General features: G+C 70.2%; 45 protein-coding genes and 1 tRNA gene. 17 read left to right on the forward strand and 29 right to left on the reverse strand.

The annotated features are described in order from the left end of the window. Positions 1 to 71: 71 nt before the first annotated feature. From IE245_RS31075 to IE245_RS31095, 5 genes are all read right to left on the reverse strand, one after another. Complete coding sequence (locus IE245_RS31075) at positions 72 to 749, reverse strand: response regulator (protein ID WP_189953674.1); 678 nt, start codon at positions 747 to 749, stop codon at positions 72 to 74. Positions 750 to 936: 187 nt separating this feature from the next. Next, the gene (locus IE245_RS31080) at positions 937 to 2,307 is read right to left on the reverse strand and encodes a sensor histidine kinase (RefSeq protein WP_189953675.1); all 1,371 of its coding nucleotides are present in this window, start codon (positions 2,305 to 2,307) and stop codon (positions 937 to 939) included. A gap of 349 nt (positions 2,308 to 2,656) precedes the next feature. After that, positions 2,657 to 3,550: a DUF4429 domain-containing protein gene (locus tag IE245_RS31085; RefSeq protein WP_189953677.1), complete on the reverse strand. Its 894-nt coding sequence runs from the start codon at positions 3,548 to 3,550 to the stop codon at positions 2,657 to 2,659. Between the two features lie 74 nt (positions 3,551 to 3,624). After that, on the reverse strand, positions 3,625 to 4,839 hold the full coding sequence (locus IE245_RS31090) for an alpha/beta hydrolase (protein ID WP_189953679.1): 1,215 nt from the start codon (positions 4,837 to 4,839) through the stop codon (positions 3,625 to 3,627). Positions 4,840 to 5,085: 246 nt separating this feature from the next. Further along, positions 5,086 to 5,730 carry a TetR family transcriptional regulator gene (locus IE245_RS31095; protein WP_373305433.1) on the reverse strand — a complete coding sequence of 215 codons (645 nt, stop codon included), beginning with the start codon at positions 5,728 to 5,730 and terminating at the stop codon, positions 5,086 to 5,088. A 259-nt stretch (positions 5,731 to 5,989) separates the two neighbouring features. Between IE245_RS31095 and IE245_RS31100 the strand changes: the two genes are divergently transcribed. Then, the gene (locus IE245_RS31100) at positions 5,990 to 7,483 is read left to right on the forward strand and encodes an MFS transporter (RefSeq protein WP_373305434.1); all 1,494 of its coding nucleotides are present in this window, start codon (positions 5,990 to 5,992) and stop codon (positions 7,481 to 7,483) included. A 293-nt stretch (positions 7,484 to 7,776) separates the two neighbouring features. Beyond that, complete coding sequence (locus IE245_RS31105; protein WP_229851739.1) at positions 7,777 to 8,178, forward strand: peptidase inhibitor family I36 protein; 402 nt, start codon at positions 7,777 to 7,779, stop codon at positions 8,176 to 8,178. On the opposite strand, the gene IE245_RS31110 is transcribed toward IE245_RS31105, so the two are convergent. Beyond that, positions 8,159 to 9,001: a potassium channel family protein gene (locus IE245_RS31110; protein ID WP_229851741.1), complete on the reverse strand. Its 843-nt coding sequence runs from the start codon at positions 8,999 to 9,001 to the stop codon at positions 8,159 to 8,161. The two genes, IE245_RS31105 and IE245_RS31110, sit on opposite strands and share 20 nt — an antisense overlap. A 94-nt stretch (positions 9,002 to 9,095) precedes the next feature. Continuing rightward, positions 9,096 to 11,828 carry a pyruvate dehydrogenase (acetyl-transferring), homodimeric type gene (gene aceE / locus IE245_RS31115; protein WP_189953688.1) on the reverse strand — a complete coding sequence of 911 codons (2,733 nt, stop codon included), beginning with the start codon at positions 11,826 to 11,828 and terminating at the stop codon, positions 9,096 to 9,098. A gap of 442 nt (positions 11,829 to 12,270) precedes the next feature. Here aceE and IE245_RS31120 point away from each other — a divergent pair, with 442 nt between their 5' ends. The 6 genes from IE245_RS31120 to IE245_RS31145 all read left to right on the forward strand — a co-directional run bounded on the left by IE245_RS31120 (position 12,271) and on the right by IE245_RS31145 (position 16,808). Next, positions 12,271 to 12,693 carry a DUF3052 domain-containing protein gene (locus IE245_RS31120; RefSeq protein ID WP_189953690.1) on the forward strand — a complete coding sequence of 141 codons (423 nt, stop codon included), beginning with the start codon at positions 12,271 to 12,273 and terminating at the stop codon, positions 12,691 to 12,693. A 183-nt stretch (positions 12,694 to 12,876) separates the two neighbouring features. Then, positions 12,877 to 13,335: a peroxiredoxin gene (locus tag IE245_RS31125; protein ID WP_189953692.1), complete on the forward strand. Its 459-nt coding sequence runs from the start codon at positions 12,877 to 12,879 to the stop codon at positions 13,333 to 13,335. 166 nt (positions 13,336 to 13,501) lie between these two features. Continuing rightward, positions 13,502 to 14,077, forward strand: a complete 576-nt coding sequence (locus IE245_RS31130) for a TerD family protein (protein ID WP_030495317.1) — start codon at positions 13,502 to 13,504, stop codon at positions 14,075 to 14,077. A gap of 93 nt (positions 14,078 to 14,170) precedes the next feature. Then, the gene (locus tag IE245_RS31135) at positions 14,171 to 14,746 is read left to right on the forward strand and encodes a TerD family protein (RefSeq protein ID WP_189953830.1); all 576 of its coding nucleotides are present in this window, start codon (positions 14,171 to 14,173) and stop codon (positions 14,744 to 14,746) included. Positions 14,747 to 14,775: 29 nt separating this feature from the next. Beyond that, positions 14,776 to 15,924 (forward strand): DUF475 domain-containing protein, encoded by a 1,149-nt coding sequence (locus tag IE245_RS31140; protein ID WP_189953694.1) that lies wholly within the window; start codon positions 14,776 to 14,778, stop codon positions 15,922 to 15,924. A 146-nt stretch (positions 15,925 to 16,070) separates the two neighbouring features. Beyond that, positions 16,071 to 16,808: a TerD family protein gene (locus tag IE245_RS31145; RefSeq protein ID WP_189953696.1), complete on the forward strand. Its 738-nt coding sequence runs from the start codon at positions 16,071 to 16,073 to the stop codon at positions 16,806 to 16,808. A 22-nt stretch (positions 16,809 to 16,830) separates the two neighbouring features. Here IE245_RS31145 and IE245_RS31150 read toward each other — a convergent pair whose 3' ends face one another. Next, complete coding sequence (locus IE245_RS31150) at positions 16,831 to 17,745, reverse strand: TerD family protein (protein ID WP_189953698.1); 915 nt, start codon at positions 17,743 to 17,745, stop codon at positions 16,831 to 16,833. A gap of 232 nt (positions 17,746 to 17,977) precedes the next feature. Here IE245_RS31150 and IE245_RS31155 point away from each other — a divergent pair, with 232 nt between their 5' ends. From IE245_RS31155 to IE245_RS31165, 3 genes are read left to right on the forward strand one after another with little or no spacing between them, the layout of a single operon-like run. Then, a complete protein-coding gene (locus IE245_RS31155) occupies positions 17,978 to 19,192 on the forward strand; it encodes an HpcH/HpaI aldolase/citrate lyase family protein (protein WP_189953700.1) in 1,215 nt (404 codons plus the stop codon). 18 nt (positions 19,193 to 19,210) lie between these two features. Then, the gene (locus IE245_RS31160) at positions 19,211 to 21,988 is read left to right on the forward strand and encodes a phosphoribosyltransferase (protein ID WP_189953702.1); all 2,778 of its coding nucleotides are present in this window, start codon (positions 19,211 to 19,213) and stop codon (positions 21,986 to 21,988) included. After that, entirely contained in the window at positions 21,985 to 22,812 is an 828-nt protein-coding gene (locus tag IE245_RS31165; RefSeq protein ID WP_189953704.1) for an HAD family hydrolase, read from the forward strand. The genes IE245_RS31160 and IE245_RS31165 overlap by 4 nt, the downstream gene beginning before the upstream one ends. 74 nt (positions 22,813 to 22,886) lie before the next feature. On the opposite strand, the gene IE245_RS31170 is transcribed toward IE245_RS31165, so the two are convergent. Beyond that, positions 22,887 to 23,105, reverse strand: coding sequence for an FmdB family zinc ribbon protein (locus IE245_RS31170; protein WP_189953706.1), 219 nt, complete (start codon positions 23,103 to 23,105; stop codon positions 22,887 to 22,889). A 9-nt stretch (positions 23,106 to 23,114) separates the two neighbouring features. After that, a complete protein-coding gene (locus IE245_RS31175; protein WP_189953832.1) occupies positions 23,115 to 24,416 on the reverse strand; it encodes a hypothetical protein in 1,302 nt (433 codons plus the stop codon). Positions 24,417 to 24,626: 210 nt separating this feature from the next. On the opposite strand from IE245_RS31175, the gene IE245_RS31180 reads away from it, so the two are divergent. Then, positions 24,627 to 24,701: transfer RNA gene (locus IE245_RS31180), tRNA-Val, on the forward strand. 72 nt (positions 24,702 to 24,773) lie between these two features. Here the strand turns inward: IE245_RS31180 and IE245_RS31185 are convergent. The 10 genes from IE245_RS31185 to IE245_RS31230 all read right to left on the reverse strand — a co-directional run bounded on the left by IE245_RS31185 (position 24,774) and on the right by IE245_RS31230 (position 31,703). Further along, positions 24,774 to 25,925, reverse strand: a complete 1,152-nt coding sequence (locus tag IE245_RS31185; RefSeq protein ID WP_189953708.1) for a tyrosine-type recombinase/integrase — start codon at positions 25,923 to 25,925, stop codon at positions 24,774 to 24,776. After that, complete coding sequence (locus IE245_RS31190) at positions 25,925 to 26,113, reverse strand: helix-turn-helix domain-containing protein (RefSeq protein ID WP_189953710.1); 189 nt, start codon at positions 26,111 to 26,113, stop codon at positions 25,925 to 25,927. Before IE245_RS31190 ends, IE245_RS31185 begins: the two co-directional genes overlap by 1 nt. Then, on the reverse strand, positions 26,110 to 27,477 hold the full coding sequence (gene repSA / locus IE245_RS31195) for a replication initiator protein RepSA (protein WP_189953712.1): 1,368 nt from the start codon (positions 27,475 to 27,477) through the stop codon (positions 26,110 to 26,112). Before repSA ends, IE245_RS31190 begins: the two co-directional genes overlap by 4 nt. A gap of 90 nt (positions 27,478 to 27,567) precedes the next feature. Further along, a complete protein-coding gene (locus IE245_RS31200) occupies positions 27,568 to 27,894 on the reverse strand; it encodes a SpdD-like protein (RefSeq protein ID WP_189953715.1) in 327 nt (108 codons plus the stop codon). A gap of 44 nt (positions 27,895 to 27,938) precedes the next feature. Then, on the reverse strand, positions 27,939 to 28,097 hold the full coding sequence (locus IE245_RS31205) for a hypothetical protein (RefSeq protein ID WP_107063396.1): 159 nt from the start codon (positions 28,095 to 28,097) through the stop codon (positions 27,939 to 27,941). 13 nt (positions 28,098 to 28,110) lie between these two features. Next, positions 28,111 to 28,305, reverse strand: a complete 195-nt coding sequence (locus IE245_RS31210; RefSeq protein WP_043231506.1) for a mobile element transfer protein — start codon at positions 28,303 to 28,305, stop codon at positions 28,111 to 28,113. Between the two features lie 17 nt (positions 28,306 to 28,322). Continuing rightward, complete coding sequence (locus IE245_RS31215) at positions 28,323 to 28,982, reverse strand: DUF2637 domain-containing protein (RefSeq protein ID WP_189953717.1); 660 nt, start codon at positions 28,980 to 28,982, stop codon at positions 28,323 to 28,325. An 88-nt stretch (positions 28,983 to 29,070) separates the two neighbouring features. Beyond that, entirely contained in the window at positions 29,071 to 30,426 is a 1,356-nt protein-coding gene (locus IE245_RS31220; protein ID WP_189953719.1) for an FtsK/SpoIIIE domain-containing protein, read from the reverse strand. A gap of 2 nt (positions 30,427 to 30,428) precedes the next feature. Further along, positions 30,429 to 30,785, reverse strand: coding sequence for an SCO3933 family regulatory protein (locus tag IE245_RS31225; RefSeq protein WP_189953721.1), 357 nt, complete (start codon positions 30,783 to 30,785; stop codon positions 30,429 to 30,431). Positions 30,786 to 30,923: 138 nt separating this feature from the next. Continuing rightward, the gene (locus IE245_RS31230) at positions 30,924 to 31,703 is read right to left on the reverse strand and encodes a GntR family transcriptional regulator (RefSeq protein ID WP_189953723.1); all 780 of its coding nucleotides are present in this window, start codon (positions 31,701 to 31,703) and stop codon (positions 30,924 to 30,926) included. An 18-nt stretch (positions 31,704 to 31,721) separates the two neighbouring features. On the opposite strand from IE245_RS31230, the gene IE245_RS31235 reads away from it, so the two are divergent. Beyond that, positions 31,722 to 32,192 (forward strand): NUDIX hydrolase, encoded by a 471-nt coding sequence (locus IE245_RS31235; RefSeq protein WP_189953726.1) that lies wholly within the window; start codon positions 31,722 to 31,724, stop codon positions 32,190 to 32,192. Beyond that, complete coding sequence (locus IE245_RS31240; protein ID WP_189953728.1) at positions 32,189 to 32,545, forward strand: hypothetical protein; 357 nt, start codon at positions 32,189 to 32,191, stop codon at positions 32,543 to 32,545. The genes IE245_RS31235 and IE245_RS31240 overlap by 4 nt, the downstream gene beginning before the upstream one ends. A gap of 465 nt (positions 32,546 to 33,010) precedes the next feature. On the opposite strand, the gene IE245_RS31245 is transcribed toward IE245_RS31240, so the two are convergent. Both IE245_RS31245 and IE245_RS31250 read right to left on the reverse strand, forming a co-directional pair. Further along, positions 33,011 to 34,393, reverse strand: a complete 1,383-nt coding sequence (locus IE245_RS31245; RefSeq protein WP_229851744.1) for an RNA/DNA-binding domain-containing protein — start codon at positions 34,391 to 34,393, stop codon at positions 33,011 to 33,013. Positions 34,394 to 35,262: 869 nt separating this feature from the next. Beyond that, complete coding sequence (locus IE245_RS31250) at positions 35,263 to 36,309, reverse strand: DNA cytosine methyltransferase (RefSeq protein ID WP_308436641.1); 1,047 nt, start codon at positions 36,307 to 36,309, stop codon at positions 35,263 to 35,265. 126 nt (positions 36,310 to 36,435) lie between these two features. On the opposite strand from IE245_RS31250, the gene IE245_RS31255 reads away from it, so the two are divergent. Then, positions 36,436 to 37,242 (forward strand): DUF6602 domain-containing protein, encoded by an 807-nt coding sequence (locus IE245_RS31255; RefSeq protein WP_189953733.1) that lies wholly within the window; start codon positions 36,436 to 36,438, stop codon positions 37,240 to 37,242. A 70-nt stretch (positions 37,243 to 37,312) separates the two neighbouring features. Here the strand turns inward: IE245_RS31255 and IE245_RS31260 are convergent, their stop codons facing one another. From IE245_RS31260 to IE245_RS37390, 7 genes are all read right to left on the reverse strand, one after another. Then, complete coding sequence (locus IE245_RS31260) at positions 37,313 to 38,422, reverse strand: SRA domain-containing endonuclease (protein WP_189953735.1); 1,110 nt, start codon at positions 38,420 to 38,422, stop codon at positions 37,313 to 37,315. A gap of 119 nt (positions 38,423 to 38,541) precedes the next feature. Beyond that, the gene (locus IE245_RS31265) at positions 38,542 to 38,931 is read right to left on the reverse strand and encodes a very short patch repair endonuclease (RefSeq protein ID WP_189953738.1); all 390 of its coding nucleotides are present in this window, start codon (positions 38,929 to 38,931) and stop codon (positions 38,542 to 38,544) included. A gap of 259 nt (positions 38,932 to 39,190) precedes the next feature. Beyond that, positions 39,191 to 39,538 (reverse strand): hypothetical protein, encoded by a 348-nt coding sequence (locus tag IE245_RS37385; protein WP_229851747.1) that lies wholly within the window; start codon positions 39,536 to 39,538, stop codon positions 39,191 to 39,193. Continuing rightward, positions 39,535 to 40,206: a GntR family transcriptional regulator gene (locus IE245_RS31270; protein ID WP_189953740.1), complete on the reverse strand. Its 672-nt coding sequence runs from the start codon at positions 40,204 to 40,206 to the stop codon at positions 39,535 to 39,537. Before IE245_RS31270 ends, IE245_RS37385 begins: the two co-directional genes overlap by 4 nt. A 5-nt stretch (positions 40,207 to 40,211) precedes the next feature. Next, positions 40,212 to 40,436, reverse strand: a complete 225-nt coding sequence (locus tag IE245_RS31275) for a hypothetical protein (protein WP_189953742.1) — start codon at positions 40,434 to 40,436, stop codon at positions 40,212 to 40,214. Between the two features lie 172 nt (positions 40,437 to 40,608). Next, positions 40,609 to 40,908: a hypothetical protein gene (locus IE245_RS31280; protein WP_189953744.1), complete on the reverse strand. Its 300-nt coding sequence runs from the start codon at positions 40,906 to 40,908 to the stop codon at positions 40,609 to 40,611. A gap of 12 nt (positions 40,909 to 40,920) precedes the next feature. After that, positions 40,921 to 41,199 carry a hypothetical protein gene (locus IE245_RS37390; RefSeq protein WP_229851754.1) on the reverse strand — a complete coding sequence of 93 codons (279 nt, stop codon included), beginning with the start codon at positions 41,197 to 41,199 and terminating at the stop codon, positions 40,921 to 40,923. Positions 41,200 to 41,277: 78 nt separating this feature from the next. Between IE245_RS37390 and IE245_RS31285 the strand changes: the two genes are divergently transcribed. Next, complete coding sequence (locus tag IE245_RS31285; protein WP_189953746.1) at positions 41,278 to 42,033, forward strand: GntR family transcriptional regulator; 756 nt, start codon at positions 41,278 to 41,280, stop codon at positions 42,031 to 42,033. A 24-nt stretch (positions 42,034 to 42,057) separates the two neighbouring features. Beyond that, positions 42,058 to 42,252 (forward strand): hypothetical protein, encoded by a 195-nt coding sequence (locus IE245_RS31290; RefSeq protein WP_189953748.1) that lies wholly within the window; start codon positions 42,058 to 42,060, stop codon positions 42,250 to 42,252. The last annotated feature ends 26 nt before the right edge of the window (positions 42,253 to 42,278 follow it).

Raw genomic sequence — 42,278 nt, forward strand, 5'->3', positions numbered from 1 at the left:
GCCGTTCGTCAGATCCCCACGTCCCACAGGACGTGATCATCAACGAACAAGATCCACTTTCGCAACAGACCCTAGCCCCCGGGGGTCACCAGGCCCGACTCGTAGGCGAAGACCACCGCCTGCGCGCGGTCCCGCAGGTCGAGCTTGGCGAGCACCCGACCGATGTGCGTCTTCACGGTCTGCTCGGCGAGCACGAGCCGTTCCGCGATCTCCTGGTTGGAGAGCCCCCGGGCGATCAGTTCGAGCACCTCGGTCTCACGCGGCGTCAGACCGTTGAGCCGCAGCGCCGTCACGTCCTTGCGGGCTGCGGGGCGGGTCGCCGCGAAGTCGGCGATGAGCCGCCGGGTCACGGACGGCGCGAGCAGCGCGTCGCCCGCCGCCACGATCCGGACGGCGGCGATCAGGTCGGCCGGCGGCGCGTCCTTGAGCAGGAACCCGGACGCCCCGGCCCGCAGCGCCTCGTACACGTAGTCGTCGACGTCGAAGGTGGTCAGCATCAGCACCCTGGGCCGGTGCACCACCCCGGCCGGCGGGTGCAGGATCTCCCGGGCCGCCGCGAGCCCGTCCAGCTCCGGCATCCGCACGTCCATCAGCACCACGTCGGGGTGGACGGCCCGCGCCACCTCGACGCCCTGCCGCCCGTCCGGCGCCTCCCCGACCACGTCGATGTCGGCCTGGGCCGCGAGCAGCGCGGCGAATCCCGCCCGCACCATGGCCTGGTCGTCCACGATGATCACCCGAATGGTCACACGGCACCCTTGTCTGCGAGACGTTTCCCCGTCCGCCCGACTCTAGGGCGTGTCTTCCGGATCATGCCGGGCTCGTGACTCCCCGGCTACCGCTGGGAGGCGCCCCCACCGCAGGGACTCCCCCTCCGCCTTGCGACGCACGGCACCGGGCGCCGCGAGCCGATCCGGCCTGATCCGAAAGACACGCCTAGTTCGCGGCCGGGCCCCGGCCCGGATCCGGACCCGGTGCCGTCTCCGCGCCCGTCGGTGCGAGGGGGAGGCGGGCGGCGACGCGGAAGCCGCCGTCCGGCAGGGGGCCGGTGTCGAGGGTGCCGCCGGTCAGCCGGACGCGCTCGCGCATGCCGACGAGGCCGTGTCCGGTGCCCGCGCCCTCCAGGGGCGCGGCCCGCTCCGTGGCGGGGCCGTTGACCACCAGGACCGTCAGCAGGCCGGAGCCGTCCTCCCGCACCGACACCCGGGTGGGCGCGCCCGGCGCGTGCCGCACCGCGTTGGCGAGGGCCTCCTGCACGATCCGGTACGCGGACAGGCCCACCGCCTGCGGCACCTCCGTCCGCCCGTCCACGAGCTCCGCCGCCAGCGACAGCTCGGCCGGCACCCCGGCCCGTACGGTCGCCTCCACCAGCTGCTGGAGCCGGTCGAGCCCGGGCTGCGGGGCCCGTTCGCCTTCGCTCCCGTCGCTGCGGAGCACCGCGAGCAGCCGCCGCATCTCGGCCAGCGACTCCCGCGCGCTGCCCGCGATCGACGTGAACTCCTCGCGGGCCGCGTCCGGGAGCCCGGGGATCCGGTACGGCGCGGAGTCCGCCTGCACGGTGATCACCGACATGTGGTGCGCGACGACGTCGTGCAGCTCGCGGGCGATCCTGGCCCGCTCCTCCAGGAGCGTGCGCCGGGCCCGTTCGGCCTCGCTGATGGTCTCCTGCTCGGCGAGCCTGCGCTGGGCCTCGCCGCGGGCCCGGAGCGAGGAGGCCAGGAGCAGCAGCACGCCGCTCAGCACGAAGAGCAGTGTGGTGACGCCGGACTGGCCGTACGGCCGCACGAGCTCCAGGAGGTAGCCGGCCGCGCCGGTCGCCAGCCACACCCCGACGAGGGTGCGGCGCGGCTCGCGCAGCCCCAGCGCGAGCATCAGCGCGCAGTAGCCCACGACCGCCGGCGGCGTCCACGGCCACAGCCGGGCCTGCGGCCCGTCGGAGGCGAGCTGGACCAGCGCCCCGGCGATGTCGGCGGGGAGGACGACCCACCAGGCCTGGAGCGGCCGGGTGGTGGCGAGCAGCAGCGGCGCGGTCTGCGCGGTGGCGATCGCCCCGGCGAGGGCGCCGGGCACGTCGTAGTCGGTGATCAGCAGGTGGACGGTGACCGGGAGCAGGGAGGCGACGAGGGCGACCCCGAACGCGTACGGCAGCAGCCGCGTCCACCGGGCCGAGGCGCCGCCGAAGGGGGCGGCGCCCGGGGTGGCGGGGGTGGCGAAGGTGGCCTCCAGGGCCTGGAGGACCGCCCGTGACCAGCTCTGGAGCCGCACGGCGAGCGGGCCGGGGCGCGGTCGCTTCTCGAACGCTTTCATGTCGGGTCAGCCTAGGTTCGCGGCCCGGCCCCGTCGTCGTACCAGGGGGGTCGATTCCGGATCGGACCCTGGTATGACGTCGGCCCGGGTCGGGACGGCATAGGACGTCCGCCGGGTCGGGACGGCGTAGAACGTCCGTCCGGGCCGGGGCGGCGCAGGACGTCCGTCGGGTCGGGACGGCGCAGGACGTCCGTCCGGGCCGGGGCGGCGCAGGACGTCCGTCGGGTCGGGACGGCGTAGAACGTCCGTCCGGGCCGGGGCGGCGCAGGACGTCCGCCGGGTCGGGACGGCGCAGGACGTCCGTCCGGGCCGGGGCGGCGTGCGGCACCCGCCCGGGGCCGGGACGGCGTTACAGCTCGGCGAGCAGTTCCGTCTTCTTCGCCGCGAATTCCTCGTCCGTCACCAGGCCCGCCCGGTGCAGTTCGCCGAGGTGCCGAATCCTTTCAGCAATGGCCCCGGGGTCACCGTGCGCCGCGCTGCGCACCCCCGCGGGGACGGGAGCGCGGTCCTTGGCGCGGATCGCCGCGAGGACCGCCGCCGCGAACGGCAGGGAGTCGTGCACCGGGCCGTACCCGAGCCCGAAGACCACCGACGCCGGATCGTGGTCCGGCCGCTCCGGCCGGGGCGTCCCGCCCCGGGGGAGCAGCCGCAGGAACCCGCCGGGGGAGTCCGGGGTGCGCCACTCGACCCCGCTCAGCTCCCGCACCGGGAAGACCTGGTCCCCCGTCTTCCACTTCTCCGACGTGGCCATCGTCGACGACCAGCGGAAGGTGACCTCGGACGTCCCGTCGAACGTCGCCTTCCCGTCGTACGCCTTGAAGGAGATCGGCCCCTGCGGCGGCGCCACCAGGAAGCCGGAGTCCCAGCGATCGACCGGGTCCAGTGGATCCAGCGGGTCCGGCGGCCCCGCGGGGATCACCGCGGCCAGCTCGTCGCGCAGCCGGGCGGCGAGCTCCTCGCGGTCGGCGGGCAGCGCGAGGCGGTACGGGTCGCAGGTCTCCTTCAACTGCCCCGCGGCCGCCTCCATCAGCGGATCGGCGCCCGGCCGCGGCACGGCGTGCAGCACGACGGTGCCCCGCCTGCCCGGCGCGAGCGTCGCCGCGGACAGCGCCTCGTACGGCACGCGTCGCTCGCGCAGCGCCTGGAACAGCCTCGGCGTACGGATCCCCCGTTCGAAGCGGATGACGAGGGCGTCGCTCTCGAACTCCCAGGTGGCATGAATTCCGGCCAGCACATCACCCATACGCCTCATCGTAAGCGGCGCGTGGCCGTGCGTCGCCCCTCGGAACTATGGGGAAATTCCGTGATCTACGCGCGTCAGAGCTCGGTGCCGCCGGAGATTCCCCCGTGGCAAGCGCTGTCGGCACGTGCGCAGACGACCCGGCCGAAGGCTCCCGCGCCGATCGCCGCGAAGTTCCCGAGGCTCTCCGTCCCCGGCTCGAAATAACCGCTGTGCCCGGCCGCTCCGGCCGCCGAGACCAGTCGCGCCCCGAACTCCGGCGCCACCGGGTCCGCCCCGTGCCCGACCCCGCCGACCTCCAGGTGGGGGACGTCGGCGATCCAGTCCTCCGCGTCCCGCATCGCCCATATCCGCGCCTTCGTGCCCAGCTCGGCGGCGGTCTCCGCCCGCATCCCGGGGCTGCCGGCCACGGTCAGGTCCGTCACCCGCTCGGGCAGCCGCGGCGCGGCGATCCCGCAGAGCACGGAGCCGTAACTGTGGCAGAAGAGCGCCACCCGCGCCGTTCCCGGCAGTCCCTCGGCGAGCCGGACGAGCCGGTCGGCGCCGGTGGCGGCGAGCCGTCCGGTCGCCGCGTCCACGCCGACGCGGGCGGGCGCGGTGTAGCCGGCCCAGGCGATGACCGCGACCCTGGCCCCCGGGGCGGTGCGCCGCTCGGCCTCGTACAGGGCGCGCGCCATGCCGACGGGGGCGGTGTACCGGCCGTGGGTCTTCTGGAAGGTGAGGAGATGGGTGTCGACGCCGGGCACGACGACCGACACCCGCCGGGCCCGCTCCAGGTCGCCCAGGACCTCGGCGACCCGGCCCGTACCGGTGGGGTCGAAGGCGAGGATCCGGCGGTCGGGGGCGAGGAGGGACCGGAGGCGGTCCACCCGCCGGCGGGCCTCGTGCCGGCCCTCGGAGGAGAGGCGGGGGTCGTCGACGCGGGGCCGTTCGGCCGCGAGCGCGCGGGCGAGGCCGATCCGGTTGGCGCGGTAGCGCAGGGCCGGTGGTGCCCCGTCGAGATTGCCGACGACGAAGGGGTGCCGCTCGGCGAGGTCCTCGGCGCGGGCCGTCCCGAGGGCGGCGAACCAGGCGGCGACCGTCCGCGGCGGGGCGGTGGCCGGATCCGGCGGCGGGACGTCCGCCGTCCGCTCCCGCGCCCAGGCGGCCAGCGCGGCCTCCATGGACGGACCGGCCGCGGGCCGCTGCCGGGCGGTGGTCCACCCGGTGGTGGCCAGCATCACGAGGACGACGGCCAGTGCGAGCAGCGTGCGCAGGACGGCGAGGGACGGCGGGACGTCGGCGGAGGTCACGGGCGCACACCCTAGACGGCCGAGATGACGGACCGGCCGGGAGCGGCCCGTGCGGGAGCCCCGCCCGGCGGGGCGCCGCGACCGGACGTCCGGCCTCGTGCCGACGTCGTGGCGGCCTCGTGCCGCACTCGGGCCGGAGTCGTGCTGGGCTGGTGTCCGCCTCGATCCGGACTCGCGCCGGCCGTGAACCGCCCTGGTTTTCGGCCCGGTTCGGGGTCGGGCGCGGGGTCTGCCCGGGGCCGCGCGTCAGTCCCGCGTGCCGGGCTCCCGCCAGTGGAGGGAGAGCGCCGGGCCGAGGTGGTCGAGGTACCGCTCGGTGAGGGCGCGGATGGCCTCCAGGGTGCGGTCCGTGCCCTTGCCCCACATCTGTCCCGTGACGCGCATCACGCCGCAGAAGGCGGCCACCGCGATCCGGGGCCGCGGGTCGGCGTCCACGTCGAGCCCCTCGCGGCGGGCGACGAGCCGGGCGACGGTCTCCTCCATCTCGCTGGACCGGCGCAGGTGCGCGGCGAGCAGCGCCGGCGTCGACTCGATCATGAGGAAGTTCCGCAGGTACAGCTCGACGGGGACGACCTCGTGGATCGCGTCGCCCACCCCGTCCCAGGAGGCCAGCACGGCGTTGCGCATCGCGTCGAAGGGCCCCTCCTCGGGCGGGCGCGCGGCCAGCGCCCGGACGAACTCCTCCTCGACGATCCGCTGGAGGGCGAAGGCGACCTCCTCCTTGGAGGCGAAGTAGCGGAAGAACGTCCGCTGGGAGACCTCCACCGCCTCGGCGATCTCGTCGACGGTGGTCCGCTCGTACCCCTGGGTGGTGAAGAGCTCCAGGGCGACCTTGATGAGCGCGTCGCGGGTGCGCTGTTTCTTCCGCTCACGCAGGCCGGGCGCGGACACGGTCAAAGGAGTCTCTTTTCGGTGGATTGCGGGAGCTTCTCCCTGATCAGCGTACCTGTGAGCTACGTGACAGTTACCGACGCGTGAATCGCTTTGTCAATTGTCAGTGACTGTCACTAGCCTCGTTCTCATGACTAGTCAGACCACCGTGGAAAAGACCCCGCAGGGTCAGGGGGGCGCCCGGGAACCCGTACCGGGCCCGGCGAAGGGCCTGCGCGGCCACCCCTGGCTGACTCTGTTCGCCGTCGCGGCCGGCGTGATGATGGTCGCGCTCGACGGCACGATCGTCGCCATCGCCAACCCCGCCATCCAGGCCGATCTCGGCGCCACCCTGGACCAGCTCCAGTGGATCACCAACGGCTACCTGCTCGCGCTCGCCGTCGCCCTGATCACCGCCGGCAAGCTCGGCGACCGCTTCGGCCACCGCCAGACCTTCCTCATCGGCATCGCCGGCTTCGCCGCCGCGTCGGGCGCCATCGGCCTCTCCGACTCGATCGCCGCCGTCATCGCCTTCCGCGTCCTCCAGGGCCTCTTCGGCGCCCTGCTGATGCCGGCCGCGCTCGGCCTGCTCCGCGCGACCTTCCCCGCCGAGAAGCTGAACATGGCGATCGGCATCTGGGGCATGGTCATCGGCGCCTCCACCGCCGGCGGCCCGATCCTCGGCGGCTTCCTCGTCGAGCACGTCAGCTGGCAGTCCGTCTTCTTCATCAACGTGCCGGTCGGCGTCCTCGCCCTCGTGCTCGGCCTGGTGATCCTCAAGGACCACCGCGCCGAGAACGCCCCGCGCTCCTTCGACGTCCTCGGCATCGCGCTGCTCTCCGGCGCGATGGGCCTGCTCGTCTGGAGCCTCATCAAGGCCGGTGCGGACTGGGGCTGGGCCAGCGGCAACACCTGGGGCTGCCTGATCGGCTCGATCGTCCTCTTCGCCGTCTTCGCGGTCTGGGAGACGAAGGTCAAGGAGCCGCTCATCCCGCTGGGCATGTTCCGCTCCGTGCCGCTCTCGGCCGGTGTGGTGCTGATGGTCCTGATGGCCTTCGCCTTCATGGGCGGCCTCTTCTTCGTGACCTTCTACCTCCAGGGCGTGAAGGGCCTCGGTCCGATCGACGCCGGTCTGCGGCTGCTGCCGCTGACCGCGATGATGATCGTCTCCTCGCCGCTGGCCGGCGCGCTCATCACCAAGTTCGGCCCGCGGGTGCCGCTGGTCGGCGGCATGGTCTGCACGGCCGCCGCGATGTTCGGCATGATCACGCTCTCCTCCGGCACGAGCACGCTCGCCATGTCCCTCTGGTTCGCCCTCCTCGGCCTGGGTCTCGCCCCGGTCATGGTCGGCGCCACCGAGGTCATCGTCGGCAACGCGCCCCTGGAGCTCTCCGGCGTCGCCGGCGGTCTCCAGCAGGCCGCCATGCAGGTCGGCGGCGCGCTCGGGACCGCGGTGCTCGGCGCGGTCATGTCCTCCAAGGTCGCCGGCTCCTTCGCGGAGAACTGGAAGGAGGCCGGCATCCCGGTCCCGGTCGACCCGCGCCTGGAGGAGGCCGCCGAGTTCGGCATGGCCCCGGAGGCGATGGCGAAGGCGCCCGGCATGACCCCGGACCTGTTCGCCAAGATCACCGACGTCATCCACGACACCTTCCTGCAGGGCATGGGCCTCGCCTTCACCGTCGCCGGTGTCGTCGCGGTGGTCGCGGCCCTGGTCGCCACCCTCACCAAGCGCGGCGAGAACGCGCAGGCGGGCATGGGTGGCGGGCACATCTGACCCGCGTCCGGCCCGTGCCCGACCGTGCGGGGCCCGGAGGGGCCTTGGAGTGGCCTGGAGGGGTTCCGGAGTGCCTCGGGGGGACCGGAGGTGGCCCGGAGGGTCCGGAGGTGGCTCGGGGGGTCCGGAGAGGCCCGGGGGCCCGAAGGGGTCCGGAGGGGCTTCGAGGACCCTGAGGTTCCCTAGGGGGCCGTCACCCGTTCGAAGGAACGGGGGCGGCCCCCCTTCCGTTCGGCGGATCACTTCCTCCATGCTCGTGATTACAGAGAGTGACGACATGGGGGATGATCTGCATGAACGCAAAGACGATGGCCGTACTCACGGGACTGGCGGCCCTGCTCCTGGCCACCCTCCCGGCCGCATCCGCTCCGGCGGCTCCGGCAGCCGCGGCGGCTCCGGCCGCCGGGACCTCGCTGGGGGTCTGCGGGCCCGGGCGGCTCTGCCTCTGGCCGAAGCCCGACTTCAAGGGCCGGCCGTGGACGTACGAACTGGCGACGACGGACCTCGACAGCTGCGTCGCCCTGCCGGCGGGGGCCTCGGCCCAGTCCCTGGCCGTCCGCACCGGCCGGCCGGTGACGGCCTACCAGTCGCCGGAGTGCGCGGAGACGGGCGAGTTCGAGACCTACCCGGGCCGGGGCACCTGGGTCCCGCAGACGCCCTACGAGGTCAGAGCCTTCAAGCTCTGGGAGCGGTAGGACCACCGGGCGCCGACACCCCGTCCGGTAGGCCCTCCGGTGCGTCGTCCTCCGGTACGTCCTCCGGCCCTGTCCCCGCCTGCCGCGGCACCGGGCCGGAGAGGCGGGCGACCTCGGCGCGCAGCTCGCGGACCTCCCGGGTCAGGGCCTCCAGGAGCTCCGTCTGGCGGCGTTCCAGCGCGTCGTCGCGCTCGAAGCGGGCGATGAACCAGGCCGCGATGTTGGCGGTCACCACACCCAGCAGGGCGATGCCCGAGAGCATCAGCCCGACCGCCAGCACCCGCCCGAGACCGGTCGTCGGCGCGTGGTCGCCGTAGCCGACCGTCGTCATCGTGGTGAAGGACCACCACACCGCGTCGCCGAGGGTCCGGATGTTGCCGTCCGGCGCGTCCCGCTCGACGTGCAGCACCGCCAGCGAGCCGAACATCATCAGCCCGACCACCGCGCCCGCCACATAGGTGGTGAGCGTGATCTGCGGGGCCATCCGGGCCCGCCGGCCGACGAGGAGGAGAGTGGAGACCACCCGCAGCAGCCGCAGCGGCTGCACCAGCGGCAGCAGCACCGCGAGCAGGTCGAGGGGGTGGGAGCGGACGAAGGCCCAGCGCGCCGACGAGAGCGCCAGCCGGACGGCGTAGTCCACCGCGAAGGCGCCCCACACCGCCCACTCCACCCAGGAGCACAGCCGGTGCACCCAGGGGTCGGCGCCGGGCGCCACGATCGGCACGGCGTAGGCGATGCCGAAGGCCACCGCCAGGACCAGCAGCGGGGTCTGGGTGAGCTCTTCCCAGCGGACCTTCGCGGGGCGCTCCTTCTTCACGGACATGCGGGGCATCGTAAGGAATGCCGGGCACCGCGAAGGGCGGCGGGACCCGCCGGTCCCACCGCCCTCACCAGGTGCTACGCCCCGCCGCGGCCCGTCAGGCGTCGCCGCCCGCGGGGCCCGGGTCGGCGGCGGCCACGTCCAGGAGCTGGTAGCGGTCCACCGCCTGCTTCAGGACCGCCCGGTCCACCTTGCCCTCGCGGGCCAGCTCGGTGAGGACCGCGAGGACCACCGACGGCGCGTCGATGTGGAAGTAGCGGCGGGCGGCGCCCCGGGTGTCCGCGAAACCGAAGCCGTCCGCGCCGAGGGAGGTGTACGGCCCGGGGATCCAGCGGGCGATCTGGTCCGGCACCGAGCGCATCCAGTCCGAGACCGCCACGAAGGGGCCCTCGGCGGCCTGGAGCTTGCGGGTGACGTACGGGACGCGCTGCTCCTCGTCCGGGTGGAGCAGGTTGTGCTCCTCGACCGCCACCGCCTCGCGGCGGAGCTCGTTCCAGGAGGTCGCGGACCAGACGTCGGCCTTGACGTTCCACTCCTCGGCGAGGATCCGCTGCGCCTCGATCGCCCACGGGACGGCGACGCCGGAGGCCATGATCTGCGCGGGGATCGTGCCGGCCTCGGCCCGCTTGAAGAGGTGGATGCCCTGGAGGATGCCCTCCACGTCCACGTCCTCCGGTTCGGCCGGGTGCTGGATCGGCTCGTTGTAGACCGTCAGGTAGTAGAAGACGTCCTCCGCCTGGGGGCCGTACATCCGGCGCAGACCGTCCTTGACGATGTGCGCGATCTCGAAACCGAAGGCCGGGTCGTAGGCGATGCAGGCCGGGTTCGTCGAAGCGAGGAGGTGCGAGTGACCGTCGGCGTGCTGGAGGCCCTCGCCGGTCAGCGTGGTGCGGCCGGCCGTGGCGCCGAGGACGAAGCCGCGGGCGAGCTGGTCGGCCATCTGCCAGAACTGGTCGCCGGTCCGCTGGAAACCGAACATCGAGTAGAAGACGTAGACCGGGATCAGCGGCTCGCCGTGGGTGGCGTAGGCCGAGCCGGCGGCGATCAGCGAGGCCGTGCAGCCGGCCTCGGAGATGCCGTCGTGCAGCATCTGGCCGGTCGGGGACTCCTTGTAGGCGAGGAGGAGTTCGCGGTCCACCGCCTCGTACTGCTGCCCCAGCGGGTTGTAGATCTTGGCGCTCGGGAAGAAGGAGTCCATGCCGAAGGTGCGGTACTCGTCCGGCGCGATCAGCACGAAGCGCTTGCCGATCTCCTTGTCCCGCATCAGGTCCTTGAGCAGCCGGACGAAGGCCATGGTGGTGGCGATCGACTGCTGGCCCGAGCCCTTGCGGACCGCCGCGTAGGTCTTGTCGTCCGGCAGCGCCAGCGGCTTCGACCGCACGACCCGGGTCGGCACGTAGCCGCCGAGCGCGTTGCGGCGGTCGTGCATGTACTGGATCTCCTCGGAGTCCCGGCCCGGGTGGTAGTACGGCGGCAGGCCGGACTCCAGCTCCTTGTCGGTCACCGGGATGTGCAGCCGGTCGCGGAAGCGCTTGAGGTCGTCGACCGTCAGCTTCTTCATCTGGTGGGTGGCGTTGCGGCCCTCGAAGTTGGGGCCGAGGGTCCAGCCCTTGACGGTCTGGGCCAGGATCACCGTCGGCTGGCCCTTGTGGGCCTTGGCCGCCGCGTAGGCCGCGTAGATCTTCTTGTGGTCGTGGCCGCCGCGCCCCAGGTGGAGGATCTGCTGGTCCGACATGGACTCGACCATGGCCCGCAGCCGGTGGTCGTCACCGAAGAAGTGGTCGCGGATGTACGCGCCGGTCTCCGTGGCGTACGTCTGGAACTGCCCGTCCGGCGTGGTGTTCAGCCGGTTCACCAGGATGCCGTCGCGGTCCTGGGCGAGCAGCGGGTCCCAGGAGCGGTCCCAGATGAGCTTGATGACGTTCCAGCCGTTGCCCCGGAAGATCGACTCCAGCTCCTGGATGATCTTGCCGTTGCCGCGGACCGGGCCGTCGAGCCGCTGGAGGTTGCAGTTGACGACGAAGGTGAGGTTGTCGAGGCCCTCGCGGGCCGCGATGGAGAGCTGACCGAGCGACTCGGCCTCGTCCATCTCGCCGTCGCCGAGGAAGGCCCACACGTGCGACTTCGAGGTGTCGGCGATCCCGCGCGCCTCCATGTACCGGTTCATCCGGGCCTGGTAGATCGCGCCGAGCGGGCCGAGGCCCATCGACACCGTGGGGAACTCCCAGAAGTCCGGCATCAGCCGCGGGTGCGGATACGACGACAACCCGTCCGGGTACTTCGACTTCTCCTGGCGGAAGCCGTCGAGCTGGGCCGTGCTCAGCCGGTCCAGGAGGAAGGCTCGGGCGTAGATGCCGGGGGAGGCGTGGCCCTGGAAGAAGATCTGGTCGCCGCCGTCGCCCTCGTCCTTGCCCCGGAAGAAGTGGTTGAAGCCCACGTCGTACAGGGAGGCGGAGGAGGCGAAGGTGGCGATGTGGCCGCCGACGCCGATGCCCGGGCGCTGGGCGCGCGAGACCATCACGGCCGCGTTCCACCGGGTGGCGTTGAGGACCTTGCGCTCGATCTCCTCGTTGCCGGGGAAGAAGGGCTCGTCCTTGGTGGCGATCGTGTTGACGTAGTCCGTGCTCCGCATCTCGGGCACGGCCACCCGCTTCTCGCGGGCGCGCTCGATCAGCCGGAGCATCAGGTAGCGGGCCCGCTCGCGGCCCCGCTCGTCGACGGCCGCGTCGAGGGAGTCGAGCCACTCCTGGGTCTCTTCCGGGTCGAAGTCCGGGACCTGGCTGGGAAGGCCGCCAATGATGATCGGGTTGCGGTCGGATCCGGGAGCCACGCTGTTCCTTCGCTGGTCGGGGGGATCCCCCGAGGGAGGGGAGCCCCGGTGAGGCCGGGATGTCCGAGGCCGGGGACGTCCATCGTGTACCCGGCCCGCGGCACGCGTCATCTTTACCGAGAGGCGGTCCTCCCCGCGCCCTCCCGCGCGAACGGTATGGTCAAATCGCAACCTTACGCCCAATCCGCGCATGCGTTCCGGCAATGTGTTCGGCAGACTGAAACCGCAGAAACCCGCGAAGCGGGACGAATCGTGTACCCCTGATCACGGAGTGCTGTCGAAAGTCGCCGGAAGTTGCGGTGAGACGGCCCCAAACGTCACCGTTTCGGCGGTCTCCACGGCCGGGTACTTGCGCGATCCGCCCCGTCACGTGTGGACTACGGCCAGCGCCGCGCGCACGCGCGGCCCGAGCATTTTCCGTTACATGATCAGGAGGCAAGCCGTGAGCGCGACCGCGGACCACGCGGAGGAGCGGACCAACCCGGCGGCGAGGCTGGGGTTCGAGCCCGGACAGGTGGTCCAGGAGATCGGCTACGACGACGACGTCGACCAGGATCTCCGTGAAGGCATCGAGTCCACCATCGGCCAGGAGCTCGTGGACGAGGACTACGACGACGTCGCAGACGCCGTCGTCCTCTGGTTCCGGGACGAGGACGGTGATCTCACCGACACGCTGGTGGACAGCATCGGTCTGCTGGAGGACGGCGGCAACATCTGGCTGCTGACGCCGAAGACCGGCCGTGACGGCTACATCGAGCCGTCCGACATCAACGATGCCGCGCAGACCGCTGGTCTCTCCCAGACCAAGAGCATCAGCGTCGCCAAGGACTGGACGGGCACCCGCCTGGCCGCTCCCAAGCGCTGATCCCCCTGCTGCGCGAAGCCCCCGCCGTCGCCACGGCGGGGGCTTTCCGCATGCGCGGCGGGGGCCTTCGGCATCCGTGCCCGCCCGCACGTGCCCGCGCCCGGGAGGCCGCCGGCCAGGCCGTAGGGTGGGGTTCACCGGTTCGGCCCAGAGGCCGGGCCCCGTCGAAGGGATGCGTACGCGATGGCGATCGAGGTCGGCACCAAGGCCCCCGATTTCGAGCTCAAGGACAACCACGGCCGCACCGTGAGGCTCTCCGACTTCCACGGTGAGAAGAACGTCGTCCTGCTCTTCTACCCCTTCGCCTTCACCGGCGTCTGCACGGGCGAGCTGTGCGAGCTCCGCGACAACCTGCCGACGTTCGTCAACGACGACACCCAGCTCCTCGCGGTCTCCAACGACTCGATCCACACCCTGCGCGTCTTCGCCGAGCAGGAGGGCCTGGAGTACCCGCTCCTCTCCGACTTCTGGAAGCACGGCGAGGCCTCCCGCGCCTACGGCGTCTTCGACGAGGAGAAGGGCTGCGCCGTCCGCGGCACCTTCATCATCGACAAGGAGGGCGTCGTCCGCTGGACGGTCGTCAACGCCCTGCCCGACGCGCGCGACCTCGACGAGTACGTGCGGGCGCTCAAGGCCATCTGAGCCCGCCCCGCCCGGCCCCGGAATCGGCGACGCGAACCGACATCCCCCGATTCCCCGGGCGAATCGCCTGTTTCGACGGGGAACCCGTCACTAGGATCCAGTCGTTGATCCGATGCCAACGCACGACCGGGGGCGCTGCCCCTGGAAACCAATGATGGAGGGACTCGTGGGAGTCAGCCTCAGCAAGGGCGGCAACGTCTCGCTGACCAAGGAGGCCCCTGGCCTCACCGCCGTGACCGTCGGTCTGGGCTGGGACGTCCGCACCACCACCGGTACGGACTTCGACCTCGACGCCAGCGCCATCCTGGTGAGCGAGGCCGGCAAGGTGCGCAACGACCAGGACTTCGTCTTCTTCAACAACCTCAAGAGCGCCGACGGTTCCGTCGAGCACACCGGTGACAACCTCACCGGTGAGGGCGAGGGCGACGACGAGCAGGTCAAGGTCAACCTGGCCGGCGTGCCGGCCGACGTGGCCAAGATCGTCTTCCCGGTGTCCATCTACGACGCCGAGAACCGCCAGCAGTCCTTCGGCCAGGTGCGCAACGCGTTCATCCGCGTCGTGAACCAGGCCGGCGGCGCCGAGATCGCGCGGTACGACCTCTCCGAGGACGCCTCGACCGAGACCGCCATGGTCTTCGGCGAGCTGTACCGCCACGGCGCGGAGTGGAAGTTCCGCGCGGTCGGCCAGGGTTACGCCTCGGGCCTGCGCGGCATCGCGCAGGACTTCGGCGTCAACGTCTGAGTCGAGCCCGCACGCACACGTCCGGCGCCGCACCTCGTGCGGCGCCGGACGTGCCTCATGGCAGCAGCATCCACCGGGGAGGAACCGAACACCATGGGCGTCACGCTCGCCAAGGGAGGCAACGTCTCCCTCTCCAAGGCCGCACCCAACCTCACCAAGGTCCTCGTCGGCCTCGGCTGGGACGCGCGGTCCACCACCGGAGCCGCCTTCGACCTCGACGCCAGCGCGCTGATGTGCCAGGCCGGCCGGGTGCTCGGTGACGAATACTTCGTCTTCTACAACCAGCTGCGCAGCCCCGAGGGTTCGGTCGAGCACACCGGCGACAACCTCACCGGCGAGGGCGACGGCGACGACGAGTCGCTGGTCATCGACCTCACCCGCGTCCCGCTCCACTGCGACAAGATCGTCTTTCCGGTCTCGATCCACGACGCCGACAACCGCGGCCAGACCTTCGGCCAGGTCAGCAACGCCTTCATCCGCGTGGTGAACCAGGCGGACGGCCAGGAGCTGGCCCGTTACGACCTCTCCGAGGACGCCTCCACCGAGACCGCGATGATCTTCGGCGAGCTCTACCGCTACAACGGCGAGTGGAAGTTCCGTGCGGTCGGCCAGGGGTACGCGTCCGGGCTGCGGGGCATCGCTCTAGACTTCGGGGTCAACGTTTCGTAAAGCCGCGTTATCACACAATGGGGTAGGCAGTGGTTCTGAAAACCTTCGGCTGGTCGTTCGCGATCACCGCGCTCGGCCTGGTCGCCGCGGTTCTCTACGGGGGGTGGGAGGCGTTCGGGATTGTCGCGATCCTCTGCATCCTCGAGATCTCGCTCTCCTTCGACAACGCCGTGGTCAACGCCGGCATCCTGAAGAAGATGAATGCCTTCTGGCAGAAGATCTTCCTCACCATCGGCATTCTGATCGCCGTCTTCGGAATGCGACTGGTCTTCCCCGTCGTGATCGTCGCGGTGAGCGCCAAGATCGGACCCATCGAGGCCGTCGACCTGGCGCTCAACGACGCCGACCGCTACCAGGAGCTCGTCACCGACGCGCACCCGTCGATCGCCGCCTTCGGTGGCATGTTCCTGCTGATGATCTTCCTCGACTTCATCTTCGAGGACCGTGACATCAAGTGGCTCGGCTGGATCGAGCGCCCGCTGGCCAAGCTCGGCAAGGTCGACATGCTGTCGGTCTGCATCGCCCTGATCGTCCTGCTCGTCGCCTCGATGACCGTCGCGACCCAGGCCCACCAGCACGGCGGCATGCACGTCGACAAGACGCAGACGGTGCTGATCTCCGGCATCGCCGGCCTCATCACGTACCTGGTCGTCGGCGGTCTCTCCGGCTTCTTCGAGAACAAGCTCGAAGAGGAGGAGGAGCGCGAGCACGAGGCCGAGGAAGAGGCCAGGCGCAGCGGCAAGAAGGTCTCCGCGATCCAGCTGGCCGGCAAGGCCGCCTTCTTCATGTTCCTGTACCTGGAGGTCCTCGACGCCTCCTTCTCCTTCGACGGCGTCATCGGCGCCTTCGCCATCACCAACGACATCGTCCTGATGGCGCTCGGCCTCGGCGTCGGCGCCATGTACGTCCGGTCCCTCACGGTCTACCTGGTCAAGCAGGGCACCCTGGACGACTACGTCTACCTGGAGCACGGCGCCCACTACGCCATCGGCGCCCTCGCCGCGCTCCTCCTCATCACCATCCAGTACGAGATCAACGAGGTCATCACCGGCCTCATCGGCGTCGTCCTGATCGGCTGGTCCTTCTGGTCCTCCGTCCGCCGCAACCGCGCGCTGGCGGCCGAGGAGGGCGGCTCCGGCTCCTCCGGCGACAAGGCCGAGGTGAGCTCCGGGGTGTGACACCCTGCTCCCCGGAGTGCGCCCCGCCACGGGGTGTGACACCGGGGACAATGAGGAACGCTTCCCTGCGGGGCGGCCGGCCCGTCCGGTCGCCCCGCAGGCGTGTGGCGGGCGGACAAGGCGACCGATCGTGGGGGTGGGGGCCGATGGCCTTCTGGGACAGTCTGATTCCGGGGCGCGCGACGCCCTTCGACACGGGGATGGGCGCGTCCCACACCATCGACCTGACCAGGCGGCGCCCCCAGGTGTCGCTGGCCCGCCAGGGCGGCGCCACCGGCAACCTCCGGGTCAACCTCTCCTGGCGGATGCGCACCTCCGACATCGAGGGCCGTTCCCGGCAGAGCGGCCGGCTGCTGCGCAATCCGGCCCAGTACTTCAAGCCCGAGGTCGTCCAGGCGCACACCCAGGGCATGGTCAACGTCGACCTCGACCTCGGCTGCCTCTACGAGCTCAAGGACGGCAGCAAGGGCGTCGTACAGCCGCTCGGCGGCTTCTTCGGCGACCTCAACGCCGCCCCGTACGTGAAGCTCAGCGGCGACGACCGCTTCGGGGCCCCCTCCGGGGAGACGATCTTCGTCAACCTCGACCACAAGGACGAGATCAAGCGGCTGCTCTTCTTCGCGTACATCTACGACCAGACCCCGGCCTTCGACCGCACGCACGCCAAGATCACGCTCTATCCGAGCAACGGCCCGCGCATCGAGATCGACCTCGACGAGCGCGCCCCGCAGGCCCGCTCCTGCGCCGTCTTCTCGGTGGACAACAGCAAGGACGAGCTGATCGTCCGGCGCGAGGTGCGGTTCGTCTACGGCTTCCAGGCCGAGCTGGACCGGCTCTACGGCTGGGGACTCCAGTGGGGCCGCGGCTACAAGTCCAAGACCTGACGGCGGCCCCCCGGCGCCCGGGTCAGGCGCGCTGGAACTGCGGCCCCATCGGCGGCATCCGGAACTCCGCGGCCGGCTCGGGGCCGCCCTGCCCGGCGTGCACCGGCTGCGGGTAGCCGTACGCGGGCCCGGGGCCCGGCACCGACGACTGCGGGTAGCCGTAGGCGGGCTCCCGCTCGGGCATCGGCGGCACGGGGGGCATCGGCGGCAGCGGCGGCACGGGGGTGTGGACGACGGTCGCGTCGAGGTCCGGGTCCGGGGCGGAGCCCGTACCGGCTCCGGTGCCGGCGGCGGAGGCGTCGACGAGCGCGGTCTCGGCGAGCGAGCCCTCGGAGACGGACGCCGAGGCGTCGGTGCCGGCCGCGTCGGCGGCGTCCTCGGGCGCCTCGTCGACCGAGATGCCGAAGTCCGTCGCCAGGCCCACCAGGCCGGTCGGATAGCCCTGCCCGACCGCCCGGAACTTCCATCCGTCGCCCCGGCGGTACAGCTCGCCGCAGATGACCGCGGTCTCCTCGCCGGTCTCCGCCGTGACGTCGAAGCTGGCCAGCGGTTCCCGGTCGGGCGCGGCCGTGGCGTCGTACAGGTGGATCCGCAGGTCCGTGACGGCGCGGAAGGTGCCGCCGTCCGAGGAGGCGGCGAGCACCACCCGGTCGACGGCGGCGTCGAGCGCCCCGAGGTCGGCCTCGACCGTGTCCGTCAGCCCGTCGGCCACCCGCTTCTTCGGCAGCCGCCGCACCAGCCCCGAAGGGTGGCGCGGCTGGTTGTAGAAGACGAAGTCCTCGTCGGAGCGGACTCGCCCGTCGGGCCCGAGGACCAGGGCCGAGGCGTCCACGTCGGGGACCCCGGGGCCCGGGGTCCAGCGGAGCACGGCCCGTACGGCCGCGGTGTCGAGAGGGACGTTGGAGCCCTTCAGCATCGCGTGCGTCATGACGGCCATCCTGCCCTCCTGCCCGACCGGGGGACAACGCGGGGGCGCGACGAACCGCCCGGCGGCCGGGCCGGAGCGGCGGAACCGGGATCGTACACCTGACGGAATCCGGTGTAGGGGAGGCATCCGACGGGGACGGGTTACCTGGATTTCACGCGCGCTGGGAACCATGGACACCCGCACCTACGTACTATTACCGGCCACGTGTCATCCGGCCAAAGAAACCAGACGGGGGACTTATATGCGTCATTTCGGGCACATTCCGTCCACCGTGCGGAACGGACTGTTCCACCGCGAGCCGGTCGAGTTCACCGCCGACTCGCCCGCCGGCACGCTCGCGGTCGCCCTCGGCGCCACGCTCTACAGCCCGGCCACCCGGCCCCGTCTCGCCGACGCGATCCGCAAGCAGGCCGCCCGGGGCGTCGTGTCCATGGTCCTCTGCCTGGAGGACTCGATCGGCGACGAGGACGTCCAGGCCGGCGAGGCCAACCTGATCCAGGAATTCCGCCGCCTCGCCACCGAGACCCCGGAGGGGACCGAGGACGGCGGCACGGCCGACGGGCGGCCCGCCGAGGGCCCCGGCCTCCCCCTGCTCTTCATCCGCGTCCGCGACCCCCGCCAGATCACCGACCTCACCACCCGCCTCGGCGACGCCGTCCGCCTGCTGTCCGGATTCGTCCTGCCCAAGTTCACCGAGGCCCGCGGCGCCGCCTTCCTCGAGGCGCTCGGCCAGGCCGAGCGCCTCGCCGGCCGTCGCCTCTACGCCATGCCCGTCCTGGAGTCCCCCGAGCTGCTCCACCTGGAGACCCGGGCCGAGACCCTCGCCGGCATCGCCGCCATCACCGACAAGTACCGCGACCGGGTCCTCGCCCTCCGCCTCGGCGTCACCGACTTCTGCTCCGCCTACGGGCTCCGCCGCTCGCCCGACATGACCGCCTACGACGTCAAGGTCGTCGCCCACGTCATCGCCGACGTCGTCAACGTCCTCGGCCGCGCCGACGGCACCGGCTTCACCATCACCGGCCCCGTCTGGGAGTACTTCCGCCCTGGCGAGCGCATGTTCAAGCCCCAGCTGCGCCGCAGCCCCTTCCTGGAGGGCCGCGCCGAGGACCTGCGCACCGCCCTCATCGAGCACGACATGGACGGCCTGCTCCGCGAGATCGAACTCGACCGCGCCAACGGCCTCCTCGGCAAGACCTGCATCCACCCCACCCACGTGGTGCCCGTCCACGCCCTGTCCGTGGTCAGCCACGAGGAGTGGAGCGACGCCCAGGACATCCTCCGTCCCGAGCGGGACGGCGGCGGAGTGCTCCGCTCCGCCTATACGAACAAGATGAACGAAGTGAAGCCGCACCGCGCCTGGGCCGAGCGCACCCTGCTGCGCGCCGACGCCTTCGGCGTCGCCCGCGAGGACGTCGGCTTCGTGGAACTGCTCACCGCCGGCCTGGCCGGCTGACGAAAGGACTGCGGCGACGTGGTGTGGACCGGAACGTGGGTCGCGGAGCGGCTCGGCGTCGAACTGATCGGCGACGAGGAGCTGCCGGCCCTCTTGGGCCTCGCCCTGCGCCGCAACCCCAAGCGCGCCCACCTGCTCGTCTCCAGCGTGCTCGGCAAGCACGTGCCGCAGCACCCCTCCGTCGTGTACGGCTCCGGCCTCGGCCTCGGCCTGCGCGTCCGCGAGCTCCTCGGCGCGGAGGAGTCCGGGCGGGCCGTCGTCCTCGGGTACGCCGAGACCGCCACCGCCCTCGGCCACGCCGTCGCCGACGGCCTCGGCTCGGCCCCCTACCTCCACTCCACCCGCCGCCCCGTCCCCGGCGTCGCCACCGCGGGCGGTTTCGAGGAGTCCCACTCCCACGCCACCTCCCACCTGCTGCTCCCCGAGGACCCGGAGCTGCTGGCGGGCCCGGGACCGCTGGTCCTCGTCGACGACGAGTTCTCCACCGGCAACACCGTCCTCAACACCATCCGCGGCCTCCACGAGCGCTACCCCCGCGACCGGTACGTCGTCGTCGCCCTCGTCGACATGCGCGCCCCCGCCGACCGCGACCGCCTCACCGCCTTCGCCGCCGAGATCGGCGCCCGCGTCGACCTCCTCTCCCTCGCCGCCGGCACGGTCACCCTCCCGGACGGCGTCCTGGAGAAGGGCCAGGAACTGGTGGCCCGCCACGAGCCCACCGCACCGGCGACGGCGCCCACCACGCCGACGGCCGGGCCCGCAGCCCCGACGGCCGCGCCTGCCACCTCGGCCGTGCCCGCAGCCCCGTCGGCGGCGCCCACCACGCCGACGGTCGCGCCCGTAGCTCCGACGGCCGGGCCCGCCGCCCCGGCCGTGCCCGCAGCCCCGTCGGCGGCGCCCACCACGCCGACGGTCGCGCCCGCAGCTCCGACGGCCGGGCCCGCCGCCCCGGCCGTACCCGCGGCATCCACCCCGTCGGCCATACCCGCGGCGCCCGTCGTACCGGCCGCGCCCGTCGTACCGGCCGCGCCCGCCGTCGTACGCGTCCCCCTCGACTGGCCCGCCGGGGTCCCCGACGGGGGCCGGCACGGGTTCACGCCCGAGCACCGCGCCCGCCTGGAGGCGGCGCTGCCCGGGATGACGAAGGCCCTCGCCGAGGCGCTCGCCGCCGACGCGCCGGACGGCGCCGACCGCGCCGACCGCACCCCCCGCGTCCTCGTCCTCGGCTTCGAGGAGCTGATGTACGCGCCGCTGCGGCTCGCCGGCGCCCTGGAGGACGCGGGCCTCGACGTCCGGTACTCCACCACCACCCGCTCGCCCGTCCTCGCCGTCGACGACCCCGGCTACGCCATCCGCACCCGGCTCGTCTTCCCCGCCCACGACGACCCGGCCGACGGCCCCGGCGACCGCTACGCCTACAACGTCGCCGGCGGCGGCTTCGACGCCGTCGTCGCGGTCGTCGACTCGGCCGCCGACACCCCCGAGCTGCACGCCCCCGACGGCCTGCTCGCCCAGCTCGCCGCGCACATCCCGCGCGTCGCCCTGGCCGTCGTCCCGTCGTACACCCCGCGGCCGCGATCGCAGCCGCGACCGCAGGCGGCCATGGATCCGATGGCCGCGCCCGAAGCTCCCGAAAGGAGCTCCATGCTGCCCGAGCCCCTCCGCGGCCCCGCCTTCTCCTCGTACGCCCCCGAGGAGGTCGGCTGGCTGCTCCAGGACCTCTCGGACGTCGAGCTGGAGGCGCCCACCGAGGAACGCGAGGAAGCCATCCAGCGCGGCGGCGCGCACTACGCCGAGTCGCTGCCCGTCGAGTACCAGCCGAGCGCCCGCTACCAGGAGCTCTTCCACAGCGCCCTGGAGTCCTCCGCCGCCCGCATCGCCCACGCGGTCGGCACCGTCACCGAGACCGTCCTCGCCGAGAGGTCCGCCCGCCCGGTCCTCGTCTCGCTCGCCCGCGCCGGCACCCCCGTCGGCGTCCTGATGCGCCGCTGGGCGCTCCACCGCCACGGCCTCGACCTGCCGCACTACGCCGTCTCGATCGTCCGCGGCCGCGGCATCGACGCCAACGCGCTGCGCTGGCTCGCCGCCCACCACGACCCGGCCGACGTCGTCTTCGTCGACGGCTGGACCGGCAAGGGCGCCATCACCCGCGAACTCGCCGCCGCCCTGCGGGAGTCGGAGGAGTTCGCCGGCTTCGACCCGGAGATCGCGGTCCTCGCCGACCCCGGTTCCTGCGTCCGCACCTACGGCACCCGCGAGGACTTCCTCATCCCGTCCGCGTGCCTCAACTCCACCGTCTCCGGGCTGATATCGCGCACGGTGCTCCGCGCCGACCTGGTCGGCACGCACGACTTCCACGGCGCCAAGTTCTACCGCGACCTGTCCGGCGCCGACGTCTCGAACGCCTTCCTCGACGCCGTCGAGGCCCGCTTCGACGAGGTCGCCGCCACCGTCGACACCGACGTGAAGGACCTCCTCGCCGCCGACCGCACCCCCACCTGGGAGGGCTGGGCGGCCGTCGAGCGCATCAGCGAGGAGTACGGCATCCACGACGTGAACCTCGTGAAGCCCGGCGTCGGCGAGACCACCCGCGTCCTGCTGCGCCGCGTCCCCTGGAAGATCCTCGCGAAGCGCGGCGCCGGCGCCGACCTCGCCCACGTCCGCCTCCTCGCGGAGCAGCGCGGCGTCCCCGTGGAGGAGGTCGACGGCCTCCCGTACACCTGCGTGGGCCTCATCCACCCCCAGTACACGAGAGGCGCGACGGGCGCCGACGGGAAGGCGGTGGCGTCCCGATGAGCACCGTTCCCGCCCCGCGTACGACCCTGGTCGCCAGCGACCTCGACCGCACCCTCATCTACTCGACCGCGGCCCTCGCCCTCGGCATGCCGGACGCGCAGGCGCCCCGGCTGCTGTGCGTCGAGGTCCACGAGTCCAAGCCGCTCTCGTACATGACGGAGGAGGCCGCCGGACTCCTCGCCCGGCTCACCGCCGAGACCGTCTTCGTGCCCACCACGACCCGGACGCGCAAGCAGTACCAGCGCATCCAACTCCCGGGCAGCACACCGAAGTACGCGATCTGCGCCAACGGCGGGCACATCCTCGTCGACGGCGTCACCGACGCCGACTGGCACGCCTCCGTCCTCCGCAGGCTCGCCGACGAGTGCGCCCCGCTCTCCGAGATCCGCGCCTACCTCACCGCCACGACGGACCTCTCCTGGGTGCGCAAGCACCGGGTCGCCGAGGACCTCTTCGCCTACCTGGTCGTCGAGCGGGAGCGGCTCCCGGAGGACTGGCTGGAACGCTTCGGCGCCTGGGCCGGCGAGCGGGGCTGGACGGTCTCGCTCCAGGGCCGCAAGGTGTACGCGGTGCCGAAGCCGCTCACCAAGAGCGCCGCGGTCCGCGAGGTCGCCCGGCGTACCGGCGCCGCGCTCACCCTCGCGGCGGGCGACTCGCTCCTCGACGCCGATCTGCTGCTCGCCGCGGACCGGGCCTGGCGCCCGGGCCACGGCGAACTCGCCGACAGCGCCTGGTCCGCCCCCCACCTCGACGTCCTCGCGGAGCGGGGCGTGGCGGCGGGCGAGGAGATCCTCCGCCGCTTCAGGGCGGCGGCGCTCTCCTGAGGGACCGGGGCCCGCAGGCCCGAGGGCGCTGAGGCCGCCAGGCCCCGGACTCTCGGACCTTCAGGCCTGGAGGGTCAGCCGCAGCAACCCCCGCCGCAGCAGCCGCCTCCGCCCCCGCTCGGGGCGGGGGCGGACGAGGAGGCCGCGGAGCCGCCGACGGCCACGGCCGACAGCAGCTTCACGGTGTCGTCGTGCCCGGCGGGGCACGCGGCGGGGTCGGAGGACTCGGCCATGGGCCGGCTGAGCTCGAAGGTGTCACCACAGGTGCGGCAGCGGTATTCGTAACGAGGCATGGGACCAGGCTAGTGGGCCCCCGCGCCCCGCTCCTCACGAATGGCGGCGACGACCCTCCCGGCCGCCTCCCGCACCGCCTCCAGCTCCATCAGGAAGTGCCAGTAGTCGGGGTGGCGTCCTTCCAGCCCGTCCACGGCCCGCTCGATCCGGGCGACGGCCTCGTCGAGGGGGCGGGCGTGCCGCGGATCGGGCCGGCTGCGTCCCTCCATGGCGAGCCGCTGCGCGTCCCGCACCGCGAACCTGGCCTTGTCCGTCTCCGCCTTCGGGTCCTCGGCGGCCGCGTCGAGCCGCCGCAGCCGGTCGCCGGCGGCGGAGACGGCCTCCCCGGTCGTGTCGAGCAGCGCGCGGACGGTCGCCAGCAGGGCGGTCACGTCCGGCCACCGCTGCTCGGACCGGGCCGTCACGGCCTCCGCGAGCCGCTCCCGCGCCTGCCGCACGGCCTCGGCGGCCTGCTCGGGCACGTGCTGGAGGTCCTGCCAGCAGGCGAGGGAGTACCGACGGCGCAGCTCGGACAGCACGGGCTCGACGGCCTCGGACCGCGTGGCCAGGGCCTCGGCCCGGGTCCGCAGCGACACCAGCCGCTTGTCGATCTCCGCGGCCCGCTCCGGCAGCCGCAGGGCCTCGGCCCGTACCGCCTCCGCGTCCCGCACGACCCGATCGGCCCGCTGAAGCGTCTCACCGACCCCGTGCCGCCCGGCCCCTTCGTTGAGCCGGGTCAACTCGGGCCCGAGCGCGGCGAGCCGCGCGGCGAGATCGTCGGCGCGCAGACCGGCCCCCCGCGCGGAATCGAGTGCTTCACCGGCCCCGCGCAGCGCCTGCCGCGCCCGCTCCACGGCGGGCGCGAGCCGCGCCAGCTGGGTCTCGGCCCGGTCGAGCAACGGCGCGAGCCCGCCCTCGAACCGGTCGAGCTCCCCCTTGACCCGCTCCAGCTCCTCACGCGCCGCGGTGAGCTCCGTCCGGGCCCGCTGGGCGCTCCCGGCGTCGATCTCCTCCCGGTCCAGATCGACCCTGTCCACGGCGGAGATGTACGCGTGCGACACCTCGTCGATCCGCCGCCCCAGTGCCTCGAACCGCTCGACGGCCCGCCGGGCCTCGGGAGACCCGTCGACGGCGGTGATGGTCTCCATGGTGATCCGCAGCCCCCGCTGCGCCGTGTCGAGCTCGTAGAACGCCTCGGCCGCCGCGTCCTTGGCCGCCTGCGCCTCCGCCCGCTGACTCTCCCCGCGCCCCCCGAACCACCGGCGCGTCCCCCCACCGGCGAACGCCACCGGCAACAGGGCCCCCAGGAGCAACGGCAACACGAGGCCCAGCCGAACCGTGGAACCGGCCCCGGGCGCCCTGCCGTCCCCCGAGGATGTCTCGCCGCTCGCCGCCAACGTCCCTCTCCCGTGCTGTCTCCGCCGTGCCCGGTCCGTTCATTCTCCCACCCACCAAGGACGAACACACGGCCCGATCAGTTCGCCCCCGCCCACCGGTTTGCGGCACCCACCCGTCAGCCATGTAGGCTGTTGCTCTCCCACGGGTGCGTAGCTCAGGGGTAGAGCGCTGCTCTTACAAAGCAGATGTCGGCGGTTCGAAACCGTCCGCGCCCACCAGCACAAAGGCCCCGGACCGATCATGGTCCGGGGCCTTTGACATCTACTTCTGACATCAACGGGAGCGGTCGATCACGACCGGGGACGGCTCCTGAGCAGCCGATCCACGTGACTCACGGCCTCTCGCTGCGTGTCCTGGACGACGTGGGTGTACACGTTCATCGTCACGGCGATCTGGCTGTGTCCGAGGATCTCCATCACGACGCGGGGCGGGACGCCGGCGGCGGTGAGGAGCGTCGCCGTACCGTGCCGGGCGTCGTGCAGCCGGACGACGCGGAGACCGGCGTTCTTCGCGACGCGGGTGAACGAGCGGTACAGGTTGCGCGGCTCGATGGGCTGGCCGGTGCGGGTGGTGAAGACGTACCCGGTCTCCGTCCACTTCTCCCCGGCACGCTCGCGGGCGGCGGCCTGCTTGAGACGCTGCCACCGCAGGGGAGCGACGCAGATCGCGGGAAGGGGAAGCGTCTGCTTGCGGCGGCGTCCCTTGGGGTCGTCCTCGTACACCTCGCCAGCCACCCGCTGCCGCTGCGTCCTGACCCGGATCTCCCGCTTGTCGAGGTCGACGTTCTCCCAGCGGAGGCCGACGACCTCCCCGCGGCGGAAGCCGAGGGCGATGGCGAGCACGAAGGCGGCGTACAGCGGGTCCTTCCGGGCGGCAGCGAGGAAGTCGAGCGTCTCGTCCAGGGACCAGGGGGAGAGCTCCCGGGCGGCGACGGTCGGCGGCTCGACGAGGGTCGCGACGTTCCGGCTCACCAGCTCCTCACGGCAGGCGGCGGTGAGGGCGGTGCGCAGGACCCTGTGGGACTCCTTGGCGGTGGCGGCACTGGTCTTCTTCTCCAACTGGACGAGGAAGCGCCGGACGTCGGCGACGCCGAGGGATTCCAGCCGCTTGGAGCCGAGCATCGGGACGAGGTAGAGCCGGACGTGCACCTCGTACTTGGCCGCGGTGGTCTTCTTGCGGCGCGGCTTGACGATGTTGTCCAGCCAGTACGGCAGCCACTCGGAGAGCTTCATCGAACGGGTCGGGACGGGAACGCCGTTGTCGACCTTGTCGAGGAGCGCACGGCGCTTTGCGTCGCACTCGGCCCAGGTCTTGCCGTAGGCGAACTTCCGGGCGCGGGTGCCGTCGGGCTGGAGGACGTAGACGGCGGCCTGAAAGCGGCCGTCGGACCGCTGGGTGATGGTGCCGGCCCCGTTGGGGTTGCGCTTGCGCTGGGTTGCCATCAGGCGGCCTCCTCGATCTGGTGGTCGATGAAGTCCCGGACAGCGTCGATGGGGACGCGGCGCGACCGGCCGACGGTGATCGAGACCAGGCGGCGGGAACGGATGAGGTCGTAGACGGTCGAACGGCCGAGCTTGAGCCGCTCCATGACCTCCGGGACGGTGAGGAGTTCGGCGGTGGCGGTGGTCATGCGACGGCTCCTTCCAGACGGAGTGCTTCCCGTGCGGTCTGGCGGTTGAGGTGGATATCCCGGGCGATGGTGGCGGCGAGGGCGGCCTCGCCGGGGGAGTGGCCGTGGCCCGCGTACTGCCAGTAGGCGAGCACGAGCACGGTGTCCGGGTCGGCGTGGCCCTCCTGGGCGGCGCGGTAGTCGGCGCGGATCTGGCGGAGGGCGCCGAGGGTGGTCGAGTAGCGGCGGGACTTGGTGGAGAAGTGGCCGCGGAAGCCGAGCATGTGGGCCCAGGCGGTGAGCTTCCGGTCCGGGTAGAGCGGTGCCAGGTCGAGGCAGGCTTCGATGAGGCGGCGGGGGTGGTCGGGGACGTCGAGGAGGTGGAGCACCTCCCGGTTGCCGATCCGGCGGTCGAGGCTGCCGGTGGTCTCGGCGGCCTTGGTGGCGTACTTGGCGACGTACGCGGCCACGGCCTGTTCGGTGATGTCGGAGCCGTCCCCGAACGCCTTGACCGGACGGACGTCGAGCTGTCGTCCCCACTGGAACCGCCGGCGCGGTTGGTCCCCGGCGGCCGGGATGGTGATGGTGGTGTACGCGTGCACGGCGGCGGCCCGGATCGCGTCGTCCAGCAGGGGCACGGTGGCCCAGGAGGGCGGGGCGCTGCCGGGCCCGTCCGGTCCGTCGAGCCTGATGACGGCGTGGAAGTGGATGGCGCCGCGCTTCTGGAACTCGGCGACCTTCCCGTACGAGACCCGCAGGACGTCCTTCATCGCGCGCTGCGTGAGCCCGGCGCGGGCGGCCAGTTCGCGGCGGAGGCGATTGGTGAAGCGCTGCCAGAGCTGTCCGGCGTGGTTGTTGAAGAGGACGGCGCCGGAGTAGTCGTACGAGTCGGGATCGAGGGCCGTGCCCAGGGCGGGGTCGTTCTCGGAGTGGCGGGTGCCGCAGCGGCAGGCGCCCCGGTCGGGCCGGTTGTGGACGGGGCCGAAGGACGGGGCGGTGAGCGTCGCGAACACGCGAGGGTGGTCGCGGACGGTCGCGGGGATGTCCTTGGTTTCGTCACCGGCGAGGCCGGCGCGGATCAGGTGGTACGTGTCCCCGGCGTAGGTGTGGGCGCAGGAGGGGCAGCGGGAGGCCCGGCGGTTGCCGCAGGCGACGCGGAGGCGCCCGCCGGGTTCGGTCTCCGTCGCGTACCGGCGGAGGGTCTCACCGGATGTGCGGTCCTTGGCGAGGGACCAGCCGGTGAGGTGGACGGGGTCGGAGCAGCCGCCGGTGCGGTGCACCTGATCCTTCCAGCGGTCGAAGTCGGGGTTCGCGGCCACGCGGAGGACGTCGTGCAGGGTGGCCGGGTCCAGGCCCGCCGCGGTCGCGGCGTTGGGCTGGGCCATGATGGGTCTTCCTTCCGGTCGAGAGATCGGCGAGGGGTACGGCTCCCGGGCGGCGGATGCTTGGCGGTATCGAGGCCGCCCGGGGGCCGGTCAGCGGCGGCGCTTGTTCGGGGACGTGAGCAGCGAGCGGACGACGACGGCGCAGACGGCGACCGAAGCCGCGGTGACGGCGGTCGCGAGCAGCATCGAGACCAGGACCGTGCCGACGACCAGCACCACGGCGGTGCCGGCGCCGACGACGGCGAGGACGCTGCCGGGGGTGAGCTGGACGGCGGGCCGGGTGGTCGGGACGACCGGGGCCGCCATGGCAGGGGCCATGGTCTGCGGCGCGGGCTCCACGGTGGTCGGCTGGACGACGGCGGGCGGCGCAGTGACGCCGACCGGGGTCGGCATGGTGGGGATCTTGGGGCGGAGCATGGGTGGTTCTCCTTTCCGGACGGGTCGGATTCGTACGGGTCGGGTCACTCGGAGACGGCGGCGTCGATGACAGGGGCCAGGAGGCTGTCGGCGAGGAGGAAGCCGCCGAGGAGGAGCACGGCGACGAGCCACCAGGGCGGGCGGATCAGCTTGATGCCGAGGGCGCCGACGACGAGGAGGGTGAACCAGAGCGGGACGTCCACGGACGGTCTCCGTTCAGTCGGTGGGGCGGCAGCGGTGGGTGCGGGCGGCGAGCTGGGCGGCCGAGGAGCTGGAGTAGTCGGCGGACCAGCCGCAGCGGTCGGCGGTGCAGACGGCGGCGTACTTGGTGCGGCCGTGGCGGTCGCGGTGGGTGCCGATCTGCACGGGGCCGATGCGCATCAGGGAGTGGAAGTGGTCGCGGGCGGACATGCCGTTCTCCTTCCGAGTCAGGCGAGTTGGGCGGCGATGGCGCTGGCCATGGGCGCGGGGACGCCGAGGCGGGCGCGGAGGGTGTCGGTGTCGATGGGGGAGCCGGTACGGGCGTGGTGGTCGGCGGCGACCTTGCGAGCGTGCTCGACGAGCGCGGCCGGGACGGCGGGAGCGGGGTCGGGCTCAGGGGCCGGAAGGGCGGGTACGTCGACCGGCTCGCTCTCCACCTGAGTCACGGGCCCGGCGTCTCCTCTGTCCTCCGGCTCGGGTACGTCCTCCGGCTCCGTAGGTTCCGGAGTGACGGCCGGGGCAGGGGCAGGCGCGGAGTGGGCAAGGAGCGTCCCCCCGAGGAAGGCGACCGCGGGCCATCCGGCGACGCCGAAGCGCAGCCAGGCGGGCGGGTCGGCGAGGTCGAGGAAGCCGGCGGTGGCGACGTTGGCGCCGAGCGAGGCGAAGAGCGAGACCAGGAACCAGCACCAGGCGAGGCGGGACGAGCCGTCCGCGCGGAGCCGGCGCCAGGCGGCGACCAGGAGGAGGTCGACGGAGACGGGGTAGGCCCACGCCTTCCATCCGGTCTGTCCGGCAGCGGCGGCCAGGTCGTGCAGGTGGGCGAAGGACAGCGCACCTGCGATCAGGGCTTGGACCAGCACGGCGTCGACGCGGAGCTTGCTGGTCATGACGGCACCTCCTTGGTGGGCGTTTCGGGCATGGCGGGGGTAGGGACGTGGCGCGAGGAGGCCGCGCCGGCCAGGAAAACGGGAAGCCTCAGGGAGTGGCCGGGGCTGCCGGGGCGGGAATGGCCACGGGCACGGCGGGCAAGGCAAGGACCGGCCGGAACGCGTCCAGAGCGGGCAGGTCCGGGGTCAGGTGGGCGTGCTTGTTGCAGGCGTCCACGGCGGCGCGGAGCGAGGTGTGCGGCGTCCGGATGCGGGACCAGCCGCCCGACGCGTCGCCGGTGATGGCGAGGCCGGGAGCGGAGACGGGAATCTGGACGGTGGCGAGGACGGCGTCCGGCGCGATGTCGCCGAAGGCCATGTTGGCGCTGGTCTCGTCGTTGACGCGGTGGGCGGTACGGACGCTTAGCTGGGCGCGGAGCATGGTGATGCCCTTGCCGAGTTCGGAGCCGAAGCGCTGTCCGCAGATCTCCAGGTAGATGCCGGCGGCGCGGCCGAGCTGGGCGAGCCGGGCGAGGGCGGTGATGATCCGGTCGCGCCGCTTCTCCTCGTCCTTCGTGGCGAAGAGCGCGAGTTCGGCGACCTCGTCCACGAGGAGGACGATGGGAACGGGGCGGAGGTGGTCGGGGAGGTCCCAGATGTCGGCGGCGATGTCGGCGTCCGGGGTGTCGGCGGTGATGCGCTGTTCGGCGCGGATGAGTTGGTAGACGTCCTCCATGTGCGAGATGAGGGCATCGAGCAGGTCGGCGGCGGTGTCGGGGTTGTCGGCCAGCGCGGAGAACCGCCGGGCCAGAGGGAACAGCTCCACCCCCTGCTTGCAGTCGATCCCCACCAAGGCAACTTCTTGAGCGGCGAGTTCGGCCACCAGGTTCCGCTGGTAGACCGACTTCCCCGACTTGGTGGCTCCGATGGTGAGGGCGTGAGGGGTGGTCCGGTAGTCGCGGTAGTGGACGTCCCCGTCCTCGCGGAGGGCGACCGGAACCCGCATGGTCGAGCGCTCGGCCCGCGCCGGCATCTGAACCCGCCGGAGCACGTCGTACCCGGTCATCCGAAGTTCGACCACGCCGGAGCGGATCTCCCGCGAGGTGACCCCGAACATGCCGAACGAGTGCCGGAGCCGGTCGCACGAGGCCGCCACGTCGAAGGCGTCCTGTCCGGGCCGGAGCCCCAGCCGTAAGACGAGTCCGGTACGGGTGGGCCGGAGCCGCAGGATGCGCGGCGCCCGCGGTTCGGGGACGGGTCGGTTCGCCATCCGGGCGATGGCGAGGCGCCAGCGGGGCGGCGGAACGGTGAGCCCGCAGGCGTCCATGACCGCCCGGTACCGGCCGAGGACCCGGCACGTGGCGAACGTGACGCCGAAGGAGAGCCAGTACCAGGCGGGCCGCCGCCACCGCAGGAGACCCGCGAGGACGGCGACCAGCACCACGGCGGCGATCAACCACCGCATGATCAGGCGGCCTTCGGCATCGAGGCGCCGGCGGCGAGCGAGGTGACGGCAACGGCCCGGAAGGCGATGCCGTGCCGCCGCTGCCCGTTGAACTCGCTCTCCCAGGGCCGGGCGACGAGCCCCGTGATCGCCACGGGGGTCCCCATGGTCAGGTCAGCGGAGACGCCGGTCTCCGGGACGGTCACGCTCAGGATCTCCACCTCGCCGTTGGCCGCGAACATGACGTCCACGGTCGACAGCGCGGCCCCGGTCTCGGCGTCCATGGCGCGCTCGCCGGTACGGCGGTCCTTCACCTTGGGCTGCGGGGGCTGGGCCACCATCACGGCGGCGGCGGAGGTGTCGACGGGAATCTGACGCACGAAGATCACTCCTCTAGAAGTCCTGAACTCCTCCACTCATGTACATGAGTGACATGAAGAAGAGTGCATCACTCCTATACATGAGTCAACCCGCCCGGACGAAGAAGTCCGAGCGGGCTGGAAGGAGTTGACCGCGCGTCAGTCTGCGGCGGGGATCCGGTACTCGAAGACGAACTGGTCAGCGGCCATGAGGGTGTCGCAGACCTCGACCACCCGCCCGGTCTTGGTGACGGCGTTCCGCAGCAGGTGAACGACAGGAGCACCAGGACTCAGCGCCAGCTCGGACGCCTCAGCCTTCGACGCCGGCCGGGCCTGGAGCGTCTCCACGAACTCCTCGAAGACGTGCCCGTCGTCCTCAAGGCGGGCGTAGATCCCCCCGGGCCCGGGGTTCTCGGAGAACAGCTCGGGGATGTCCTTCACGACGTCCCACGGCAGGTACGACGAAGCGGTCTCGACGGGCGTCCCGTTCCGGAAGTACAACCGCCGTCGGGCCAGCACCTGAGCCCCGGGCTCGACCCCCAGCCGGGCGGCGACCTCCCCGGAAGCCTCCAAGGGCCCGATGAACAGCACGCTCACCTTGGCGGTGGCCCCGGACTGGGCCGACTCGGCCAGATAGGCAGCCTTACCGCCCCGCCGATGGGACGCCCGGAACCGATCCGACGACCGCAGCCGCACGGGCGGCCGGTCCTTCACGATCGACCCCTTCCCGTGCCGCGTCTCCACGAGCCCACTGGCCCGCACCTCGACCATGGCCTTCCGAATGGTCCCGCCGGCGACGCCGTACCGCTCGACAAGCTCGGACTCGCTCGGCACCAGGTCGCCAGGCTTGAGAACGCCGGCCCGGATCTGCTCCACGATCTCGTCGGCGATCTGGACGTACCGGGGTACCGCCCTGCCACCCCCTGCAGTCGTACCCATAGTCCTCTTCACTCTCCTATGCTCCTGTACATGAGTAACAGCGCCCAGAAGACGACGTCAACGCCACTGCACTCCGTGTCCGTCGCGGGCGCAGTCGTACGCGAAGACGGCCGCCTCCTGGCGATCCGCCGAGCCGACAACGGCACCTGGGAACTCCCGGGCGGCGTCCTCGAACTCGCCGAGTCTCCCGAAGCCGGCGTGACCCGCGAGGTCTGGGAGGAGACAGGTATCCGGGTAGAGGTGGAAGAGCTGACCGGCGTCTACAAGAACACCACCCGAGGCGTCGTGGCCCTGGTCTTCCGCTGCAAGCCCGCCGGCGGCGAGGAACGAACCTCCGCCGAGTCGACCGCGGTCGAGTGGCTCACCCCGGAAGAGATCACCGCCCGCATGACCGAGGTCTACGCGATCCGCCTCCTCGACGCCCTGGACGACAAGGGCCCACACGTCCGCAGCCACGACGGCCGCCACCTGCTGAAGAAGCCCGCATGACGAAGCCGAAGCCGCTGCACGAGTTCGAGAACGTCGACGACGTCTTGGAGCAGGTCCGCCTCCGCTCAGGCATGTGGCTCCCGGGTGGTTCTCTGGCCCACCTGGACTCCATGCTCATCGGCTACCGAGTGGCCATGGCCGTGCACAACGTAGAAGAGGACTTCCCCTTCTGGACCCCCGGTGAGGACTCCCCCTTCGACCGCTGGCTGAACAAGTGCTCCGGCGCTGCGAGCTCCCTGCGTTGGTCCACACGAATCGAGCGCGAAGCCGAAGCGATCGGCACCCCACCCATTGAGCTGTTCTTCACCTTGCTCGACCAGTTCCGAGCCGAGCACCAGCAGCGGGCGCGGTAAGAGTTTCCCTACTTCATCAAGGCACCCGCCGCGCACGGCGCGGCGCGCGCGGCCCGTCGCCCGGGCCTGCGCTCCTGTCTACGCCCCGCTCCAGCCCGGCCGCCGTCCGCACGCCTGACAGCTCGGGTTGATGGGCGGGAAGAACCACAGCGCGGCCGAGGCAAGTACGTGACGTACCGGCTAGGACGATGCCTCCGGCGGGGGTGCTCAGGCTCCGGGATGGGAGGGGGCGCGTGCGTCTGCCGGCAGCGTCGTAGGGAAGGTGTGGGCTCCCATCCCGTCTGCCATCGACCCAGGCAGAGCCGAGCAGACACGGGGCCTGGCGTCCAGGTCGTTCGTACAGTGGCGCGCTCCACCTGGACGCCAGGCCCCGCGCCCGCTCCACGGTGTGTGGGTCGACGGCAGACGGGATGGGAGCTGGGCGGGTTTTGGGCGAGGGAGAGCCCGGTGGCCCGCTATGCCGTCTTATGCGGGATCGTCTCCCTTTTTCTTTAGCTGGTATGCGTATCCGCGACCAGCTGTTCCGGGTTTATGCTCGATTTCGCCCGCCTCAATGAGAGTCTCGAAGATTTTCTTCATTTTACTCTCACTGCCGATCCCGGTCAATTTACGAGCCTGCTCGTTCTTGATGGAATCATTGTCGTTCAGGTACTCCACCACCTGCTGGGCAGGGGAAGCGAGACTTTCATGTCGAACGGTTACCAGGACTGAATTAACGCTTTCAGTGATGGTTGGGGAGCGAAGGTTCAGCTTCTTCATCGACTCGAAGGCCGTGTTGAGGCCCTCACCCACATCCTTATTCGGTGGATTCGGGAATCGATTCAGATGGCGAACGAGGTACGGGTTCCTGCTGAGGCGTTCGTCGAGAATGTTGCTGGTTGTAATGTGGCCAGGAAGTCGTCCGGGACTCTGGATCTCAATTCGATTCTCGAAGATTCGAATGTGGATGTCATCTGTTACCGAGTAGTCCCGGTGAAGTACTGCGTTAGTGATGATCTCGTGGAGTGCCTCATGGGGATACTTGACGTTGCGAAGGCCGTCTTCATCGAGGTATGCCGCCGCAGATACGACCTGGACAGTCTTGTCGACAGCGTCGTAGATCTGTTTGTAGAGGGCTCCCTCGATGGTCACGGGGTCCTCGACAAGCCGATCCCTGGACTGCTCCTCACTGCTGTACCGGTAGATCTTGATCCCACACCGTTTTGGAAGACACGCTTGAGGCTCGTCAGCAAAGAGGAGCGCGGCGGCCACAACCGGATGTCCCGAGACGAGGAGGTGTTGCTTTCTCAGGTAGGTTTCTGGTTCTGAGACTGGCACCGCACTGAGGAGGTACTCGATGATCGCTTCCGAGTTTGTTACGACGTCTACGCCGATTGGCAGTGTCTCGGACTCGAACGATTCGAGGCCCTTTTGCCGGCGGAGCGCTGTAAGGGACTCTTCCGAAACTACCGGGACGTTCTGAGCGCTGAGGCGCTTATAGATCTTCCCATCGGCAGTCTTTCGAATGGATCGAGATTTTCTTGCGTTGATGTGCAGGACGTAACCGGGAAGTTGGTCGGCGAAAAGGAACTCTCCTTCGAGGTCTGTCCCGAAAGGGGAGACTTCTTCCAATGCGTGGACAAGCTGATTTGCGTCTTCTGGGTCCCCGAATCCATCCCAGTGGAATCCAGATGCGGTCTCGGTTATGCCGATATAAAGATCTCCACCGTCTGCATTGCAGAAGGCGGACACTGCCCGAGCTACCTTCGCCGGTGCGATCCGCTTGTCTTTGAAGTCGATGAAGTGCCCCTCTTGGCGCTCAAGGAGCGTTTCTACCTGCTCTGTCGAAATCTGCACCGTCTCGAACAAAACCCCCCCTTTTCGGGTTAGTCGCGACTTCCGTGGAACGTTCGAGGTCACGCACTCTCGGAGCTCCATGCTGTGTGGGTCACTAACTCTATGTGTCGACGCGTGGTCGAGGGGCTAGTTCGTGCTGCCAGGGCTCCGCTTCGGGCGAGCGTGCTGGGCCATCTGTGGGCCGTGCGAGGGGATCAGGAGTGACCGAAGGCGACCAACAGTGACAGGTCAGCCATGAGGGTGATCCGGGAACGCACAGGTCAGCGGACCCCTCACCTACTGGTTCGCACCCCGGGGGAGGCGGTCAGGCAAGATTGGGTGTTTCCGTCGCTTCGCAGAAGGTTCGGGCTCGTCAGCCTCTGGGCCACGCATCCGCCGGCGCGGGTAGGTCAAGGGCAGCAGCCGGGACGTGCGCGCCGAGCAGCGGAGGAAGAGCGTTGCCAATGTGCTCAGCCGCGTCGCGCCCTGCCCATGGAAAGCTACGGGGGAAGGTCTGCAGCTGGCCCGCTTCGTCGTGGGTCAGGCGTGGTAGCTCAGCACCACCAGGCGCTACGAGTCGGAGGCGTCTGACCTTGCCCGTGACAGTTGACACAGGCTCATCAGATGCTCGGCGCCCACGCGCCCTGGGGTCGACGTCAGTGCCGTAGTTGCTGATCACCTCGAAGGGGTGTGAGCGGCCCAGGGCTTCTCCCATGCTCACCCACGGCAGCAACAGGGAATCTTCCCCGTGGTGCCCCTTCCAGAAAGACCGATGAGTCGGTGGCGGCAGCGCAGCCTTCCCGTCTCGTCGGGCGATCCCGCCCTAGGTCGGACCAAGAACCAGGGCAAGAAGTAATGCCGAAGAGATCCGCACCATGAGGCACTTGGCTCACGCCGAGAGGTCACAGCGAACCACCAGGGTGGACCAGTGCAGGCTTGGCATCCAGACCCAGCGCAGCGGCGAGTACGTGTTCGGCCAAGCGCAGCGGCATTGCGTTGCCTATCTGTTGGAACACGTCTCTCCCGAACCATGGGTGGTCAAGTGGGAACCCCTGAAGGCGGCCTGCCTCGTAAGCGGTTAGTCGAGGCAGGTCGGTGCCATTCATTGTCAAGACCCGGTTGCGGCCTACTTTACCTGTGACTGTGAAAGCCGGCTGATCGGAGAGACGCCTACCGCGAGCCGCTGGATTCCCACTGGAGCCGTAGTTGGAGACCAAGACGAAAGGAGTTTCACGCTCCAACACCTCGCCCATAGACACCCATGGCGACAGTCCTGGGGTGTCCATAGTGTCGGACAGATCCTTGCGATACCGCTGGTGCGTCGGCTGAGGGAGTACTGCCACTCCGTGACTGCGTGCGATCAGCACTGCGCGGGATCGGGTCTGCGGCACGCCGAACTCCTCAGCACGTAGTACTCCGTGCACGACCGAGTAACCCTCAGCGCGCAGCGCTTTCCCCACAGCCTCCCAGACCGGCAAAACGGCCGGCACCTGCTCCAGCACGATTGCTTCATATGGACGGTTGGCATCCACAGCAGCCAGGGCCCAACGCAGTGGTTCCAATACCAAGGCCGTCCGCTCGTCTTCCATTGCGGCTAGACATGTTGAGACGTCCTCCCGGTTCGTCATACGTTGCAGAAAGTGCTGCACACTCTCTAGCGCACGTCGTCCAGCCCCGTGACCAGCGACGGAGAAAGTCTGGCAAGGTGGCCCGCCGGCTAGGACGTTGGCGTCTGGGAAGTCGGCCGGGGAGAACTCCCGCACGTCCCCTTCCACAGTTGCCAGCCCTGAAGCTCGCCGGGTGGCGCAGGCGCCTTTATCCCATTCGATACCGACTGAGGGAACTCCCAAGTTGCCCGCGGCTAGATCCAGGCCGCCAACTCCGGCAAACAGGTCTATCAATCTGAAATCGGCCACAATCCCCCACTTTCGAATGGCTAAGCATGCCACGGAGATGGTAGTAGGTTCGGATCATCTTCGTGTGCTTCACATTTCACGGGAATCAGGCAGACTCTGCTTCTGGCCACAGGCGCCAAACCCAGGGCCGAGCTTGCGAGCGCAACGTATGATCCACGGGTGACTACAGAAAAACTAGGAAAAATCCTCAGCTCCGTGGCGAAAAGAATGCGTGCCGACTTCGAGCAGTCTCAGAACTTTAACCATAACGGCGAGGCCGGAACGTCGCGCGAAGTGCTCATCCATCAGTTTCTTTCCGGGTACTTACCTACGCATGTCGAAGCAGTGCATAATGCAGAGGTCATCGCCGCGAATGGTGACGTGTCTCCGCAAGCCGACATCGTCCTTATCGATCGCGGAACGCCGCCGTTTACCACCCTCCAGGGATTCCGCATCATCCCCAACGAATGCGTATACGGCGTGGTCGAAGTCAAGACCAAGCTTGACGGGACCCAACTCCTAGACGCCTGCAGTAAGATCAGCCGGATGCGCAGGATGCCCAAGTCGGCGTACCGCCCGATCGCCGGCGTGATTCCTCGTTCCACCAAGGCATACGGCGAGACTCACGACTTCTTCCCGACGTCGGGCATGATCGTGGCATTCGACAGCCTCAAACTTGAGACTATCGGAGCTCATCTTGTGGACTGGTGCCGGGCCCGTAACCCCGTTGAGTGGCCGGACAGCGTGTGGGTCGCAGGCAAAGGGCATCTTCAATGGGGAGACCCCCGTACGGGCTCGCTCTTCAGGTCTCCGCACGCGGGAGCTTCGCTCTACCAGATCGATGCCGAACCCGAGCAAGACATCCTGCTTCCGCTGGCCCTTCACCTCAATATTCACTTCTCTGATGCTTGGATGAATCCGCTCGACCTCGTCCCCTATTCGGGAACTACGCCATTGGGGCAGATTTCAAAGCGTTGGACGGTTTAAGGGGATCAGCATAAGTTCCTCTCTGTTCTAAAGGGGTGCGAACAGAGAGGAACTTGTGCGCGCGGCCAATCTAGGGAACGACCGATCCAACGAAATGGCCGGCGTCAGATCGATACACCACCTCGACGTCATAGCGATCAAGCAGTGCGTACATGTCAGGTGCGGGAGCCGATGGCAACAGGATGACGCGCTTAGGCTCGCCCTGATGAACAGGTGTCTTGACGTAGCGGCTGTAGTCCAGGATCTGCCCGAGAGCCATCCGGATGTCCTCTCGGGAGTTCGAGCCCTTCGCCTCGTACAGAACGTGATCTGTTGCGTCGTACAGGTCAGTGCGAAGCGTTGAAGTGAGGCCCTTCACCTTGATCTGGAACGCACCGGTCTGGTGTCCAGCAGACTCCAAGTGGGCCTTGTAGGCCTGCGTCAGCTCAGCCTCGTGCCGGACGGCGACCGTAGCAGCCGTGGCGGCACGAATGCTCAGCTTGGTACCGAAAGTCTCAGGGACCACGAAGGTCCCGCTGGTTTCCGTGTTGGGGGCGGGCCTCCGCCCAGCGGTCTTCTTGCGGACGCGCTGCTTAGGGAGCGGCAGGGCGCCGGTGGTTGCCGGTTCGGACTGGAACATCGCTGCGGTGACGGGTTGGAAGGGAACGAGCTCAGCTGTGGTCTCGGCGGCGGCAGGGATCACGTCTTGCGCGGCGTGCTGGACAGCACCTTCGGGGCGGAGCCGGAACACGATGACGCTGCGTTCCTGACCGTCCTCGCCATGCACTCGACGCCAGACGTACGGCTGCATGCCGTCCAGGGTGAACATCCCCAGATACCGGTGGGTCTTTGTGTCACTCCCGGGCACCTTGCCTACGCGCGTGAACACGCGAAGTACACGGTCCTGCTCTGCGTGTCGCAGGATCGCCCGGTTCCCTGAGCCAGCAACTCCATCGAAGGTCTGATCGCCTGACTTGCCTGCACCGGTGTACTCGAAAACCGGCCCCAACTCGTCTTCCTCAGCCAACCAGCCGTCGTAGTAGCCGGCTTTCTCGCCCACATCCGGGTCCGAGTAGAGGTTGACGCTGTGCATGTCGTCTGAGGGGCAGATCCCTCCCTGAGGGCTTCCACCAAACGCAGCACGGATCTCGGTGCGCGTACGCACGTCGCCGGGGTTGATCACTTCAACGCTAGCGGTCATGCCTGGACCCTAGATCACGGCGCTGACAGTCGTCGTTGCGTACCTGGTTCCACGATGTCCCGGACTGTCGCCCATCAGCGCACCTGCTTCTTGCCAACCCGCTTCAGCCGTCGCCCTAATCACTGGGCAGCGGTCTGCCGACGGGCCGACACCACGTCGTGAACGCGCGCGGCGACTGCATCCGGTGCCTCGTGTTCCCAGAAGCGCAAGACCACCCAGCCCAAGGCGCTCAGGTGCTCCGTGGTCTCCTGATTGCGCATCACATTGCGCTCCAACTTCGCCCGCCACCAATCGGCGTTCGACTTCGGGCTGGTCGCGTGGATAGGGCAACCGTGCCAGAAGCATCCGTCAAGAAGTACGGCGATCTTATGTCTGGTGAAGGCGATGTCGATGCTTCGCCGAGACAGGCCAGGCACCGGGACGTGGACTCGGTAGCGTAGTCCTGCCTGGTGAAGGATCCGCCGAACGGCAAGCTCTGGAGATGTATCACGGCAACGCTGCCGACTCATGCGAGTGGCAATGGCGCTAGACGGGGACAAGGGGGAGGCCATGGCCTCAGTTTTCCCCACATCGGCACTAGCTAGAACTCAGAGCAAGCAGGGCTCCAGCAGGGCGGCGTGGGCCATCCGTGGACAAGTGCCGCTCAGCTGGGTGCAAGCATCGCGTCAAACAGCAGCGCTGTCTGATGGGCAAGATCTCTCCGAGGTCGTATGCAGAGAAGCCCCGGACTTGGGTCCGGGGCTTCGACTCGTTGGCGGTGCGTAGCTGCTAACCGAAGGCCGCCGCGGGCAGCCGAGGGCCTGCATCTCCTCCCTCGCGTGCGGCAGAGTTCGGCCTAGGGAGACGGTGGCCGCGACTTACGGCCACGCGGAGTGTGTCCCGCAAGGCTTCCGTGAGATCCACCGCCAGGAGGCGGAGTTCCGTCGGCCCGGACTCCGCATCGGCGATTACCTCCTTGGCGTGTTCCAGGAGCGCCTGTCCGACGTCGAGTTGGGCGGCTTCCGTAGTGTCGGCCAGGCGGGACAGGCGGCTGCTATCGTCGTCAGTGCTCAGGTAGCAGGGTTTACCATCCGGCCCCGACCACGGGAGGAGGCGGAGCTCGCTGTGGGCTTTCATCCTTCCGTCTTCCTCTCTTCGATCGTGTGGTGAGTGGTGAAGAGCGCTTCGGTGCGGTCACCAGGGAGCGTTAGGCGAGCCACCTCGATCACACGGCCTGTGATGTCGGCAGACACTCGCGTGATTGCGAGCACGGCGAGCGTCGTGCTGAGCCGGAGGGTGGAGGCCTCTTCTGGGGTGGGGAGCCGGGCGGCGACCACTTCTCGGGTCTTCGCCTGTCTGGCGCGAGGCCACGGCAGTTCGGCCGGCTCCAGATCGCGCGGGACGTAGATGCGGGCCATGCTGTGCGGCCTCTCTCCCTGGTGGGTGAGGCAGAGGAACTCTGTCAGTGGGGTGTGCGAGGGGACCTTGAGTAGGGAGGTGAGGTCTCCGCGCGCCCGGAGGTTGGTGGTGCGGATCGTGACGTGGAGGTCTACGTCCGGGGTGAGGTGGCCTTCCGCGTATGTGAGTCTGCGGAGGGGGTGGCGGACGTAGTTGCCCTTGCCGTGGATTTTGTCGATCAGGCCCTCGGCCTGGAGGAGTGCAAGGGCGTTACGCAGGGTTGGGGTGCTCACCTTGTACTGGGCGGCGAGCCTCGGTTCCGAGGGGAGGCGGGCGCCAGCCTGCAGATGGCCGGCGGTGATTTGGGTCCGGAGGTCGGCGGCGATGGTGTCGCGGAGAGACGGCATGGCGGTCACCACCTTCTGAGCACTCGTACGGCGATCAGGCGCGTACGGGTGTGCATCGTCAGGAGTTCGCCCGATTCGAAAAGGAGGCGCTTGGCACCGCCGGGCAGTTGGCGGAGGTCGGCCACTCGGCACGGTTGGCCGCCGATCTGAATCACGTCGCCGCGCTGCACCGTGGTCGTGGTGATCTCGACCGGCGAGGCAAGTGCACCGCCCGAGGGATAGCCGTTCATGAGGCCGCCTCTGGTGACGTGGTCGCGGAGTGGCAGGGGCAGGCGCACGCTTCGTAGACGACGGGGATGTCGATTGGTGCCGTCGCCGGGGAGGAGTGCGCGCACTCGTGGTGGGTGCCGATCTGGCAGGCGCTGGACCGATAGGGCGTGGTCGCCGCCGAGGGGATGCGGATCATCCGTGGGCCTCCGCCGGCACGAACCAGGTGTGGGCGAGGAAGTGGGGCGGAATCGGGGCCGAGTTCTGTCGGGTGCGGTCTTCGCCGACCAGGACGTACGGGCGGACGAGGGCCGTCTCTTCGCCCAGGAGGAAGTTTGTGCGGTCTCCGAGCTGTCGGAGCAACAGCGTCAGTTCGTCGGGCGGTTTGGGGAGAGCGAGCGTCGGGCGGGTCGACGTTAAGGGCTCCCAGTGCCGGGTCCTTTGGGCGTACCGCTCTCTGGTGCGCCTGTTGGCGCGGCGGATACGGTTGAACATGCTGATCAGCTCCTATCGCTGATGGCCAGGTCCCCGGACATCGCCCGTCGCGGGGACGGCTTTGTTCACGGCGGCCCATAGGGTGCGGCCGCCCAGGCTGGTGGCCAGGAGACCGAATCGGTCCGCCGCAGCCACGACTTCCAGGACCTCCTGCCATGTCTCGGCGGAGAGGGATTCCGGTAGCTCCGCTTCGATCGACGTGTGCCGCGGGTGCCCTTCCACGCGTGTGGTGAGCCCGACCGCTGACAACCGGGCAGCCAAGGCCTCCGCGCTTACTTCTGGAGCAGGCACAGGGCAGCCTCCGTCACCGGCGATCACTTTGAGTGAAGCTAGTTAACTAGATTAGAGCTAGTGGACTAGATTTTCCATATGCCTGAGCAGCCGCCTTACCTCCGTATCGCCGACGAACTGCGGCGGCGGATCGCGGAGCACGAGTGGACTCCTGGAGACCGGCTGCCCTCTCGGGCCCAGATCGGCCAGGAGTGCGGGGTGGGCGAGAACGTCGTTCGCCGGGCCCAGGAGCTGTTGATCTCCCAGGGTGTGCTGGAGGGGCGGGCCGGGTCTGGGACCTACGTGGCCGAGCCTCGGCGGCGGGTGCGGATGGTTCGGTCTGCGGCGCGCGAGCAGCCGGACGGGTCGCCGTTCCGGGCCGACATGAAGGCCGTGGGGCGGAATGGCGGCTGGGAGAGCCGCACCGATGCGAAGGTGCCCGCACCGGCGGAGATCGCTGCGCGGCTCGGGATCGGTGAGGGGGAGCTGTGCGTCCGGACCGTGTATGAGTTCCTCGCCGACGGTCGGCCTGTGCAGTTGTCGACGAGCTGGGAGCCGTACGACCTGACCGGCGGGACTCTTGTCGTTCTGCCCGAAGGCGGGCCGCACGCCGGGGCCGGCGTCGTGAACCGGATGGCCGAGATCGGCGTCACCGTCAGCCATGCCGTCGAGCAGCCCGAGCCGCGGCAGGCCACCGCCGAGGAAGCCTCACTTCTCGGGATCCAGAAGGCCGCGCTCGTCACGCATATCCGGCGGACGTACTACAGCGACCAGGGCCGGCCCGTGGAGACGGCGGACATCGTCGTGCCCGCTGCGCTGTGCGAGATCGTCTACGAGATCCCGATCAATCGCTGACGGAGCACTACGCAAGGGGGAGTCATGGAGTCGCTCGGTTTTGCCATCGGCGGTCTGATCTGGGGCGCACCTGTTGTCGCTCTCGTGATGCTGGTGGTTGTGGCCGTCGCGGTCGGCCGATGGCGGCGAAAGGCCATGGCGGCCCTGGAGGGCGGGGAGCGGTCGGCGGACGGGCAGTACGCATCCGGTCGGACGGTCGGCATGGCGGAAGAGGTCTGAGCCCATTTCCCGGGGCGTGTGCTGTC

The sequence above is a fragment of the Streptomyces roseolus genome (genome assembly GCF_014649855.1).
Classification (GTDB): Bacteria; Actinomycetota; Actinomycetes; order Streptomycetales; family Streptomycetaceae; genus Streptomyces; species Streptomyces roseolus.

Coding starts and splice junctions, on each gene's coding strand:
- IE245_RS31080 (WP_189953675.1), bottom strand. CDS start 2,307: ATGAAAGCGTTCGAGAAGCGACCGCGCCCCGGCCCGCTCGCCGTGCGG.
- IE245_RS31085 (WP_189953677.1), bottom strand. CDS start 3,550: ATGGGTGATGTGCTGGCCGGAATTCATGCCACCTGGGAGTTCGAGAGC.
- IE245_RS31100 (WP_373305434.1), top strand. CDS start 5,990: ATGATGGTCGCGCTCGACGGCACGATCGTCGCCATCGCCAACCCCGCC.
- IE245_RS31105 (WP_229851739.1), top strand. CDS start 7,777: ATGAACGCAAAGACGATGGCCGTACTCACGGGACTGGCGGCCCTGCTC.
- IE245_RS31110 (WP_229851741.1), bottom strand. CDS start 9,001: ATGTCCGTGAAGAAGGAGCGCCCCGCGAAGGTCCGCTGGGAAGAGCTC.
- IE245_RS31125 (WP_189953692.1), top strand. CDS start 12,877: ATGGCGATCGAGGTCGGCACCAAGGCCCCCGATTTCGAGCTCAAGGAC.
- IE245_RS31135 (WP_189953830.1), top strand. CDS start 14,171: ATGGGCGTCACGCTCGCCAAGGGAGGCAACGTCTCCCTCTCCAAGGCC.
- IE245_RS31145 (WP_189953696.1), top strand. CDS start 16,071: ATGGCCTTCTGGGACAGTCTGATTCCGGGGCGCGCGACGCCCTTCGAC.
- IE245_RS31150 (WP_189953698.1), bottom strand. CDS start 17,745: ATGGCCGTCATGACGCACGCGATGCTGAAGGGCTCCAACGTCCCTCTC.
- IE245_RS31155 (WP_189953700.1), top strand. CDS start 17,978: ATGCGTCATTTCGGGCACATTCCGTCCACCGTGCGGAACGGACTGTTC.
- IE245_RS31165 (WP_189953704.1), top strand. CDS start 21,985: ATGAGCACCGTTCCCGCCCCGCGTACGACCCTGGTCGCCAGCGACCTC.
- IE245_RS31170 (WP_189953706.1), bottom strand. CDS start 23,105: ATGCCTCGTTACGAATACCGCTGCCGCACCTGTGGTGACACCTTCGAG.
- IE245_RS31185 (WP_189953708.1), bottom strand. CDS start 25,925: ATGGCAACCCAGCGCAAGCGCAACCCCAACGGGGCCGGCACCATCACC.
- IE245_RS31190 (WP_189953710.1), bottom strand. CDS start 26,113: ATGACCACCGCCACCGCCGAACTCCTCACCGTCCCGGAGGTCATGGAG.
- repSA (WP_189953712.1), bottom strand. CDS start 27,477: ATGGCCCAGCCCAACGCCGCGACCGCGGCGGGCCTGGACCCGGCCACC.
- IE245_RS31200 (WP_189953715.1), bottom strand. CDS start 27,894: ATGCTCCGCCCCAAGATCCCCACCATGCCGACCCCGGTCGGCGTCACT.
- IE245_RS31210 (WP_043231506.1), bottom strand. CDS start 28,305: ATGTCCGCCCGCGACCACTTCCACTCCCTGATGCGCATCGGCCCCGTG.
- IE245_RS31215 (WP_189953717.1), bottom strand. CDS start 28,982: ATGACCAGCAAGCTCCGCGTCGACGCCGTGCTGGTCCAAGCCCTGATC.
- IE245_RS31220 (WP_189953719.1), bottom strand. CDS start 30,426: ATGCGGTGGTTGATCGCCGCCGTGGTGCTGGTCGCCGTCCTCGCGGGT.
- IE245_RS31230 (WP_189953723.1), bottom strand. CDS start 31,703: ATGGGTACGACTGCAGGGGGTGGCAGGGCGGTACCCCGGTACGTCCAG.
- IE245_RS31235 (WP_189953726.1), top strand. CDS start 31,722: ATGCTCCTGTACATGAGTAACAGCGCCCAGAAGACGACGTCAACGCCA.
- IE245_RS31240 (WP_189953728.1), top strand. CDS start 32,189: ATGACGAAGCCGAAGCCGCTGCACGAGTTCGAGAACGTCGACGACGTC.
- IE245_RS31260 (WP_189953735.1), bottom strand. CDS start 38,422: ATGACCGCTAGCGTTGAAGTGATCAACCCCGGCGACGTGCGTACGCGC.
- IE245_RS31265 (WP_189953738.1), bottom strand. CDS start 38,931: ATGAGTCGGCAGCGTTGCCGTGATACATCTCCAGAGCTTGCCGTTCGG.
- IE245_RS37385 (WP_229851747.1), bottom strand. CDS start 39,538: ATGAAAGCCCACAGCGAGCTCCGCCTCCTCCCGTGGTCGGGGCCGGAT.
- IE245_RS31270 (WP_189953740.1), bottom strand. CDS start 40,206: ATGCCGTCTCTCCGCGACACCATCGCCGCCGACCTCCGGACCCAAATC.
- IE245_RS31275 (WP_189953742.1), bottom strand. CDS start 40,436: ATGAACGGCTATCCCTCGGGCGGTGCACTTGCCTCGCCGGTCGAGATC.
- IE245_RS31280 (WP_189953744.1), bottom strand. CDS start 40,908: ATGTTCAACCGTATCCGCCGCGCCAACAGGCGCACCAGAGAGCGGTAC.
- IE245_RS31285 (WP_189953746.1), top strand. CDS start 41,278: ATGCCTGAGCAGCCGCCTTACCTCCGTATCGCCGACGAACTGCGGCGG.
- IE245_RS31290 (WP_189953748.1), top strand. CDS start 42,058: ATGGAGTCGCTCGGTTTTGCCATCGGCGGTCTGATCTGGGGCGCACCT.